Here is a 57,671-nt window from a genome sequence, read left to right on the forward strand (position 1 = left end):
AGTACTCCGGTTGCTCCCATTCCTTGGGAAAGCCTTTCAGGCGGGCGTATACTTCAACCATAAGTTGACCTACTTTGAAAAACTCTTCATCGGAAGCATTTCTTACGCTTACTTCCGGGTGTTGCATGCCCAAAACCCGATCGCTTAGGGATATCAGTTCCAATTCACGGTCTATCCTCCCGAGAATATCCATCATTTCCGGATGGCCGGTCTCAAAAACCACTTTTAAGGCTCGTGCGAAAGAACTCCAAAGCTGCTCTAGTTTGTACGACAGTTTTTTGCCCTCAGCAGACAAGGACACTATTTTGGACCTTTTATCTGCCGGATTGGGAACTATGGTGACTAGCTGCTGACCCTCCAATTCCCGTAGAATATTCTTTACGGTAATATTGGAGAAGGCAATTTGAGAAGTTATTTCAGTTACGGTTAGGGCGGATTTTGCGTTCGCCAGAGTATAAAATACGGGAAACCAGCTCGACTTAAAGTCGAACCCGGCCTGCTTGTAAACCTGGTCCCCGGAGGCTTGTAGTTGCTCGTATATCCTGCGAAGACGGGAACCTACGGCCAGGTAACCCAGTTGGTCTATGGTGTCCATAACACATTTATAAAAGAAATTGCATAAAAATATAAAAGTACTTCAATAAATGCAATTATATGGAGCCTATTTAAGCTAGTCAAATGGCGTAAAAGTGGTCTACGGTGCAGCTTTCGATATACTTTTCCATCCCATTAGGGATATGCGCCTGATTCCAGCTGGTGCCGGCAAACTCAATAAGGTCTTGCTCGCTTTCCCATCGTGATACCATCACAAATTCCTTAGGGTTCCAGGCTGTTGGCTTACCGATATCCAGGCTTATCAGGCCCTTGGAATTTTCTACAACAGGTACTGAGATTGCCTTGAATTTTTTTTCAAACTCCTTGTGAAGTTCCAATGGAACGACGGCTTTAAAGATCCTGATGATCATTTTTTAGATTTTTGCTCTTAATACATGGTGTTTGGATTCGCAGATTGTTTTGGGATCTGCTGAATGGCATCCCAGTGTTCGCGGATCTTTCCATTTTCATCAAAGCGGAAGAAATCCATAGTCACGTATTGGTCATTTCCAGGCCAGGTTTGGTGGGTATGCAGGGCCACCAGTTCACCTTCAGCAATGCAGCGTACGAACTCAATGGACTTATCCGGATACTCTTTTTGCATACGTTCAAAGTAATCTATAAAACCCTGGGTTCCATCCGCTACATCCGGGTTATGCTGAATGTATTCCGCCCCAATAAATTTTTCCACCGCAGATTTGGGGTCGCCCTCATAGGCCATTTTATAGAAGGCAATGGCGTTCTCTTTGTTCTGTTCCAGATTCATATTGTTCGTTTAAAAAGGGTTTACAATGCAATCAGATAGCCTGAATTCCTTCCCTGATTCCGTTAAAATTATGTCAAAATTTAGGGATTTCAACTTCCTGTGCAACCCTTTCAGATCCCAACTGTCAGTAGTAGCTGAAACCTGTAAAGATTAATAAACACCTTAAAATTAATTCCTTCAAATGTACAATCAAAGAACGAAAAGACTAACTGCAATCCTAATACTGCTGCTTGCAGTAGTTAGCTCTGCTCAGGAGAATTACACCCTGAGTGGCACCATTCGCGACTCCAGCAATGGGGAAAGCCTTTTTGGGGCATCCGTCTTATTGCAAGGCACCAGCATCGGGGTGATCACCAACGAGTACGGATTCTATTCCATTACCGCTCCTAAAGGCAATTATACCCTACTGATCTCTTATATGGGATATGAGGATATCAGCATGGAGATCACCCTGGACAAAAACCAGAAAATGGATATAGAGGTCAGTGAAACTGCCCTTCAGTTGGATGAGATCACGGTTACCGCCGAAGAACCTGAACGGGTAAGCCTTAAGAAACCGGAAATGAGTGTCTCTAAACTGAACATCAGAACGGTAAAACAAATGCCGGTGGTGCTGGGGGAAACCGATATTATAAAATCCATACAGTTGTTGCCGGGGGTTACTAACAATGGGGAAGGCTCCGCCGGTTTTAATATCCGGGGTGGGGCAGCAGATCAGAACCTGGTCTTATTGGACGAGGCCATTATCTATAACACTTCGCATTTATTGGGATTCTTCTCGGTATTCAACGCAGACGCGATAAAAGACATCAAATTATATAAAGGAGGGATCCCCGCCAGATTCGGAGGTAGGGTTTCTTCTGTGCTGGACATCAGGCAAAAGGACGGGAATAGCAAGGAGTTTGGACTTACAGGTGGAGTTGGAGTTATCTCGAGCAGACTGGCTGCTGAAGGCCCGTTATTTAACAGTAACGGGTCTTTTCTGATTGCCGGTAGAAGTTCTTACGCCCATCTTTTCCTAAAAGCGGCCGGCGAACAGAACAGCGCTAACTTTTACGACCTGAACCTAAAGGCTAATTATAAACTGAACGACAACAACAGACTGTTTTTGTCCGGTTATTTCGGCCGGGATGTATTTGAATTTGGAAGTAGTTTTAACAGTAGCTACGGCAACCTTTCAGGAAACCTTAGATGGAATCACATCTTCAACGACCGGTTGTTCTCTAATGCCTCTTTCATTTACAGCAAATACGATTATGATCTGGGCATTACCTCTGAACAGTTCGACTGGATCTCCTCCATCAACAATTTCAACATTAAATACGACCTGAAGTATTATGTAAACGATCGCTTTACCCTGGATTTTGGAGGCAGCTCCATTTATTACGACTTTGATCCCGGGCAAATTCGCCCTACTTCAGAAACTTCTGCGGTAAACCCCCTCTCCCTGGATAGAAGAAAGGGGCTGGAAAACGGCTTGTATATTGATGCAGAACATAAAATAAGCGAGAAGCTTACACTACAGTACGGATTAAGGTACAGCACTTTTAACAGGCTAGGGGGGCAACCCATAAAGCTCTATGAGAACGGTCAGCCTGTGGTGTACAATCCCACTTTGGAGATCTACGAAAGGGGAACAGAAATCGGGGAGACGGATTACAAGCGCAGTGAGACCATAAAAAGTTTTGGGAATTTTGAACCCCGGGCTGCCTTGGCCTATCAACTGAACGAGTCGTCTTCCATCAAGGCCGGTTATTCCAGAGTGGCCCAGTATATCCACTTATTATCGAATACCACTTCGGTAACCCCTCTGGATGTATGGACGCCAAGTGGCCCATTCATCGAACCACAACTCTCCGATCAGTACGCCATAGGATATTTCAGGGATTTGAATAATCAGATGTTCTCCATTGAAGTGGAGGCTTACTATAAAACCGTTAAGAACCGGATTGACTATATAGATGGGTCGGACCTTATTGGGAACAACACCATTGAAACTGAAATCCTGAATGGAGAATCCAGGGCTTACGGTTTGGAATTCCTTTTCAGGAAAAACGAAGGGAAATTGACCGGATGGTTGGCTTATACGCTGTCTAAATCCGAACAGCGCACCCCCGGCGGAACGGCCGGAGGGCCAGGAATCAATGATGGCAACTGGTATTATACGCCTTTTGACAGAACGCACGATTTTTCGCTCACTTCAGCCTATCAGTTAAGCAAAAAATGGACGCTTGGAGCCAATATGATCTTTCAAACGGGGCGACCGGTTACCTATCCCAACGGTCAGTATGAGTACCAGGGATTGTCTATTGCCAGTTACTCGGACCGGAATTCGGATCGATTACCAGCGTACCACCGGTTAGACCTGTCAGCCACTTACAGGCCTAATCGTAAACCAGATGCGCGTTGGAAAGGTGAATGGGTGTTTGGCATTTACAATGTCTACAACCGCAAGAACGCGGCTTCTATTTCCTTTGGGCAAAATGTAGAGACCGGCGCCAATGAGGCAACGCGTACAGCCATCTTCGGGATAGTACCTTCAGTCACCTATAACTTCAAATTCTAAAAACTAATGAAAACCATATTAAAAATATACGGCATACTGATAGTCCTTGTGATCACCTCCTGTGAGGATGTAATAGATGTAGAAGTACAAGAGGCCCCGGAACGTCTTACCATAGAAGCATCCCTGGATTGGGAAAAAGGCACGGCAGGAAATGAACAAACCATAAAACTGAGCACTTCCACACCCTATTTTCAGGAAGACCGGAACAGTGCGGTAACAGGAGCAACGGTAAGGGTTACCAATGATAGCAACGGAGCCGTGTTCATCTTCGCAGATCAGAACAATGGGGAATACTTTAATGGGAGTTTTGTGCCAGTACTCAATCAGCAATACACTCTGGAAGTGGTATACCAGGGAGAGACCTATCGTGCAACTGAAACTATGATGCCGGTTACTGACATCACAGATCTTACACAATCCACGGAAGATGGCTTTGATGACGAGGCCCTGGAGGTTAATGTGATCTTTACCGATCCGGCAGACGAGGATAACTATTATTTGTTCTCCTTCCAGGAAAGGGGAGACTTGCTACCGGTACTGGAAGACCTGGATGACGAGTTTGTGAATGGGAATGAGATCAGCTGGTGGTTTGAGAAGGAAGAAGATGATGATGAGGAAGAGTTTGTGACGGGGGATATTGTGGATATTGAGATGTACGGCATTTCGGAGGATTATCACAACTTTATCCGCATCCTGATCGAACAGAGTGAAGGTGCCGGCCTTTTTAGCACCACACCAGTTGCCATAAGGGGTAACTGCGTGAATGTTGATAATCCGGACAACTATGCCAATGGTTATTTTAGGCTAACACAGGTGGTGCGCCAGAGCTATACTTTTGAGTAGTTATGTAACAGGAATTAGGACAACAGTACCTATTGGTGCAACCCTTTGATTTTTGAACTGTCTATTATTGAAAAGGAAGTACTTTTAACCAACTATTAGTTAGCCGAATTTAATTGGAATCCAACATTACTTACAGGCACAGAGACCTGGTAGAGAAGAGTAAATCTGGTGATAGGGCTTCGCAATACAAGCTTTATGAACTCTATGTGGATGCCATGTACAATATCAGCATGAGGATGTTGGGGATAAAGGAAGATGCAGAGGATGTGGTACAGGACAGTTTCGTAGACGCCTTCAAAAGATTGGATTCTTTTCGGTATGAAAGCACCTTCGGATCCTGGTTAAAGCGCATTGTGATCAATAAGAGTATCAATTACGCCAAACTCAAACAGATCCCCGTAACCTCCCTGGATCAACATTCCTATCACCTTAAAGAGATTAAAGAAGAAACGGTAGAAAAGCCCAGGCATATGGATATTAACAGGATTAAAAAGGCGATTACGCTATTGCCCAACGGCTACCGGCAAATTATAAGCCTGTACCTGATAGAAGGTTACGATCATGTGGAGATCTCAGAGGTATTGGATATTTCCGTATCCACCTCCAAATCTCAATACCACAGGGCCAAAAGAAAACTTATTGAATTGGTAAATGAATTATGATGGATGAATTTGAGAAGTACATAAATGAAAACAGAGCAGAGTTTGATCAACACAAAGCAGACAGATCAAAAATGTGGGCAGCCATTGAAAGTGAGCTGGATGCCAGTAAACCAAAGGTTATACCGTTGTGGAGATCGAGAAAATGGAGGATTGCAGCAGCGGTGATCGCTGTGTTCGGCCTGTTTGCGGCCCTGACCCTGATAAACAGGCCGGATAGCTTTTCCGGGGAAGATCAGATCGTGAGTAAGGAGTTGCTGGAAATAGATATGTACTACCAGAACCTGGTCTCTGCCCAGGTGCAACTGGTGCAGAATCATCCGCAACTTTCGGTTGAGGATAAGGAAGAGTTCCTGGCCTTTATGGATGAGCTGGACGAAGAATACGAAATACTAAAGCTGGAAATGTCTAAAAACCTGGATAATGAAAGGGTTTTGGAAGCCATTGTAAGCAATTATAAAAAGCGAATAGAACTCATAGAGAATCTGTTAAGGCAAATTAACGAGTCTAAAAAATCTAACGATGAGGATGTGTATATTTTGTAGAAAACTGCGGCTATTGGGTGTGGCGCTGTTGTTGAGCGGGACCCTCTTTGCACAGGAAAAAGTATCTAAGCAGCTAGAGGAGAACTTTGATATGACCGACAGCGGCAAGTTCCACCTGGACAATAAATACGGCGATATCATTATCAACGGCTGGGACAGGGATGCCATGCTGGTGACCATAGATATCTCGGTTAGCCACCGGAAAAGGGAAAACGCGGTGAGTTTGCTGGACAGGATACAACCGGAGATCAAAACCGCGGGCGACTTTGTGAGTATTACCTCGGAGATCAGGGAAAAGAACCAGGGGGTGATCGCCAGGTACTTTAATAAAGCCAATCCTTTTTCTTTTGATAAGAGCAACATACAAATAGACTATACCATCTACCTGCCTGAAAATGCCGAACTGGAGATCAGCAATAAGTTCGGGGACCTCATTATTGAGGATTGGAGTGGAAAACTGAATTCTGATGTACAACACGGGGACGTATGGTTGAACAGGGACCTCAATAATGCCGATGTCTCAGTTAGCTTTGGAAAGCTTAGAGCAAAATCCATCAACTATGGGAATTTAAGGCTCAAAAATGGCAGCCTGGATATGGAACGATCGGCAGACCTTCGCCTGAATACCAGCGGGAGTACGGTTAAAATCGAAGCGGTCACTAAAATGCGGCTCTACTCCAGTAAGGACGAAATTACTATTGAGGAGATAGGCAGTATAGATGGGGACATCCGCTTTACTACCATCTATCTCAATCAGTTGCAGAATGCTGTGGACCTTACCCTTAAGGTAACTGATATGCGGGTTTCTGAGATCCAGGGCCCTGTGGTGGCCATAGACATCACACAGGAATCTTCGGATATCAATCTGAATATCTCCGGGGTTTCCTTTGACTTTGACGCCACCCTGGAGCAAGGCCTGTTGCGAATGCCTAAAACTTTTAGGAATGTAGACTCCCGGGTGTTGGATTCCGGTAAGAGGATCCGCGAAATAAATGCGGTTTACGGTAACAATCCGGACGGAAGGATCTCTATTGAAGGTAAGAAGGGCATCATACAACTCAATGAACGCTAAAAATGGAAGCATCCTAAAAGAATCCTAAAAATATTCTCTGTAGATGCAACCTTTGAGAACACAACTTGTCTATTAAGATATCAATCAAAAAAATGCCAATTAAAATGAAACAACAAACAATCCTTTTTCTGCTCTTTCTATTGGGGACGAGCTCCTTTCTGAAAGCACAGGATTCTGACAATTATCTGGTTTTTAACGACCGAAAAAATATGGTCCACGGGGTCTATCTGGGGATTACCACCCATATAGGTGAAGTGGATGGAAAAGAGACCTATCTGGGGGGATTAAAAATTGCCTACGTGGCCAACCAGCAGTTTGAAGTAGGCTGGTCCGGGGTATTTTTCTACTCTCAACTGGACGTACTGGATTCTTTCTTTAACAACAATGGCGACCTTATTGGGGGATATGGCGGCCTGCACCTGGAGCCTATCTTTTTTAGCAAATCCAGGGTAAACCTTTCCATTCCCTTGCTGATAGGAGCAGGGGGTGTGACCTACGTAGACGGCGACCGGGTTTTTGATGAAGATTTTGATCGTGATTTTGACACCGCCGATGCCTTCTTTATTATCGAACCTGGGATTAATGCTTTGTTCAATATCTCTCGCTATCTGCAGATAGAAGCGGGGGTGCGCTACAGGCATTCCAGCAAGTTTGATCTGAACCCGGATTCCGTAACCCGACTCAATGGATTTTCAGGAGGCATCGGCATTAAGGTGGGCGTATTTAATATGGGTAGGAACCGTTACAAAAAGAAACTGGACGATGATCAATAAATCAGAACAGGAACACGCCTTAGCTGCCCAGCACGTGTTCACGGAGAATAACGAGGTTTTTATAAAGAAAACTACGGCAAAAGGGCAGTCTGCCGGCAGGATGGAAGAAACGGAATGGTTCCCGGTGAATTTTCAGTGGATCCCCGTAATGGAGCTAAGGAGAAAAATGCGATACGAATCTAATCTGTAACACAATGAAAACGAAACTTATACCATTATATGCAATAATCTGCACACTCTTTTTGGCTTCCTGTGACCGGGAGACCGTAAGAGTCTCGGATGCGGTAAGTACCCGGGAAGTAAGGATATCCGGTTTTTCCGGCCTGGAAGTGGCACAGTCTTTCAGGGCCTTTGTAACCTTCTCGGACACCGAGGAGAAAATAGAGATAGAAGCCAATGACAATGTACACGACAAAATATTGGTATCCCTGGATGGGGACAATTTATATGTACGAATTAAACCGAATACGAACCTCAGGGGAGACGTTACCCTTAACCTTTATATAACTACCTCCAGCCTGGAGCGTTTCCGGGCTACAGGAGCTTCCAGAATTCAGTTGGAAAACGAACTGTCTGAAAGGGAAGTATTTATAAGGCTTTCCGGTTCTTCGGACTTTTTTGGGGAACTCAATGTAGACGTTACTAAAGTCTACGCCAGTGGTGCCTCTAAGACGGATATTTTCGGCTCAACATCCTTTTTGGAGGCTGAACTGGCAGGTAGCAGCACCCTGCAGGATCTGGATTTTCAGGTAGCGGATCTTGATATTGAACTTTCTGGGGCAAGTGATGCGTATTTGTCCGTTAGTGACCGCATAGATGTGGAAGCTTCCGGTTCCAGTACGCTGACTTATAGGGGAGATGCGGTTATTAGAAAGCAGGATCTTTCCGGCGCATCGGAGATCATTAAAAGGGATTAAGGATAGCTTTCAGATCCCCAGGGTAGGCAGTTGTTTCACCTTGTGATACCTAAGGGCGGCAATGATACAGTTTTTAAGTTCGGCCGGGTAGGGGGCGGTGTCGTCCATTTGGAATACAATAGCCCGGTTTCCTTCAAAACTAAAAGTCTGATTATATAACATTTTAAAAGTGGATACCAATCTGCTGGAGCAGCTAAAGTACATAGCGTATTGCTCCGGCTGTTTGGCTTTCCAGTCGATCCGCAAGGTGCTCCCAATTTTGGTGATATAACTGGGCTCATTCCACTTAAGGGTTTCCTTTAGCTGAGATACTTCTTCCATTTCTTCCGCAGTTTCTAGTATAAGAGCTCGCAGGGCGGACATTTTTTTCCTCGCGTCATCCGGGTAATTGTCGAACACTGTTTTTACTTCGGGGTCGCTGTTAAGTTGAAGGGTTGCCATGTGGAGTTTTAAGTGTTAGGTTCTCAGTGCTAAGTTAAAGGGTTTAAAATTTAATAGCAATGGGGGGCGGATTTGCAATCCGCGCTGGCCTTTCATTTTCTTTGCTTGTCCAAAGAAAACGAAACAAAAGAAAAGACACTTTTTGAGATAGGCATTTTTAAAGCCTTGCTTTAAAACCGTATCCAATCTTCTAAATCGCCTCCAAGGCTTCGGCGATTTTTAACGCAGATTGTCTCCTATGCTGCCCAAAAAGGTTGACCTTCTATTTAAGTTTTTGATTGAAAGCGAACCCAAGGTTTTTAAGAAATAGCGCTGCTGCAAGCGAAAGTGCGTTCCGCCGTTCAGTTTAAAGGTGAAGTTATAGTAGAAGCCCACCAGGCGGAAAAGAGCATGGAGCGTAAGCAGCATGCGCGGTATTGCCAAAGACAATAATTTCCTATAAAACCTTCTTGAACTTTTGATTCTTTTGTTTCAAGACAAAAGAATATCAAGAAATAGTTCTTGTAAGGATAAAATTAGTTCGGATAATACCTGTGCGCCTTCGGTAGAAATTCGCGTTATCAGTTTTACTAAAGTCAACCTTAGGCATAAATTTAGGGATTACTAATTGCTTTTTACTTGTCCAAAAAGCAATGGAAAAAGGACACCTTCTTTGTATGTATTTTTGCTGTCCACTGCCTTACGGACGGGCCAGCAAAACAGAGAGCGCGGATTTGTAATCCGTGCTATTATTTTGCACATATAAACTCTATTGCTGTCTTTTCATTTTCTTTGCTTGTCCAAAGAAAACGAAACAAAAGAAAAGACACTTTTTGGATAGGCATTTTTAAAGCGTCGCTTTAAAACCGAAGCCATTCTTCTAAATCGCCTCCAAGGCTTCGGCGATTCTTTACGAAGATTGTCTTCTATGCTGCCCAAAAAGGCTAGTCTTCGATTGAAGCTTTTGAATGAAAGTGAACCGTAGGTTTTTAAGAAATAGTGCGGGTGCTAGCAGATTAGATCCACTGCAATTCTTTACAACTTATAGGAATAACAAAGCGCATAGCGAACAGCGAAAGACCCACATAATTAAACTTAAACTTTCCAAAAACCTAAGCTGAACTCTCCAAGACTATGGTATAGCCTACTCGACGATCACCTGATGGGTCTCATCAATTCCCTTACCGGTAATCTTTAGGATATAGTTGCCTTTCTTTAAATCGGCCACGTTCATTGAGAAGGTTTCCCGACCACCATCCTTTCTGACGGATTTAAGCAGCTGCCCGGACATATTATATACACTAAGCGTTAATGCATTGCTCAAGGACAAGATTGGCGTACTTGAACTGTTTTTCTGTTGGTGTACCTGGGCGATGTTTATTTCGTCGTTTGATGGATTTGGGTATACCGAGAAATAAAAGCCTCCACCGCTACATCCGGAAGGAATACCTGTTCCACCACTACCCGGTCCACAGTTCCCCGCCGCTTGAACGGTTAGATAGCCTCCATAACAGCCTACATAACGGCTGGTAGTAGTTGATGTGGATGTCCATGTGGTGCTGCCGTTCAAAGTCCAGGTATGTGTTCCGGAACCTCCTGATGCCTGCGCAATGATCCATCCGTGATAATCAGGCCCTGATATGGATATGGTTATTGTAGTACCACCGGCTGCAGTTGTGTTGGAATTTATGACGTAACTGTTGCCACATCCGTTAGGTGGGGTAACCGTAGCACGTACCCATGCACTCCCGGTTCCGTTGGCCTTGAAACTTGCGGGATTTGAACCTTGTGAAGAGACCCTGGTTAAATTGCTGCTATTGCTCCAGCTAATTGTTGAACCCGCAGGTAGATTATATACCGTGTAACTCTTTGCCGTACATCCGATAGAACTATAGCTATTTAAATAAGGGGCCAAAATGGTGTTTGTGGTCTGTGCCCCGGTTCCACATGGATCTAACCAGTTGCTCAAACGGGTGTCGTTTGTGCCCCCTCCTGTCCACGACAGATTAAACCTTCCATATTCACCTCTAGGCTGATTACAGTAGGTATTAAAAGGATTATAATTTTGGTTGCCGTGTAGTTGGCCGACCACCCTTTGATTCTGATTGAATATCGGACTACCGGAAGAGCCGTGTTGTACCACCCCGTCATCGAAATTAACAAGCCAATGGTTATTGACCCCGCCCCAGTTTGAAGTTTGGAAAGCATTATTTTCGATTGAAATTTTTGTCATGTCCCCCGCAGGATGATGTATGGAAGCGCCACTGGTCGGGGTGTTTGCCCGCCTGTCCCAGCCGGCAAAGGTCACATTTCCACTGTAGCTAACTACACTGGTACTCTGAAGCTCCATAAGCAGGAAATCCGTGTTGCCCCAACCGGCCCTGAAGGTAGCTCCATTGGTAGTGGTCCAATTGTAGTGGAAATTGGTAGAAGTACAGCTTACCTGTCTAAAACCGAATTTATACATCCAATCCTCTGCATTATTCCTTTCCCCTGCACTCAAAACATCGTTTTGGTTTGAGTCTGCACAGTGAAAGGCCGTTAGGAAAAAAGGACGAAAAGCGTTGTCTGTAGTAGTCAATAAACAGCCACTACAATGTTCATTTCCGTTTGATAAAAGTATCAGGGCTTCCGAACGGCCTGGCTGCATCCATGCCGCAAAACAGGCGAGGTCATTGTTACACGCTTCCGAAGCTCCCGGGGTTCCGCCTGTCATTTCTCCTGCACTTAGTCCCCGATAAGCATGGACCACCCTTTTAATGGTAAATGAAGAACTTTCTTTCACATCCAGGGGTTCGGTAACATACATGGTTACCCGTTCCCCGAAGATAAGATCTGTGAGAAAGACGCCATCAATCTTGTTGTTCATACTGGTTAAAGGCCCATAGGTCATAGTTTCGCTTTCGTTGATCAGGTAAAGCTCGGCACCTTTGGCAAGGTTCAATCTTTCCAAAACAAAATTGATAGAAATGGCACCTCTCGAATAAAACTCCATGGACCAGCTGCGGCCTTCCTGCGTTTCTTCTCCATCCTTTGCAAGGCTTACGTTTATATTGGTGTCAAAGCCTTTTCCGAAGCGGTAGGGTCTTGGAGTTTCAGACTTTGCTCTTTGCTCATCCTCACGAAGCATCGCCTGTACGTCAAAGCTCGGCATGTCCCTTTTGTTCTGGGCTTTAAAATCTGCTGTCATGGAAGCAATGGTGGCCCTTGCGTTCCCCTCGGGATAAAAGTTGGACTCCACTTGTGAAGATAGTATTTGTGAAAAGAGAAGAGAAAACAGGCATAGTAAGGCTGAAGATTTCATAGCGATTGGATTTAGGTTAAAAAATGTTATTTACATAATGTTGAATTCTATACTTAATGCATTGCCTCCTTCCACATTAATGGATTCACCACCCATTTCCATGACGAAGTCGAGGGTTACCACGACCCTATAAGACCCGGTTGCCAGGTATTCATTGCTGTTGGACTTGCAAATGGGCCCAATTATACTCACACCCTCTTGTAGTACCCAGGGGCTGCTGACCACATAGGATTCGCCCGGAGGAATTTCCATATAAGGATTCCCATCAAACTGACAGGAGGCCGAGGTAAAAGGCTTTCCAAAACTTTCATCACTTTCGTTACTCATAACCGTCAACACACCTTCATTAGCCAAATATTCTTCCTTTATTTTTACCAGCTCTGCGGAATCATTTTGGAAGGTTAAGGAGATGATAAAGTTTTCGTTCTGATCAAATAAATCCTGGGGATTACCCGCTACATCCGTGATGCACAACGTTGCACTCAGGCCGGACATAGTTGCGACCGTGCAATCTCCCTGGGCGACGATATTGACATCTTGTAAGGTAGTTGTTGGGTCATCGTCACAGGCGGTCGCCAGAAAAAGAAGGTTCAATACTAAGAAAAGGACTTTATTCATTATAGTATCATTATTCTGATATATAAAGTAATTAAAATCCTACAATCTAGGAAATAACTTGTATTAAGTTTACATTAATAAATTCCTGGATAATCTCTCAAGCATTAGTAAGATTCAGAAAAGCAAAGGCCATAGTTTAAACCTGAACTTAAACTTCCCAGGACTTTAAGTAAACTTTTCAGGATTTGAATACCAGGTGTTGAATTCTAGGTGTTGAGTTTAGCTTTCTATGAATAATTTGTCTTAGCTATTTGAATACAAAAAACACCCAAGACATCAAGCCCCAGGCGTTTTTAACGATAATCCAAAAATTATTATTTGCTCATTTTCTTCCAATTCGCATCTGCCGTTTTTACCAGTTCTTTATGTTTGCCTGCTAACCAAAGTTGTTGGGCGTCTACTTCCAGATCGTAGAGGAATAAATAGTATTTCCCATCCTTAACCACAAATTTATTAGGGTCTACCCGGAATTTTGCACCAACAGACACCCCAAAGGCGCAATAAGCACCGTACTGAGGTAGATACTTGGTAGGATTTGCCTCAAAGGTCTTTTGCTGTTCCTTGCTGGTAAAATAATAAGCAAGACCCTGGTAGGTTGTTTTGTGTTCTTTGAGTCCTTTTTGCGCTATTCCTAAATCCAGATAGGATACAGGGCTGTACCCCTGAAGCGCTATTTTACTGTCGTCTACATTGTGATTGGATTTGTAATCCTGTGCAAGCCCTAAAGTTGATATAAATAGAGCTGCGATTAATAATGATAATGATTTCATGATATGTTGTTTTACTTTATTGTTATACTAAATTTCTTCTTCGGGTTTATGCAAGCTTACTACGGTTAATACTGCTGCACTGTTTATCCAATAGTACCAGGCATCCCAGCCTTGAAAGGAGAATACAAAGGGCGTGATTACAAACACGATTCCCACAAGGGCGTCAACCAACAAGTGTCCGGAATAAGGGATTATTCTATAAACACCCAGCTGGTGGTCTGTTAAAAGTGTAAGTACAAAGGCAGCAATACCCGTACCTACGGATAGGTACAATGCAAGTGGATTAGAGCTTCCCAATCCTAAAACAAATGGTAATACCATAAGCGATACGGCTACCGGATAATCCAGATAGGCATGTATCTTTTTAGTTACGAGTTTCATTTTTACTGTTTTAAGACTTAAAGTATTGTTCTTCTACGATCTGCCCGTTTTCCCATACGGTGCGAAGTATTTCGTGCCATAGGATCTTGCTGCCGTCTTTCATGTCAAAGTCAAAAGTGAATTCTGCAAAAGACACATCTCCGTTCAGGGAAGTATTGTGCAGGGTGATGCCGTTTACGTTGGCAATAGCTGCAGCGAATCCCTGCATCTTGTTTACCATTTCTGCTTTGCCATGTGTCACCGTACCATCAAAATCAATGGTTTTGACATTCGGAGCAAAAAACTTTTCTGTAGCGTCTACGATGAGACCTTTTTTAACCATCTCGTTTTTGGCCGAGAGGATTTCATTTAATGATTGTTCCATTTTTATGCTTATTAAGTTGTGTGTCAAAATCGACAAGACAAATGTCCGCCGATGCGGAAGCAATAAAAATGCGGTAGTTCAAGAAAAAAGGTTGATCTAGTTCAACTTTTCTTACGGATCCTTTTGTTTCTGATCCGCGAAAGGAATTCTGTAGACATGCCCAGGTAGGAAGCCAGGGCGTACTGAGGGACACGCTGTATGAAGTTTGCGTAGTTCAATAAGAAATTCTCATAGCGCGCCTCTGCATCATGGGTAAGGTCAAAAAGGATTCTTCTATGTTCAAAAGCAAGACCTTTTTCGGCCATGATCCTGAAGAAGGTTTCAAACTTATGGTTACTTTCTTTGAGTTCTTGCTCTTTTGAGTATTCAATTCGTAAAATGGTACTGTCTTCCAGCGCCACAATAAACAGGGTAGCAGGATGCTGATAGAGGTAGCTGTTAAAGTCGGACACCCACCAATTCTCTATGGCAAACTGAAGGGTGTGTTCTTGTCCATCATCTAGCACGGCATAAGTCCTGAAAGCTCCTTTTACCACAAAGGATCTGTGCTTGTTGGTAAAACCGGGCTGAACAATGAATTGTCGTTTTTTTACCTTAACCTCTTCAAAACAGGACACAAATTGCTCTGCTTCCTCTTCAGTTAAGGAAACGAAGTTTTGAATATAGTCTTGCAAGGGGTTTTTATTCATGTTCTGATCTTCACAACCTCTTAGTTTGTTAGCATTCCAGTGCACGGGAAAATACAAGTGTAATACTTTTTATGTCATGTAATTGGTTTAAAACTTACACTTTTTGGCATTGGCCTAGATATTTTCACCAGGGACATACAATTATAATTCTTGCTATTATTGGCTCCCTGGATAAATTTGTCTTTTTGTTCATTTTGTCTTGATACAAATGCGAAGCATTCACGAATACCTTATTATGAAATAGATAAGCCATAAGTAATACGAACCACTGCTTGTATCAATGAATGTTCTTTTTTGCATCGCCCAAAAAAGAACGAAAAAACGCTAGGCTGATTTTAGCTTTCTTGAAATGCTACCAAAAGTTTGCAGCCTCGCAATCCAGGCCGCTTTTGCTCTGCAAAATGCTCTATGGATTGCTTCATTCTCCTGCGGCAAACTTTTCTTGATTTACTACGAAACCTAAAATATGCCATGGCCTGCAACTAGCACAAGATAAATTAAAACCAAAGCCCTTGGGGCGAAAGCACTTCCGCTTGGAGCACCGCTATTTCTTAAAAACCTTCGGTTTAAATCCTACGAAATACTTCAAATCAGGGCTCTCTTTTTGGGCAGCATAAGAAACAGGCTTCGTTAAGAATCGGCGAAACCTTGGAGCCGATTTAGAAGAATGGTTTTGGTTTTAAAGCAAAGCTTTAAAAATGCCTCTCCAAAAAGTGTCTTTTCTTCCTGCCCGTACCAACGGTACGTTCGGGCGGGTTGTTTCGTTTTCTTTGGACAAGCAAAGAAAATGAAAGGCTAACTATAAGGTTTATGAATGGGATAAATGGGAGAACCGATAGCAAATCTCAGCCAATCGGACGAAACGCACTTCCGCTTGCAGCATCGCTATTTCTTAAAAACCTTCGGTTTAAATCCAGGGCCATTCTTTACAATTTATAGGAAGAACAAAGCGTATAGCGTACAGCGAACAGCGAGAGACCCACACAATTAAACTCAATCTTAAACTTTAACTTAATCTTACCTGGGCTTTAAGCTAAACTTATCATGAAACGAATTTGAAGGGTTAAATTCTAGGCTTTCAGCTATCATAAACAAATAAACACATAAACAAATAGCCCTTTAACTTAAAACCTAACACTTAAAACTTAACACTCTAAAAGGCTCAAGTGAGTACAAATACCCCCGATTTTACTTTGGCTCTAGCCCCATAACATAATCATAACCCTCATTCAGGAGATTGATGATTTTTTCCGGCTCATCAAACATACTTTCTGGAATCAGCACGTATCCGTGCATGATGGAGCCATAAGATTTGAAGAGGGTAGAATCCCAGGCTTCCATATACTTCTTCTGAACTTCCTTGGAAAAGCGTATTCCTAACTCCCCATTTTTATTGAGTAAGGAGAACATATAGCCATTGGCCGAGGTATAGGGCATGGATTTACCTTTTCGCTCAAATCTGGGGCATTGATCTACCAAGTCGTCGTAGCGCTTAAGATTTTCTTCCCACATAACTATAGCTTTTCAATTTGTTCTTTGAATTGTTTTATCCACTTTTCGCCTTGCTTTCGGTACATAGAAGGAAAAAGAATGCCCATGAGTTTTGGTACAAAGGACATACGGGTATATTCAACTTCATAAATGTAACGTGTTGCAAGTTCTCCAAGAGGCTTGAATTCAGATCTCATGGTATTGTCCATATGCTTGTGGTGGTAGCTGGCTTCAAAAGAGTGGGGTAGTAGGTTGGAGATGATGGTTTCGGTTAGTTCCATACCCCTTTTACCGTATTGGTAGTACATTTTAGAAACCGCGCCATTCTCCCATGCGTTTCCCTCTAACAGCTCCTTCTTTACAAAACCGTCCTGCCACTTTGCCAGGTTCTTTGAATCCGTGAAGAAATTTACAACCTCCTCTACCGGCTTGTTGATGTCTATATGCCCTGAAAATTTCATCTTTGAATATTAAATATTTTTGCAGCACATATTTATCAATTCTGTTTGACATTCAGGTTTCAGAACCCTTTTGTAACCTTAAAAACCATAACTTTTTATTTTCTAAGCTTTAGGAGGTATTCTGAGGGGCTTGTTTTTTCAAGCTCTTTAAAAGCGCGATAAAAAGAAACCTTGTTGCTAAAGCCGGATCGATAGGCAATGTCTATCAGCTTTAGCTTTTGCCCATCAGTGTTTTCCATGATCTTCTTGGCCTCAGTTAAGCGGTACTTTTTAATGAGTTTCTTAAAGGAGTAACCGGTTTTTTGATTGATCAATTCGGAAACATAGTCCTGCGGCAATTCAACTTCTTTGGCGAAGGCTTCCAGGGTCAGATCTTCGTTCAAATGAATTTTATCGGTTTCCAGTTTTTTGAGGATAGTTTCAAAATCGGCTTTCCGCCGTTCCGGATTGCCGGAGATAGGAGCCTTCATTTTGAATAAGGTCGACTGATCCATCACCCTGAATGCAATGGCCTGAATTATAAAGGTCATGGCCAGCATACTCAACTGATTCATATGGGCAAGACTCAGCTGACCTATGGGTTGGAGCAGGAAATACAGCAGGTGGAGGCTCAAAAAAGCGGTATAGGCCATCAGAATAATTCTGTACCAGTTTGCCAGGGTGTTATTGGTAACCTGTTGGCGATAGCGGTTGAGGTTACGGATCCCCAAATACACATAGATCCCGATATAGGCGAAAAAACTCAGGGTAAAGTAAAAACTGAAATTGCTGTAGGAGGGGACTTCCTCCATAAAACTTTTAACCATTGCCAGCTTTTCCGCCCCGCTTAAAAAGAAAAACGGCAGGTTCATCAACAAAATCAAAAAGAATGGAATGCTATGCCACCACATCTTTTTGGATATGCCAAAATCCCTTCGGGTAATGGAAAAGGCCATAAATAAGAGTAGGGGAGGTTTTAAGAAGCTGATGGGATAGGCGATGCCCAGCAGATGCGGTGCGGAATTGATGAGTTCTGTTTCAACCAGAAGCCTTTCAAAAAGAATAATACCTTCAACGATCAAGAGCGCCGCAAACAACTTCTTAAAAAGCGTTTTGTTTTTAGACCTAAGGACAATAATGGCAATAAAAAAGGCCTGGCAGATGCCGTAAACAATAAGCGCATTGATGATGGACGAAGTTATTTCCATTGGTTTATGCCATACTGAATTAAAGATGGACGAATTATTTGTAAGATAGGACTTCTTTTATTGATGATTCTCGGCCATTGTTGTGGCCAATTTAAATGATTTTGGTTTTAGGTAGCCGTTGTTTAAACGCCCATCAAAACAAGGAAATCGGTATGTCTCTTGTTATTCCTTCATGGATAATTTCATAAGAGGGATCGCTGCAACCCCATAGTGTTAAAAGGACGAGTAAAAACAAAATTCTGATACTCATTTGGCAAATTGTATATATGCCGTTCGTCATAGGTCCTCCATAGTGTTATTGATGTTGTTAGCTACTATTTTGAATCCTCTTATAAGTTCATAAATCGAAGAACAATGAATATTCAGCCTTGCGTTTTCATCCTTTGAGAACCAAATCCATTGATCAATTCCCGGGGCATAGTAGAAATTTGAGCTTAGTTTAAAAAGCCTTACAGATCTGTCGTTTATATCAATTTTCAGCCCATCATCCTCTATAATCCTGGCATTTTGGTTCCCCTTTAAAAGATAACTACCTACTATTTCTTCGTTAGAAAGCTTTGTGGGTTCTGGGGCTTCCCAATCAGAGATGCCAGTATCATCCAGGTAAAGATTTATATTCCTGACAATCGCTGGCCTGAGCCAATGTGGTGTGTTGGTATTCGTCAAATGGGTGATTGTTCTTTTTTTGTCTGCGTCAAAATACACCATGGTGTAAAATCCTTTCCAATCACCTGTGAAATGATACCTTTTTTGGCTATCAAGATTATACCAATGAAGCAGATTGAAATCACTTGCTGAACCTTTAGATTTCAAGGCCGTGGTTAGTTTATCTCCCGGATATAGGGAGTTTGATAAGAAAGACCTGCTCCATTTTGATAAGTCTTCCGTTGAGAAAAACAGATTGCAATCCCCGTAAAACCCCTCGAAATCATCGGAATCAAAGGGGTGGTACTCTCCTTCTTTGACAGTATAACCAATGGCTCGGTCTTTTGGAAGGCTGTCCAATCTGGCCGATCTGAGAAACCAATTTTCCAGGCCCAGCGGTTGGGCAATCTTTGCATTGATGAACGCTTCATAAGAAGCTTTACTGATTTCTTCGATGATCATAGCGAGCAGACGATGATTAGTGCCATTATACATAAATTGACTGCCTGGTTCGAATTCCAATTTTGGTTTTTCGTTTAGCAGAAAATCCAAAAAAGTTTCATTGGTTAGAGGAATTCCTTTTTCTGCTTGCTCAAAAACAACATCTTCCGAAGCAATTCCGGAAGTCTGTTCCAATAAATGTCGAATTGTAATTGATTCATAGGGAAAATCCCGAATAAATTCATTTACAGGGGTATTTAGATCAATTTGGGTTGAATCCGCTAACATCAACATAGCCAGCGCAGTAAAGGTTTTGGTGATGGAACCCGTGTCCATAGAAGTGTTGGTCTCGAAGGGAATTTTCGACTCAAAATTTGCAAAACCAAAGCCCTTTGACAGTATGATGCTGTCATTTTCGGTAACAATGATGGCCCCATTGAAAAAGCCTCTTTCATTGAGTTGTAGAAGTTGTTGTTCTAAGCTGGGTTCGCCCTCTTTTCTTTGGCAGGAGAATGTCAGTAGAATGACTAGGATGTAGATGCAGTTCTTCATTCAAAATAAAAATAAGACTATTCCCCGTAATTCGATGGATAGGCGATATGGAGTCCTTGACTATTGTACGAATATTTAAAGATATTGGGCCTGCAGTGTTGGGTTTTAAGTGTTAAGTGATCATTCACCTAAAACTTAACACTCAACATTCAAACCTCCAATAAAACATCTAGTTGCTCTCAGTAGAATAAATACCAATAAAAAAACCTCCATTTTAAGGAGGTTCTTTTGTCGAATATTTAGGTTTAATGGTTTGCCAGCCAATCCCTTAAGGGTCTCCATACCAATTCAGGAGCATCATTGGCCATAAACAGGTCGGCATGACCGTAATCCAGAATACGGGGCCCATTGGGAAATTTGGTAACGATCTCAGCACTTACATCAGAACTTGAAGTGAGTGTTGTGGAGAAAACTCCGTCCTGACCGTAACCTCCTGCGGCTCCCAGGTATAATATCGGAATTTTAACCTGGTTCAGATCCGCGATGATACCTTCCCTATTTTCGGGACAAAAAATGGAGAATCCTTCTGCGGTGATATAGGTCGGCATATAGGGCGCCAAAGCGATCAATAGGTTAAACCATCGCTCCTCGTCTGTATATGCTAACCCACTTGGAAGTTGTCCATCAAACTGCCCACCCAAAAAGTGCCAATCCGGACCATTGGTTTGTGGCCCCGCTGCCGCTGCCACTGCAAATTGATAATTCGTCAAACCCGGGGCAAAGGGCGAGTCGCTATCAGGATCGTCAAGAGCCGCTTGCCCTATGGCAGCAAATCCAGCTCCATTGGTGTTTGCGTATCCTCCGGTCGCATGTGCCATTTCCGAAGCTTCTGACAATGAGCAGGAACCTGCAGCAAATGGGTCATCATTTTGCTCATAAACCATTGTAAAGTCTGTTGGGATCATACCCTTTATATCCCTCAAGATCCTATGCTGCTTGGTTTCCCTTATGGCAGCATTGTACGTAACTGCCGCACCATAGCTGAAACCTAATAAATTCATTCGGCCAAAACCTTGTCGTGTCAATCCCCGGACCAATCGCGCAATGGCCATTGACTTTAAAACATGCCCGGTATCTTTGTTAGATCCCCAATTTTCGAAGAATGAAAAATCTGTGGTTTCCAAGGGAACCATTGTCCAGCCCAGGTCAATGCCCCAAACATCTATGTTGTTGGAAGCCAGGTAAAACGGAGAGGAATTTTGAGTATCTGGATTTTCTATTCCAGGACGAAGAAAAATATCATCAAAATCTTGTGACGATCCATGGATCATAAATACATTTCCTGCGGTCCTGATGGGTCTAAACCTTCGGGATTCTCTTACTACTCTATGGATACGTACTACATCAAAGGGTCCACTGCCCATTCTAACCATAATCTTATAATGCGCTATGTCTGAAGAAAGAGAGGATCTGGTAATTTCCAAAATGCGACAACTTCTGTTGTTTTTATCCGATTTTTCACCTTTTCCTGAGTCTGAAGTAAGGTTGGATGTTGTTCTATTGCTTATTGCGATTTCTTCACCATCAAACCCGGTCAAGGAAAAGAAGGCTCCTTTGGAATTTCTCAGATGCTGTGAACTTTGGAGATCGCTGTCTTCAAAAAATATCAAATCACCTTCAGCTGCCTGCTGCAAGGCATTTTTTAGATCATCTTGATTTTCCGTTAAGATGATGGATTCAAACGAAAGGTTTTCAATAAAGTTTACCCATTCGCCATCTTGTGCTTCAGAATCGATGGTAATATAATCCTGATCGTCGTCGTCATTACAACCAATTATTGTGATAATGGATATTCCTGCTAAAAATATGGACATAAATTTCCAGGAAAACAATGTTTTCGTTTTCATAATTATTTGATTTTAGGGTCTTTACAACCCGATTAAACATTTAAGAAATTATTGGCCAATCATTAAGCGAACGCTTGTTCCAAAGTTCTGGAAAAGCTTATCAAACCAATTTTGAATATGTAGTGATCCATTCAAATATCGGTTTCAATTATGTTGAAAGTTTAAATTATGTTTCAGTTTTGGGAATAGGGGGCAAACTCAGGTCCTTAAGAAATTGTTGAAATCTTGGGTCTTGCCTAAATGCCTCCGGACCAGGCCAAACCCTGAGCCAGGGGGCGAAAACGTCCATAGGTTTTCTAGATAGCCATTTGAATGCCTCGTCGAAATCCCCGAGATGAGCATAAATGACCGTCAGCCCAAAGGCCTCCCTGGTACTTATTTCACCTTGCTTTAATTCCACGGCAATTTCCAGGGCCTTTTCTTTTTCACCTACCTTGGCGTAGGCGACTCCCAGGTTATGCTTTCCGGCGGGGTTGATTTCTACAGACCTTTGAATAGCCTTTATGCCTTCTTCGTGCTTCCCTTGAGTGATGTAGATGTCACCTAGAGTTGACCACGCAGAGGCGAAATCCTTGTCGATTTCAAGAGCTTCCTTAGTTAGCTCTATTGCTTGTTCATGATTACCCATCCAATGATGCAATAAGCCCATATCCGAAATTATCAATGGAGCGAGGGGGTCGAGTTGTTTCGCCAATTGATGTTCGCGCAGGGCTTCCTCCCATTTTCCTAAAAGAATGAGATACCAGGAGTAGTGGTAGTGGTTGTAAGGAAGGTTTGGATTCAGTTCTTCTGCTAAGGTAAATGTACGTTCCGCCGCTCTCCAATCGCGTTCATAGTAGAGTTGGATCATCGCAAGCGCAGAATGAGCCTTAGCGGATTTCGGGTCCAATTCCAGTGCTTTGAGCGCCGCAGCTTTTCCGCGCCTCCAAGGAGCATTCATAGGATCCGGGCCATGACCCAAAAGCGCATATCCTTCTGCCAAACCAGCATAAGCAAGAGGGTCTGCAGGATCTATCTCTACTGCCTCATGTAAATAATTCAACCCTTTTTGAAAGTCCTCGGCATTGGATTTGGTGAGGTAATACATTCCCCTTAAATACGCCTTATAGGTTTCAGGATTTGTTTTGTGCTGCAGTTGAAAATCTTCTTTCTGTTTCGGGCCAATTGTCATCTCTATTGAGTTGGCAATATCCTGTATTGCTGCGTTTTGTATAGATAGAATTTCATTGACATTGTTATGGTAATCCTTGGCCCAAATGTGCTTTTCTTCTGGAAAGACATCAATTAACTGCAATTGCATTCTTACACTATCTCCTCTATATACAAGTGAGCCTTCAACCAGATGTTGAGCACCCAGTTGTTTGGCAATGTCACCAATGGGTAGCTCCTTATCTTTGAATTGAAGTGTAGATATTCTGGAGATTACTCTCAAGCCCTTAATGGTTCCAAGTTCACCAATCAAAGCATCGTGTATTCCTGCGGTTAAATATTCCTGACTGGCGTCTTCAGATAAATGGTCCAGCGGAAGAACGGCTATGGATACATCAGTTTTGTTTTCTCCTGCTGTGTATCCTTTGATTATCAAAAATCCTGCTAAAAGAAAGGTTATTAGTGCCACTGCGGTGATCCATGGGTTTTTGAGGACAAGCTTTCGTTTCTTAGCGTGAATTGATTTTTCAGTTAGGTTAGTGAAAGAAGGATTCTCTACATCTTCAAATGTTGTCTGATATTTTACTTTTCCGGGGGGATAGCCATAGCGTTCATGAAAACAGGTGTTGAAATAAGAAGTACTGCTAAAACCAACGCTATAGGCAATTTCGGAAACCGTAGCAACATCCTTCTGTAGCATTTTCATGGCTTCCCTAAGCCGTATCTCTCTGATAAATTGACTTACGGATTGTCCTTTAATACGCTTTAGTTTTCTGTGGAGTAGTGAACGGCTGGCACCAAAGGTCTGGGCAAGTTCTTCAACATTGAAATCTTCATTCCCCAAATTGGTAAGCACAATTTGCTCGAGCTTTTCGACAAAAACCTCATCTTGACCTTTGTAATCTGAAGAAGTCATTCTGAATAATCTTGATGAATAGGGGGGAATACTTAAAGATAGTGAATTTCAATACTAAAAGACGGATAGTAGCGTAGGGAATTAATTCTTAAACTATCTAAAAGTAAAACTTTCCGGCGGTCATTATAAAATGGGCTGAGTCCTTTGAATGGCTCGTTTCCTTAAATGTAAATCACTTTTAACTATTCAGGTAGTTGCCAAATCATCTCATGGTTTGTGATCTCCTTAAATTCTACACCGATTTCCCTAAAATCTTTTGCCATTTCGGCCATCTCCTTCATACTTTTCATCTGCAGCGCGTCTTCCCTGTTTTCCCAGATGCTCACATTGGTAATCGATTTTGTTTGCTTGTCCATGCCTACATAGTAGCTGATATTACCGTTCAAGCGCTTAACAGCAGGCATTATTTTGTCTTTGAAAACAGTCTGCAGTTTTTCTTCAACCAAACCCTCTTTTTCGGAGGGGTAGTATCCCAGGGATATTCTTACTACAGCATCTTTAGGCAGTGGTTTCATTCCATCGGTCTTTGGACCACAGTTAAGTGTGAGCATAAAGATAGCAAAGAGTACTATTGATTTTTTCATGACTTTATTTTTTTGGATTGAATAAATTGTTTGGTACAAAGGTGTATTACAAAGAAGGGCATTGGTTAACCAGATTATGGGATAAAATAACCAAAATCAATGATTTTATGGGAGGTTTCTGTCAGAATTATAGCCAGAAGGTACTACAATTGGGGCGTGCTTGAAATGTAAGGACAAGCATAATGCCTTGCTAAATTATCCTATCTACTATTTTTTAAACTAACTGACAGTCAGGAATCTTTTTGCCTTGATCAACAACCAGAGACCTAATACTACTTCGGACAGCATGGGCAGGATAAAGATCCATTGTAAGATCTGAATAAGCTCTTGATTTTCCGGAATAATTAAGGTGAACAGGTTGATCAGCAGATATCCTACGGAACCTATGATCAGGAATACGGAAAGCAACTTGGGTATGAGATCTGATTTCAATCCGAGATAACCAAGCAGGAATATATGCATCCCGAATATGACCAGGCCAAATGACCAGGAAGTGTCAAAATTATTTACCAAAAACCATATCTGCCCCTTTACATATTCCTGCCCAAAGGTCGCGCTGTAAAATTCTGAATCCAGTAGTGTGAGTACAGAAGTATAGTTCAGTATGGATGTGCCTAAAATCGCCGCATAGATCAGTCTCAGCCACGCGGATACCAGGGAAATATACTTATTAACCGGCCTTAGGAATATATAGAGGCCCCATGCGATAACCAGGTCACAAATCAATACCACCAACCAGCTAAAGATACCGATGCGAAAAAGTATTTGGTCTGTATTGATATTATCAACAGTAACAGATGGATTATCCGGTATAACAAGGGGTCCGATGGTCAGGTCGGTAGCGACCACTGCTGCCAAAGTCATGATCAATATGGCGATACCTGAAACTATGGCGGCTCGGCGTATGGATATTTTCGGAAGACCGTTGTTCATTGAATTTTGAGACTTTTTGTTGTTTCGACTTATGGTGGGGGAGTGTGGGGTTTAGCCCTTTTGGTTTATGTTGCCGAAATTATTCAGATTAAGGCCTAAATACAATGATTTGAATCAGTATCGTAAAGCAGTCCATTGCGCATTTATCACTAAGGACTTCTTTTTCCGCAATATTCAAATTTGGGTATATCTATTTCTGCTTTCAATTACCGTTTGTCTAGTATGAACCGCTTTTCGTATACTATGACCTTCAACCCGGCTATTAATTTTTAACCTTTTGTGCACATTCCCTTATTTTACTTTGAATCAATCAGCAGTAAATGAGGAAATTTTCATGGTGTATATTCTTGCTATTTGGTTGTTCTTCAACTCTACCCTTAGTAAAGAATGCCAAATACGCAAAGGAAAATGGCAACAGTTTGACCATCGAGCTCGTAAACGGGAACTGGTATAACGGCAAAACATTTGAAAAGAAAACCGTATGGATAAAAAATGGGTTAATAAATCTTACCGAGGTAAGCGAGGTTGATACCCTTGTAGATTTATCCACCAAATACGTAATTCCCCCATTTGCTGAAGCTCATAATCACAATCTTGAAAGTGAATACAAGCTGGAGGAGCGAATCGATTCTTATTTAGACAATGGAGTTTATTATGTTAAGCTTCTTTCATCCATAAAGAAAAGAATTGCCCCTTTGATGCATAACTACAACAAGCCAGATGGTATTGATGTTAAGATGGCCCATGCTCCGCTTACCGGAAGCGGGGGGCACCCCATAGCACTTAGAAAGCGGTATTTTCAATACGGATATTTTAATGGTCTTTTCAATTCACTGGAGGAAATTGAGTCCCATGGTTATTTTATTATTGATAACCGCAATGATTTGGAAAACAACTGGGCGCAAATCGTATCGTTTGAACCGGATTTTATAAAAATCATGCTGCTCTATTCAGAGGAATACGAAGAACGTAAGAACGACACTACCTATTTTGGAAAGAAGGGACTAAAACCGGAAATGGTTCCCGCCATTGTAAAAAAAGCGCACAAATCCGGACTTAGGGTCAGTGCGCATGTGGCTACCGCTTATGATTTTAGAGTTGCTGTTAGGGCGGGAGTGGATGAAATAGCGCACCTGCCCGAAATACATAACGGCAAGCCCATTTCCATGGAGGATATCCAAATAGCGAAAAAAAAGAATATTACCTTGGTTACAACCGCTTCTCTTGTAAAAAAGAACGATGAGAAGAAGAATTACCCCGAATTGCTTGAAAATGTACGTTACAACCTGGAATTACTAAAAAAAGCGGACTTAAAGTTGGCAATAGGTTCTGATATGTATAATGATAATTCCGTTCAGGAGTTTAATTTCTTAAATGAAATGAATATCTTTTCCAATCAGGAACTACTGAGAATGTGGACAGAGAATGCCACCGCAACCATATTCCCGAATCGAAAGGTTGGCAAATTGTACGAAGGGTATGAAGCGAGCTTTTTGGTTCTCAATAAAAATCCTATTCGTGATATCTCAAATATCAATCAAAGCATCGTTTTAAAGGTGAAACAGGGCGTAATTTTGAAGTAGGTTGATTACTTTGTTCCTGGGTTTTTTGAAAAGACAGCAAATTACTTTTAAAATGGGCCAGGCCTTTAAACATATTTTGTTTTGGTTGCTTTTCCTCCTTTTGTGGAACGTCCATGACCTGAATTACAACCTAAGCTTCCTTGAGAACCTGAGGACAAATGCCATTCCTTTTCTGCTTTATGCCATTCTTGTCTACGCTAATTTATATTTTTTGATTCCCAGGTTTCTTCTGAAAAGAAGGCTTGCGGCTTATATGCTTTTTCTAGGCTGCAGTATTATTTTGGTAACCCTTGCGTCCTCGCAATATCTTTCTTTCCATTTTAGAGACATACACCTGTCAACATCTGAATTTTTCCTATCCCTTAAAGGAAGAATCGCCGTGATCACAGAAGTCATTATTACCTTATGCTTATCCATGACCTTGTTTTTAGTAGACGAATGGTTCAAAAAAGAGCGACTGATAGCAGAAATAAGGCAGGAGCACTCGGACTTAGCTTTGGGATTATTAGGAAATAACCAAATCAACCCACACCTTCTTTTCAATTCTTTAAACAGTATTTACACCGTAATGGATAAGAAGATCACGACGGAAGAGAACAGTGATCATATTTTTATCAAATCCGATGGAATGGTCATTAAGGTCTTCGTGGATGACATCACGCATATAGAAACGGCAAACGACTATGTTTATATCAATACCACTTCCAGGGATAGGTACCTTACGCTCGTTTCTTTGAGCAATATGGAGGCAAAGTTACCAGAGGATAAGTTCATACGGGTACATAGGTTTTATTTGGTTGGTGTAAGACACGTAAAAAAAATCGAAGGAAACCTAATACATATTGGAAAAACAAAAATTAGAATAAGTAGGGCCCTTCGTAAACATGTCTATGAATCAATTATTGGGGATAAATTAATTGAGCGCTAGTCTGGCATTGTTCTATGTGGGATGTGATTTGAGCCCTAAGGAAAAGGTGGTCGGTGTTAAATTTAGGGTTATCATCTTCTCCCATACTTAGCACTTACAACCTAACACCCAAAACTTAACTCCTACAACCTAAGATTTACAACCTAAAACTTCATCCGTAGTACTTATATTTGAACTGCTAATTCTTTTACGTCTATGAATCGTATTTTTGAAGATACGGAGACCGCTTTTAAACTCAAATCAGATTCAGAATTAGAGCGGGCTTACTTCCTTTTTAAACTCATTGCCAATGAACCCCTGGTGCGCATTGGTACAGCAGTAACGAATTTTGCGATCAAGGCGCATCTGCCTGTCGACGGGCTGATAAGGGCCACGGTCTTTGATCATTTTTGCGCCGGTGTAAGCGAGCATGATTGTATGCCAGTGGTAGACCGGCTGTGGGAAAGCGGGGTATATTCGGTTTTGGATTATTCCGTGGAAGGTAAAGAGACCGAGGATCCTCTGGACCATGCCCTGGAAAAAACACTTTACCTCTTAGACTTTGTAAAAGAAAAAAAGGCCATGCCCTTTGCCGTCTTCAAACCAACTGGCTACGGACGCTTCGCCCTTTTTCAAAAGATCAGCGAGGGCAAAAAGCTCACTACTTCGGAAGAAGCCGAGTGGGGTAGAGTAGTAAACCGTTTTGACACCACCTGTAAAAAGGCGCACGACCTTGATGTCTCCCTGCTCATAGATGCTGAAGAAAGCTGGATGCAGGATGCTGCAGACCGACTGGTTGAAGATATGATGCGAAAATACAATTCCAAAAAGGCCATTGTTTTCAACACCCTGCAAATGTACCGTTGGGACCGGATGGACTACCTAAAGAAACTGCATGTGAAAGCAGTTAAGGAAAACTTTAAGATAGGCATGAAAGTGGTACGCGGAGCCTATATGGAAAAGGAAAGGGAGCGGGCAGAGCTCAAAGGTTATCCCTCCCCGATTTGCGCTTCTAAAAAAGCTTCGGACGATAATTTTGATGCGGCTATCTCCTATATTCTGGACCATCTGGATGTTATTTCGCTCTTCGCAGGTACCCATAATGAATCCAGCTGTTATAAGCTTATGGCACATATGGAGGGAAAAGGGATACCCCATGACGATGAACGTATCGGTTTTGGGCAGTTGTATGGAATGAGCGATCATATTTCCTTCAATCTGGCCGCAAAAGGCTATAATGTGGCCAAGTATATGCCCTTTGGCCCTGTAAAGGATGTAATGCCCTACCTGATCCGCCGTGCTGAGGAAAACACTTCTGTGGCCGGGCAAACCAATAGGGAACTGGAATTGATCAAAAAGGAGCGGAAGAGAAGGAGGATTTAGTGGGCAGTTGGCAGTCCTCCTTCGCTAAAGCTACGGAGGATAAATCCAGTAAACATTGAACATTTCTCCGTCTAACAATCTAACCATCCAATCGTCTACCAATCTAACCATCCAACCGTCCAACAATCCAACCGTCCAACAATCCAACCAGTCTATCCATCTAACAATCTAACCATCCAACCGTCTAACCATCTAACTGTCCAACCGTCTAACCATCTAACCATCCAACCGTCTAACCAGTCTACCCGTCTAATTATCGAATCCTCAATTCCCCAATTTTACAAATTACTCAATTACTCCATTATCCCTTCCTGAACCGATTTGCACCTTATTGAACAGCTTTGAAACCAGGAGTTTTAGCCATGTGAGCTAATTTGACCCTAAAAAACAAATCCCGAAAAAAATTTATTGATGACTACACAAAAATTAATTTGCATTATTAGCGCATTCCTATTACTTACCCCTGGAATTAACGCGCAATCCAAAAGGAAAAAAACTAAGGAAATCAGTTTCCCAATGAACGACAAACACTGGGAATACGAACCCGGAACTGTTGAGTTTTTTGAAAATAGAGGAATACAAGCCGTTAGAGGAAAGGATGGTGGTTACTTCGTTCTAAAACTCAAGGATTTTATCTTTGAGAATGGTACCATTGAATTTGATGTTGAACTGGCCGGCACCGGTTTTCCCGGAATAAACTTTAGAATGACAGAAGACCTACTGGAAGGTGAAAATTTCTATATCCGTTCCTTCGGACCGGTGAGTCCCCTTTCCAGAACCACCCTGCAATACGCCAGCATTATAGATAGTACTACTACCTGGGATCTTACTGATGAATACCAGGCCGGCGCGAAGATCACACAGGAGGGCTGGAACCACGTAAAACTGGTAGTTCATGGAAAACAGATGAAAGTCTACGTCAATGATATGGATAAGCCTGCCTTACATGTCCCCGTTTTAGAGAGTAAATCGGATAAGGGGCTGGTACTACTTACCGGGAATGTCATCTATGCTAACTTCAGGATAAGACCTGGTGCTATGGAAGATCTTCCGGCTGAACCCGGGTACGACCCAACTACCACGGACACCCGTTATATCCGGAATTGGATGTTTAGTGAACCCATTGATTTTGAATACGGACGCGATCTGGTGCTCCAGGTACCCACTATGTATGACGAAATTAAAAAGTCTGATCTGCCGGACGACAAAACAAGCTGGAAACCTATTAAAGTGGAACACAGGGGACTTGTTAACTTAAGTAGGGAATACGGCTTAAAAAGAGAAGGAGGGAGGAGATTGGTTTGGTTAAAGACCAACATTTCATCGGACAAACAGCAGATAAGGAACCTTAAACTAGGCTTTAATGACGAAGTATGGGTGTTCCTTAACGGGAAACTGCTATATATGGACAAAAACTATTTTGGCACTCCTGGACAGAAGTATCCAAAAGGCAGATGTAGCCTGGAAAACACTTCTTTTGACTTGCCTTTAGCGGAGGGAGACAATGAACTTTTAATCGGGGTAGGCCACTTTTTCTATGGATGGGGCATCATGGCCAGATTGGATGAAACCAATGGTTTGACACTGGATTAACGAAAGATAGCAACAGGAACGGGTTTCCTTGGGCACTTGTGATTTATTCGGCACTCAATACGGAAGCATATTTTTCTTGAAAATCAATCAAAGTGTTGCCAACACAGGAATCATAGGCGGCGTCAGCGATCAGGTGAGCTAGCAAGCACTGATCTTTAGGGATGTTGAATAATTCATTGTTCCTGATGCCGTCTATAAATTCGGCAATCTCTTTGCGATAGGCCTCCTGGTATCTTAGGTTAAAAGAATAATTGATCGGGTTGCGGAATGTACCCTCTTTCTTGTGGACCTCTACCGTATTATTCCTTTCATTCTCCGCAATGGCCATACCGTTTTCGGCAAAGAGCTCTATCCGTTGATCATAACCGTATACTGCAGTTCTACTGGTATCTATGGAGCATAACAGGCCGTCCGGGTATTTGAGGGTTACCAGTACGGAATCAAAATCGTTAAGCTTTTCGATCTCCGGATCGTAAGCGTGGCCGAATGCAAATACTGATTCCGGAACTTTATAACCGAATAAGAATTGTAACATGTCAAAATCATGAATTAGCATGTCGTGAAAAATATTTCCCGAGATCTTTAAGTACTCTAACGAGGGTTTTGGATTGTCCCTGGAACTTATTTTTACAGTTCTTACCTGGCCAATACCACCTATACTGTCTTTGAGTTCTATAAAATTTTTATCGTACCGCCTTTGAAAGCCCAAATGCAAAGCCAACTGTCGCTTTCTTGCCAGTTCATAACAAATGGTAATGTCCTTGACGGACTTGCCGAGAGGTTTTTCCGTAAAGACATGCTTTCCCGCTTTTAAGGCCTTGCAGATATGATCAAAATGAAAATGCGTTGGTGTGGAAATGATCACAGCGTCCAATTCGGGATCTTCGAGCACCGCATCGATATTTGGAAGAAGGGTGTATTCATGCCTGGAAACGATCTGATCAGCGTGGTCAATGTTGGGGTCTACGATATATTTCAATCGACATGTATTCAACTGTTCCAGGGAGGCCAGATGAAATCGACCGGCTCTTCCAAGCCCGATAATGGCAAAGTTTAGATGGTTTAGCATGCTTATTTACAATAGAAATTCAGACCCAAGCACCTTATATCCCCAAGGCCAGGACACTGTAAATCATTATGCAATAAAAATAGGGATTTAGGAACAGACTGCTTCGCGGAACCTCTGATCGCATTGGTGCGTACTTAGTTAACTACGTTCCAGTACCAGTATGACAAAAGCCTCGTCATCGCTGCCATCTCCATCAACGTCAAATTCAACCGGTCCGGTGATCTGAAAAATACCGCCATTTAGTGATGCATTCAGTATCTCAGGAATGTTCGGGGCATCATCATAGCGTACGGTAAAGATACCCTCGCAGAAAGCAAGGTCTCCTGTTGTAGTTTCGCCGGCCTCCCCAACCTCAGTAATAACCAGGGTAAAGCCACCATCAGCCTGTACATTAAGGGTCACTGTTCCTCCCTCGGCTACAACATCCACCTGTTGCGTGGTTCCCGGGATATCGAAATTGGCCTGGGTTGCCACCCAATTTCCGGTTACCTCAGATATGGAAAAATTAGGACCATTAAGAGAACATGCGGAAAAATCAAGACCATCATCTTCCTCATTATCACTACTACAGTTAGAAAAGCTTAAAACTACAGCTAACAGGGCTAAAATAGCCAGGAGTTTTTTGATCATGACATTTTTAATTAAGAACAACGTTTATCAGAGTACTTCTATCAGACAGCCGGGGTTTCACCGTTTTAGCAGTAATGCACCGGACTGTTAGTAACAAAACCAAAGTGCTGGTATTGTGGTCATTAAAAAGATATAAAAAAATAATGAAAACCTTAAGGCCTACCACCGTCCCAAGCCTTATTTCCCAAATTTTTGGTGTTTTGTTAGAACTCTCCAAGGGTTGAAATCGGTTAGGATTAATTTAGTTGATAGTTGTCAGTTGACAGTTTCCTGGCTTCAAAACTTGAAATACTCGATTTCACAGTTTTACAATTTCACGGCTACCCAATTTTCAAATCTTCAAATTCTCAAAATGCTAAATTGTTACATTTCCACATTTCCAAATTTTCAAATCGACATGCCTTCTTTCTGCTTTTAAAATGCAGTGTTAATGATTAATTTGGATTTGGGGTGGGGTCTAGACCCCAAGTTTCAGTAGGCAGCCCTCCTTCGCTAAAGCTTCGGAGGAGGAACTCAGTGAACAGTAATCAGTGAACAGTTTACAGCTAACCATCCCAGTCCAACCGTCTAACCATCCAACAGTCCAACCGTCTAGCCATCCAAACGTCCAATCATCTAACTGTCTAATCGTCCATAGATCCAACCATCCAACCATCCAAACGTCTAACCATCTAATCGTTCAACCGTCTATCCGTCCATAAATCTAACAGTCTAACCATCCAACCATCCAATCATCCAACCGTCCAATCGTCTAACCATCCAAACGTCTAATCGTCCAATTTTCCAGCCGTCTATCTGTCTAACAATCGAACCATCTAACCATCCAACAACCAAAAACTCAACACCTGCAACTTCAATCTTGAACTTAAACTTCAACCTAATCTTCGACTTAATTCCGAAACAAACAGCGTAACTTCGTAAAGCAGTAGTAGTAGTTAATCAACGAATAAATAAGAACCAGTTATGATTAAAGTGATCAGAACCCCGGAAGAAAGATTCAAAAATCTGCCTGATTATAGTTTTGCCAGCCATTATATGGAGGTGGAACCCGGTTTGCGGTTGCACTACCTGGACGAAGGCAATAAAGAAGATCCTGTCGCCTTATTACTCCATGGCGAACCTTCCTGGTCTTTTCTGTATCGCAAAATGATTCCTATTCTTGCTTCTAATGGCTTTAGAGTGATCACCCCGGACCTTATAGGATTTGGAAAGTCTGATAAACCTGTGGACCAGGCAGACTTTACCTATCAAAATCATATGGACTGGCTAAGCAGGTTTATACAGGAACTCAACTTGCAGAATATTTTGTTATTCTGCCAGGATTGGGGAGGACTACTGGGGCTGAGATTAATGATAGAAATGTCAGATCGCTTCTCTATGACGGTTGCAGCGAATACCACACTTCCGGCCGGCTTGCAGCCAATGCCGGAAAGTTGGCTCAAGTGGAGGGATTACACCCAACACTCCCAGAGTTTCAATATTGGGAAAATACTAAATATTGCAACGGTGACAGAACTGTCAGAAGAAGTTATGCAGGCGTATAATGCTCCTTTTCCATCGGAAGAATATAAGGTTGGAGCCAGGGTGTTCCCGTTGATAGTGCCTATAGAAAGCGATGATCCGGAATCGATCAGAAACCGTGAGGTCTGGGAAGAACTCAAAAAATGGGAAAAACCATTTCTAACGCTTTTCGGGGGTGAGGACGATATAATGCGAGGTGCCGAAAAGATCTTCCAAAAGCTGGTGCCAGGTGCAAAAGGACAGGAACATGCTGTATTGCACGCCGGACATTTTCTTCAGGAAGATAAGGGAGAGGAGTTGGCTGAAAGGATTATTGAGTTTTATAGGTCGAATGTAGGTGCACAGTAACCAGTAATCAGTGAACAGTAATCAGTAAACAGTGAACAGCCTTCCTTCGCTAAAGCTTCGGAGGACAAAGGTTGATAGTTGATAGTTGACCGTTGATGGACCAAATATTGCAAATGTTCGATATATCATATGCATCGTAGGTTATACGAAAAAGTATTCTACCAAAAATTAAGAAACCGTCCAGTCGTCGTAACGTCTAATATTCTAACCGTCCAACTATCCAACCGTCTAACTGTCCAACCATACAAAAATCCAGCTGTCTAACCGTCTATCAATTTAGTTGATCGTTGATAGTTATCAGTTGACAGTTTCCCGGCTTCATAACTTGAAATACTCGATTTCACAATTTTATAGTTTTACGATTTCACACCTTCCCGATTTCCCATTTTCAAATTGTCACTTTCTCAAATTTTCAAATCTACATACCCTCTTTCTGCTTTTAAAATGCAGGGAAAGCCACTAACTTGGTTTTGGGGTGGGGTTTGGAACCCCAGTGTCAGTTGGCGGTGAACAATGCATAGTAATCAGTAATCAGTAATCAGTAAACAGTGAACAGTGAACAGTGAACATTTCTCCGTCCAATAATCTAATAATCCAACGATCTAAACGTCTAACCATCCAATTGTCCAACCGTCTAACCATCTATTAATCTAACCATCTATCTGTCTAATCGTCTAACCGTCCATACGTCCATCAATCCAACCATCTAACCGTCTAACCATCCAACAGTCCTAAAAAACTTCCAACTTTAATCTTGAGTTTAAACTTGAACTTAATCTTAATCCTAAACTTTTACCCGCCCTATTGCTTCACATTGATCAACACCGCCTCACAGCTTTTTAGATCGGAATTCAGTACAATATTCTCCGAGCCTTCATTATCTACGATCTCAATAGCTACAGTATTCGGAGGGAAACGGCCCAGGTTGTGGGCATAGAGAAAGAGGTCATTAGGAGTTCCCTTTTTTAATTTGATATCAAAATGACTTTTGCGATACTCCAGAGAATGTTTGTAGACAACCGCCTCCCCATTAACGTAAATGGACACCAGGTCGCCATCCTTCCTGCCGTGGTCCCAAAGGCTAATCCGGATCTCATCCGTGCTTACCTCCAGTTCCTTTCGGTAAGAAATACTACGCCCGTCAAATTCCATCCTCAATGGGACTTCCTCTTTTACCGCAACCGGTTCAGCCGGAACCTCCTCTTTTTCGACGGTTTCAACCGGGGGCGGTACCGGAATGGGTTTTGGTTTGGGAGCGGGAGGGGTAGTAGCCGCTACGGGTTGTTTTTCCTTCCTTGGGGCCTTTTTTATAGTAAAAAACGGAGTTGCAAACTTTGCCACCTGATAGCGATTTACCGGATTTTGCTCAATACCCATTACCCTGTAATTGTTGCCATTGGGCAAACCGCGGTCCAGACGTATACCGTCTTCGGCCTTGCTGTTATCATAAATACCCAGATCCTGGATCACCACATCGTCCTTGATCAGAAAAAAACGGATCTTCTTATGAGGATCTATATTCGTAGATTGCCATTTCAGGGAGACTTCGCTCGGAGCCATCCAGGTAACCCCGGCCTTGGGATAGGTTATTTTAATCGTAGATCGGTAAGCCAGGCGCTCTTTGACCCTTTTTTGGTTGAGCTTATCCATGGCCTTCTTGAAATCGCGATAGGCGGTTATGGAACTGAGACCGGCATTGGAACCCTCCAGTAATCCATACCATTCTTCCAACAGTGGAAGCGCATCTTTCCAGGCGATCTCACTGGGATACTTTTTTTCTATCTCCTTGATCTTGGAATATATCTTTTTAAGTGATTTTTTGTCTGCAGCGGCAGACTGGCCTAAATCATTAGAAACCAGCTTCAATGCATGATCCAGTTTATGGTAACCATAACGGTTTTCCAGAAAGGTAATGGCTTCTTCGTAGTTGAGCGAGTTGGTTTCCTTGAATTTAGCGGCGATCTCATAAGCTTTCTGATATTCCCTTAATCCGATATCTATAGTAGCCTTGGCTACCATAGTACTGGTTGGCGCCGGGTTTTCCACGGCCTGGTTCATCATTTTTATCAATAAAGCCTTGGGAATACTTTCCCTCATATCTTCAAACCCTATTTTGAAACAGTCGAAAGCCATTCCAGGCGATTCCAGGAGCACGTATTTCTCATCATTTGATACAAGGTTGTAACCAGTGCCATAGGTTGATAAGATGGAGTTCATAGCCTTTTCTTGCCAGGGCTCCGGCTTTTCTGCAATAATCTTCTTGCTCAGAGAAATGGGGTCATCTCCGGGACCTGTGATAAGTTTATCACTGTCCGCCAGGACGCCGCCAAAGGATGTTGTCACCGCTAAAAGCAGACTGAGCAATAGGTAGGTCTTTCGCATTGGTAAGGGTTTATAGTATATTGGGTTATGCTGTGTTTAACTTCTTGATCCTCATAGTATTTAACTGTAAACCGCCGTATTTATTATCCCTTTTGTCGAAAAGTGGGCCTAAATTCCTGCTCTTTGAACATGATATGCTTCAATTAATTGTTTTTCAGTGTTCTAACAGAGCAATTATGCGTAGTGGTGCCCCGCTGCCACCCTCAATCTTCATCGGAAGCGCCACGACCTGGAATCCGTATGCCGGAAGTTCTTCCAGATTAGTCAGGTTTTCAAAGGCCGGAATATTCTGCCCCAGCAAGATCACATGGCTCTCAAAATCCTCAGATTGCCCGTAATCTATGCTGGGCGTATCAATTCCTATGGCGTTAATGTTCCTTTCTTCTACCAGCCAGTTGGCCGCTTCGGTGGAAATGCCCGGAAAATGCAGTTTCTTTACAGCCGCTTCGCCGCGTTTTGCGGTACCAAGGTACTTTTCCTTGTCCGGGTAATATCTGCTATGACCGGTCTCCAGAAGCACGATCACACCCTGTGGAAGCTGCATATTGTTCTTAGTCTCCCAATCAATAAAATCTTCTTTGGTAATTAAATAATCTCTATTATTTAAAGCATTACTTGAAACATCTATTTTTACAGCCGGGCCTACCAGTTTCTCCAGCGGAACCTGATCTACGGATTGGCGGTTTTCGGCGAAATGTATAGGAGCGTCCAAATGTGTACCTCCATGTTCTGCGGTGGTAAAGTTGAAGGCAGAGTAGTAATATCCTTTGTCTGTATGCCCCTCAAAAACAGTATCCAATTCAAATTCCCTTGAGGTAACCCAATAAACAGTCTCATCTGAAAAGCTATGGGTCAGGTCCACGATCTTTGGAGGTACGGACAGTTTGGTTTTTTCCTCACCCGGGACTTTGTTCTCACTATTGCCATTTTTACAGGCTGCCAATATCACAAGTAGCGCAGTAGCAATTGCATTGAATCTTCTCATCTGATCTGAATTTTGATAGTTTTAAGTTGATATTTCCTCCTCACAAGTTTTAAACCTGTTATTGCGAAAGTTCCAGATTATCGATCACCAATGAATCCGGGCAATTGGAAACGGTTAGTTTACCGGACCCCGTTCGCAGTTCCGCTTCGATCACGTAGGTCTTACAGGGCTCAGCCTTAGTATCGCTAAGTCCAAAATCTATGTCTCCGTCAGACAAAAATCGCGCGATAACCGCGGAGTCCAGCACCTGGTCTTGCATCATTGCCTCAACGCTTCCGGAATAGCTGATTGGTTTGGACCTTAAGTCTTTAAGTACCCTGCAATTGGGCAAATAGCAGAATTCCGTGCCGGTTTGGTCTGATTTCTTTTTGAGGAATAATGTCAGGAATATAAGGCCAATGGACAGACCTACCAGATATAAGCCAATGCGTTTTAAAAGGGGCATACTTAAAATATAAGAAAATTGATATCGCTGAACTTCAGATCAAACCATTCTCCTACTGACTTGTTCGTGAGTATGCCATGGTACATATAAAGACCGTTGCGAAGGCCTCTGTCAAAACGCAAAGAATTCTCAAGGCCTCCTTCTTCCCCAATCTTTAGCAGATAGGGTGTGAAGATATTGCTTATAGAGACCGAAGAGGTCTTCGGGTATCTGGCTGGGATATTGGGAACTGCATAATGGATTACCCCGAATTTCTCCCTGGTGGGATTGTCATGGGTTGTTACTTCACTGGTCTCAAAACAACCTCCCATATCAATACTAACATCTATTACCAGCGAGCCTTTCTTCATGGATTCCACCATGGTCTGAGAGACCAGAACAGGACTTCGGTCCTTGCCTCGTACCGCACCAATGGCCACATCGCAACGCATCAGGGCTTTTGCCAGATTTTTTGGTTGCAGTGTAGAGGTATAAATGGTTTGGTTCAGGTTGGTCTGTATGTTTCTCAATTTGGTGATCGAATTATCGAATACCCGGATGTTGGCACCCAGCCCTAAGGCAGAGCGGGCGGCGAATTCCCCGACAGTTCCCGCACCAAGTATCACCACCTCTACCGGGGGTACACCACTGATATTCCCAAACATTAGTCCGTTACCGTGATTGGTAGCCGCCAGGAGTTCCGCTGCGATAAGTACAGACGAAATACCTGCTATCTCACTCAGGGAGCGGACCACAGGATATTTTCCATCTTCATCCCGAATGTATTCAAAGGCTACTGCAGTAATGCGTTTTTTGGCTAATTCTTCAAAATACGCCTTGGACTGGGTTTTGATCTGTAAGGCGGAGATCAAAGTAGCCTGAGGGTTCATCATTTTTAGTTCCGTCAGGGTAGGGGGTTCCACCTTCAATAAGAGCGGGCAGGAAAATACTTTTTTAGTGTCGTTGGTTATGGTAGCACCCGCGTTGGTGTAATCCAGGTCTGAAAATTTAGCCCCTGTGCCGGCTCCTGCCTCTATCAATACTTTGTGCCCGTGTGCTGTAATGGCATTCACTGCATCAGGTGTAAGGCAGATACGCTTTTCCTGGTATTGGTTTTCCTTTGGCAGCCCGATGTAAAGCTCACCTTTTTGCTTTAAGACTTCCAGGGTTTCTTCTTGTGGCAGCAGTTGCTGTTTGCTAAACGGGGAAGAAGGTTGGTCCATAGGCTGATATTCAGATCCCTTACCAAAGGGTTAACCTCAAAATTACAATTTTTTGCCGAAATTATATGGGCGATTGCCCTTCCTCAGCTTCATTATCCCCATAACAAAGAATCCCGCCATAAGCGGGATCCTGAATATTGTTATTTTAAATCTGGAATACCTAGAAAAGGCTTTTGAACGAATGCCGTAGTTGTTTTACCAGGTTGTCCATAACCCTGTTAGGCGTTTTTTGAGAAAGATCTTCTTCTGCCGAAGTCAGGGGTTCTTCCGGGATATTGATCCCGGCTTTCTTTAGCTCGTCCCGTTCCTTGTTCTTGTAGTACTGCAATTCAGCATCCATGGCCTCAAGGTCTATACCGTGAACGTGCTTGTCATACAGTTTGATCCTAACGAAATACACAAAAGGAATGATGACCATACATACTGGTAATAACCACAGTACATTTTTTACATCGATGAGTAAGTTGTCCGAGTACACCACCTCAAAGATCTGGAAGGCGTACATACAAATGGGGATAAGGAGAATGTGATACCACCAGTGCCTGCATGTAAAAAACCAGATAGTAAGGAGGTAAAGGGGGATGATCTTTCCAAGCAGCCACCAGAAATACGTATTCAGATCTGCAAATCCGTTTCGGTCTATTTCCAGTCCGAACAGACTGATAGTAGCGTCAGGGTCGGTTGGCAGATATTCATGCGCCTTGAACAGAAAAGGTGACGCAATTACCAAAAAGACAATGATTGTTTCAATAAATAATCGCCTGCGGGCTTTCCTACTTTTATCTTTTGCATTAGCCATAGGTCAATTGCTGATTTGGGGATTCTTAAAATTGCTAACGTGAATTACGAGGTATTATGATTGCCCACATAAGTTTTCTCCTACTTTTTAACTAAAATTCGATAAAGTTTCAAATTTCATCGACAAAATGGCACAAAAAAAATGGGGCGCTTCTAGAAACACCCCATACTATCTATATCTGAAGATAAATTCTTATCTATTTTCCTTTCTTATTGGAAGAGCGAACTTTAGATCTGTCAACCGCGTTTTTTACGGTAATTTTACTTCGATCCACGTTTTTAATTGTAATCTTACTTCGGTCTACGCCTTGTTCGTAAGCTTGATCATCCGCCGTGTCTGTTGTACACGATGCTGCCATTAAGATCAGGCATGTGCAAATGCCCGCGAGGAATTTCTTAGTGTTCATCGTAATAAGTTTTTAGTTAAAGATTTGTTAAACGTTTTCTAAAACAAAAGTAGGAAAAAATCTCCTAAATTCTGTCTTATAATCGGCAAAATAATGCACTTAATCGGAAAAAACAAGCTTTTGGTCGATTATTTGACCATTCGTCGAAATTTCTACAATAAAACAGCCGATTGAACGATGATGGCCGTTTTAACAAAACTTAAGATAGGCGAATTTCACGTGTGTTATCATCGATCACCTGGATGTAGACAGGGATGCAATTTTCGGGAAGAAGCGATGGAATTTTTTCAGGCCATTCAATAAAAATCCAGGCATCCTGACTGAAATAATCCTCTAACCCCAGATCCAGGGCCTCTTCTTCGCTTTCTATGCGATAGAAATCAAAATGGTACCCTAAAAGTCCACCCTCCGAATCCTCATATTCATTGACCAGTCCGAAGGTCGGACTCTGGGCCTCTGATCCTCCTAGTTCTTTAACGATCGCCTTTATAAGCGTAGTTTTTCCCGCCCCCATTTCGCCGTAAAAACAAAGTGCCCTGGCGGGAGCTGAACGGATGATTTCTTTAGCCGTATTTCTTATTTCCTCTAATGAAAATGTCATTTCCTGAACTGCCATATTTTGCCTTAATATTTTATGTCGTCTGATATCGCCTAAACTCGCAAACTTCGGGGTAAATATACTGCATTGACCTATGGCTGGAATAGATTTTTTTACAAATACATCCATTTCCTACAGTTCTATTTTTAAATAGCCTGCAATAGCTTGTCGAAATAAAAAAATTGATCTATTATTAAGTCCCGAAACTTACCAGACTTGTGAACCTGCCTGTGCGGGCTACATGTGGATTCTGCATAGGTGATTTCAAATACTTATGTCAGACCAGCAATGAATTCTATTAAAAACCTTGAGCGCCTTCAATTACTTCACTTTCTCATAAAAATGGAACAAACCGGTTCTCCTATGGAACTTGCCGATAAACTCAGGGTGGGCGAGCGGACGGCCTATCTTTTATTGGAACAACTCAAAGATTACAAGGCTAAAATAGCTTATGACAGAAGCCGTAAGACCTATTTTTATAAAAACGATTTTGAACTTGAAGTGAGCATTTCCGTAGCCGTAAGCAATGGCGGACAGATCACCCATCTCTTCGATGGAAGTTACTTTGTAAAAGGTTGATATGGTATAACTAAAAGCCTGAAAACCGGTAATCTTGTCTAATTTACCTTAATCGACAGGCATTTCATATTGCCAGGAAAACTTCAATATTACCTCGGTTCAAGTACTACAAAAGGAACGATCATTTCCTCCAGGGATACCCCTCCGTGCTGATAGGTGTTCCTGTAATAACTCACATAGTGATTGTAGTTGTTCGGGTAGGCAAAGAACATATCATTTTTAGCGAAAATAAAGGAGCTGCTTACATTAATACTCGGTAAGTGGATTTTTGATGGATCCTTGGCCTCCAGTACTTCCTTCTCTTCATAGGTCAGGCTTCGTCCAGTCTTATACCTTAGGTTTAAGCTGGTCTCCTTATCGCCGATCACCCGCGAAGGCTGCTTTACATTGATAGTTCCATGGTCTGTGGTAAGGATGAGTTTCATTCCCATGTTCTGTGCCTGCTGAATGATCTCCAGTAAAGGTGAATTCTTAAACCAGCTGAGGGTAAGAGATCGATATGCTTTATCGTTAGACGCCAGCTCTTTGATCACTTCCATTTCCGTTTTGGCATGAGAGAGCATGTCCACAAAATTGTAGACGATAACCGTGAGATCATTGTCTTTCTGCGATTTAAAATTCTGAGAGAGGGTTTTACCCTGTTTCAGGCTGCTGATCTTGTGGTATTCCCATCGGATGTCCATCCCCAATCTTTTGAGTTGTGCACCCAAAAACTTGTCCTCAAAGAGGTTTTTACCTCCTTCGTCCGTATCGTTCTTCCACCAATCAGGATGTCTTTTTTCCATGTCCAGAGGCGTAAGCCCGGAAAAGATCGCGTTTCTGGCGTACTGAGTGGCCGTTGGCAGTATACTGTAATAAGAGACTTCTTTCCTTTTCTTGTAAAATGGGCTAAGCGCGTCTTCAAAGGCAAACCACTGATCGTAGCGCAAATTGTCTATAACAACAAGCAGCGTAGGCGCCTCTCCCAGCTCTGTTTGCACCAGTTCACGGAACAGGGTATGGGACATCACCGGTCCTTCACCATTGTCGAACCAGTCGACATAGTTCCGATCGACAAACTTGCTGAACTGGCTATTGGCTTCAACCTTTTGGGATTCAAGGATCTCGAACATGCCGGAGTCTTCGATCTCCTCTAGTTGTAATTCCCAATAGATCAGCTTTTTGTAGAGTTCAGCCCATTCTTGCCAGGAGTTTACCATGGAAAGATCCATGGCGATCTTACGAAATTCCTGTTGGTAATTCGCGGTAGTCTTTTCGGAGACCAGTCTGGAATGGTCCAGGTTCTTTTTAAGGGAAAGTAATATCTGATTTGGATTGACAGGCTTGATAAGATAATCAGCGATCTTGGAGCCAATCGCCTCTTCCATAATATATTCTTCCTCACTTTTGGTGATCATGACAACTGGTAGGGAAGCATCCAATACCTTGATCTCAGTAAGGGTCTCAAGGCCGGTGATCCCTGGCATGTTTTCATCCAGAAAAACGATGTCAAACCGTGTTTTTCGTATCTCTTCCAAAGCGTCCTGCCCGCTTTTGCAGGTTACCACTTCGTAATTTTTGCCTTCCAGGAATAGGATATGGGGCTTTAGCAGGTCTATCTCATCATCTACCCACAGAATTGTGATCTTGTTCATTATCTTTGTCTACGTAAATAAGGTGATTTTGGTTAAGTCAAGTAAGCTCAAAATTTTCAACGATCCAATTTACGGATTTATTAGAATACCAGGCTCCCAAATTTTTCAACTTATAGAGCATTCCTATGTTCAAAGGCTGCGAAGAATTTCTCAGATGGGCCTTTCTTATTTGGTTTATCCGGGAGCCCATCATACCCGATTTCACCACGCCCTGGGCAGTATGCACCTAATGGAACTAGCGATTGGGGTGCTGCGGGACAAATCAATTCCCATATCAGAGGAAGAGGCCAACGGACTATTAAGCGCTATACTTTTGCACGATGTTGGCCATGGACCCTTTTCCCATGCCATGGAACACAGTATTGTTGACGGGATAGACCATGAAGATATCTCACTTCAATTTATGGAGGCTCTTGAAGAGGAGACGGATCTGGACCTGCGCCTCGCCATGCAGATCTTCAATGGTACCTACCCAAGGAAATTTATGAATCAATTGGTTTCCAGTCAGCTGGATATGGATCGTCTGGATTATCTGAAACGCGATAGTTTTTATACCGGCGTGGCTGAGGGTAACATTAATGCCGAGCGCCTGATCACCATGCTCAATGTGGTAAACGATGAACTGGTCGTTGAAGAAAAAGGCATTTATTCCGTGGAAAAATTCCTTATGGCCAGGCGTTTCATGTATTGGCAGGTGTACCTTCACAAAACCGGCATTGTCGCGGAGCAATTGCTGATCAAGATCCTGCAACGTGCCAAAGAGCTTTCAGCAGACGGCGAACAATTACCGGCAAGCAGTACCCTTTCATATTTTCTGAACAACCGTATTGACAGGGACAGGTTTGACAAGAACATACTGCATCGTTTCGCTCAGTTGGACGATATAGATGTGCTTGGGGCCATCAAGGCATGGCAACAACATTCGGATTTCGTGCTTTCAAATCTTTGCACACGCATACTGAACCGCCAATTGCTCAATATTAAGCTGCGGAACGAACCTATTTCAGAGAAGAAGATATCCAAACAATTTGATCGTTTCAAAAGTGAGAACAAGCTCAGCGACGAGGAAACGGCCTACTTTGTATTCTCAGGACAAATAGAAAATAAGGCCTATAACCAACAGGTACAGAATATCAATATTCTAAGAAGCAACGGTAAACTTACCGACGCCGCCCGCGCATCTGATCAGTTAAGTTTAAAAGCGCTTTCCAAAACGGTTACCAAGTACTATCTATGTTATCCAAAAAAACAAACTGAACAATAGGAATCGGACAGGGGTTTTGAAGCAGGAATTCTTATACGATCATTTGATGTCAGGGCTTTTTGTACTGAATTCTTCTCTAAATTTTACATGAATTCTATTACACAATTTTTCTTACTTTTGTGTCCATCAATCGAGGAACGCACTAATTTTTAAGTATTGGAATTTACAGCTAGTCAGATTGCCGGCATATTAGAGGGCGAAGTAGAAGGGAACCCAGAGATAGCTGTTCACAAATTGGCGAAGATCGAGGAAGGGGAAAAAGGCTCACTTACTTTTTTGGCCAATCCAAAGTACACTCCTTATATATATAGCACCGAGGCTTCAATAACAATAGTCAATAAGGATTTTGTTCCTGAACAGACCTTGTCTACGACCCTCATTAAGGTTGATGACGCTTATAAATCATTCTCCAAACTCCTGGAATACTACAACCAGGTTAAAAACAATAAAACTGGTATAGAAGAACCGGTTTTTATGTCGGATTCGGCGATTCACGGAAGTGATTTCTATATGGGAGCCTTTTCCTATTTGGGCAACGATGTGACCATAGGTGATAATGTAAAGATCTATCCGAATGTATACGTTGGAGACAATGTAATTATAGGGAATGATGTGGTGGTTTTTGCAGGCGCAAAGATCTATTCCGAATCGGTAATAGGGAATGGTTGTGTGATCCATAGCGGGGCAATAATCGGTGCAGACGGTTTTGGCTTCACCCCTAACAGTAATGGGGAATATACCAAAGTGCCTCAGACCGGAAACGTGATCCTTGAAGATCATGTGGATGTCGGGGCCGGGACTACCATAGACCGTGCGACCTTGGGGTCTACCATATTGAGAAGAGGGGTAAAACTGGATAACCAGATACAGATAGCCCATAATGTGGAGATCGGGGAGCATACGGCCATCGCCGCCCAAACTGGCATTGCCGGATCTACAAAGATCGGCAGGCACTGTATGATAGGCGGTCAGGTGGGAATTGTGGGACATATTACCATAGGAGACAGGGTAAAGATCCAGGCCCAGTCCGGTATTGGCAGAAATGTAAAGGACGATGAAGTACTACAAGGTTCTCCGGCCTTAAACTACGGAGACTACAACAAATCCTATGTTCACTTCAAAAACTTACCAAAACTGGTGAACAGGGTAGAAGAGATCGAAAAACAGAGCAAAAGGGAGCAAAAAGCAACATGAAACAGCGGACCATAGCCAAAGAAGTTACACTTACAGGCGTAGGATTACATACGGGCGAAAAGGTAACTATGAAATTTGTGCCAGCGCCAGAAAATCACGGTTATGCCTTCAAAAGGGTAGACCTTGAAGGGGAACCCATCATTGAGGCCAACGCCAATTTCGTAATAAACACTCAGAGGGGAACGAATCTGGAAAAGCGCGGCGTGAAGATCCAGACATCGGAACACGTTCTGGCCGCCTTGGTCGGAATGGAGATCGATAATGTCATGATCGAACTGGATTCCCCGGAACCTCCAATCATGGACGGTTCTTCCAAATACTTCGTTGAAGCACTGGAAAAAGCGGGGATCGTAGAACAGGGAGCGGAGCGTGAAGAGTATGTGGTAAAAGACGTGATCACCTATAAGGATGAAGCCAGTGGAAGCGATATTACGGTGATCCCTTCGGACGAATACCAGGTAACCACTATGGTGGATTTCGGGACTAAAGTACTGGGGACTCAAAACGCCACCCTGGAACATATCTCGGATTTCAAGACGGAAATTGCCGAAGCCCGGACTTTTAGCTTTCTTCATGAGTTAGAAATGCTTTTGGAAAATGGCTTGATCAAAGGAGGAGACCTGAACAACGCCATTGTTTATGTGGACAAAGAGATCTCTGAATCCACAATGAAAAAACTGGAAAAGGCATTTAAGAAAGAAAAGCTTTCTGTGAAGCCCAATGGAATACTGGACAACCTTACCCTGCACCAGCCAAATGAGGCGGCAAGGCATAAACTGCTTGACGTAATCGGCGACCTGGCCTTGGCTGGAACCCGAATTCGTGGCAAAGTAATCGCGAATAAACCCGGGCACTATGTAAACACCCAGTTTGCCAAAAAGCTGTCGAAGATCATCAAACTTGAAAAGCGGAACAAGGTTCCCAAGTACGATCTTGACAAGGAACCGCTTATGGATGTGACCAAGATCATGCAGATGCTGCCGCACAGGCCACCTTTCCTCCTGGTGGATAAGATCCTGGAGCTTTCAGATTCGCATGTGGTTGGTTTAAAGAACATTACCATGAACGAGCCTTTCTTTGTAGGGCATTTTCCCGGAGCGCCTGTTATGCCTGGTGTCTTACAGGTAGAGGCAATGGCCCAGACCGGAGGTATCCTGGTTCTAAGCACGGTTCCTGATCCGGAGAACTATCTGACCTTTTTTATGAAGATAGACAATGTAAAGTTCAAACAGCAGGTTGGGCCCGGTGATACCCTGATATTCAAATGCGACCTTATCTCACCTATACGCAGGGGGATCTGTCATATGCAGGCATATGCCTACGCAAACGGCAAACTGGCCTCAGAGGCGGAATTGATGGCGCAGATCGTAAAAACAAAAGGAAATTAGTATGAATCAGCCTCTGGCTTACGTCCATCCCGGAGCAAAGATCGCCAAGAACGTTGTAATCGAGCCTTTCTCAACCATTCACAATAATGTACGTATAGGGGAAGGCACCTGGATAGGATCCAACGTGACCATCATGGAGGGCGCGCGTATTGGAAAAAACTGCAATATATTTCCCGGAGCCGTAATCTCTGCTCCGCCGCAGGACCTGAAATACAAAGGTGAGGAGACCGTCGTAGAGATCGGGAATAACACTACCATTCGCGAGTGTGCAACCATCCACAAGGGTACTTCCGACCGCATGAAAACGGTAATTGGTAAGAACTGCCTCATCATGGCTTACTGTCATGTGGCTCACGATTGCATAGTAGGCAATAATTGTATCTTTTCAAACAATTCAACCCTGGCCGGCCATGTGACCATAGGGGATTTTGTGATTCTGGCCGGAATGGTCGCCGTACACCAATTTGTGGCCATCGGAAATCACGCTTTCGTCACTGGGGGTTCCCTGGTACGTAAAGATGTGCCTCCCTACGTGAAAGGAGCCAGAGAACCGCTGTCTTACGTCGGGATAAACTCCGTAGGTCTCCGCAGACGTGGTTTTGATTCAGATAAGATCAGAGAGATACAGAATATATATCGTATCCTTTACCAAAAAAGTTATAACAATACCCAGGCGGCCCAGATCATCGAAGCAGAGATGGAAGCCACTCCGGAGCGTGATGAGATCCTTCAGTTTATCAAGGATTCACAAAGGGGGATCATGAAAGGGTATTTCAGCACCAATTGATTTATGGCAAATACTTCAGACATCAGAAAAGGCTTGTGTATCAAACACAACAATGACATTTATAAGATAGTAGAGTTCCTGCATGTGAAACCGGGAAAAGGTCCTGCATTTGTGCGAACTAAATTAAAAAGTCTTACTAGCGGTAAGGTACTGGATAATACCTTTTCTGCCGGGCATAAAATTGACGATGTCCGCGTAGAAACCCGTTCCTACCAGTTTTTGTATTCGGAAGGACAAACCTACCACTTTATGAATACGGACGATTACAACCAGATCTCCCTTCAGGAAAGTGCCCTGGACGCCCCGGGACTTTTGAAAGAGGGAGAGGTAGTTACCATCATATTCAACACGGAAGATAGTTTGCCACTTTCTGTGGATATGCCAGCCAGTGTGGTCCTGGAGGTAACGCATACAGAACCCGGAGTTAAAGGAAACACGGCAACCAACGCTACCAAACCGGCGACGGTAGAAACAGGGGCCAAGGTCAATGTACCGCTTTTTATCAATGAAGGGGATAAGATCAAAATAGATACGGAAAAAGGCTCGTATATGGAACGGGCGAAAGAATAATAACCTTTATAACAGCACGAAAAGCCAATGAAATTCCCCAGACCGCAAACACTTCAGGAAATTGCCGGTATTATTAATTGTACGTATGTAGGCGAAGCGGATTTTGAAGTATTGGGGATGAACGAGATACATGTTGTAACTCCGGGAGACATTGTCTTTGTGGATCATCCCAAATATTACGACAAGGCCCTAAATTCTGCAGCTACCATTATTCTGATCAATAAAGAGGTGAGCTGTCCGGATGGAAAGGCGCTTTTGGTTTCCGATGACCCGTTTAGGGATTTTAACCTGCTCACAAATCACTTCAGGCCATTTCAGCCTTCGTCTGCTTCGATTTCGGAATCTGCTGAGATCGGAGAAGGAACTATCATTCAGCCCAATGCGTTTATTGGTAATAATGTGGTGATTGGCAAGAACTGCCAGATCCATCCCAATGTTGTCATTTACGATAATGCCGTAATAGGTAACAATGTGATTATTCACGCCGGAGCTGTACTTGGAGCTGATGCTTTTTACTTCCAGAAACGGGCCCACGGTTTTGATAAGCTGTTGTCCGGAGGCAGGGTTGTTGTTGAGGATGATGTGGAAATTGGTGCCCTTTGCAGTATAGATAAGGGAGTTACCGGAGATACCAGTATAGGACGAGGGAGTAAATTGGATGATCAGGTACAGGTAGGTCATGATACCGCAATAGGGGAGCGATGCCTTATCGCGGCTCAGACCGGGATCGCCGGTTGTGTGGTGATCGAAGACGATGTGACCATTTGGGGGCAGGTAGGCATCATCAGCGCGATTACGATCGGCAAAAATGCGGTTATTCTGGCGCAAAGCGGAATTTCCAAATCCCTTGAAGGCGGGAAAACTTATTTAGGCAGTCCTGCGGAGGAAGCCCGTGAAAAATTTAAACAAATGGCTAACGTAAAACGGATACCAGATATCCTGAACCAAATACAGAAACAATAGCGACAAGAATGCTTTTCTAATCCTAGTTAAACGCATATTTTTGTCACGCTTAATTCATAAACCAATCAAGAATGAGTGTTTTAGTCAATAAGAACTCTAAGATAATTGTCCAGGGTTTTACCGGTAGCGAAGGAACTTTCCACGCCGAGCAGATGATCGAATACGGGACCAATATTGTCGGGGGGGTTACCCCGGGTAAAGGCGGTCAGGAACATCTGGGAAAACCTGTATTTAACACCGTGGAAGAAGCTGTACAGGAAGTGGGAGCGGATACCACCATTATTTTCGTTCCGCCGGCATTCGCGGCTGATGCCATTATGGAGGCTGCAAGTGCAGGGATCAAAGTGATCATTACGATTACAGAAGGAATTCCTGTGGCTGATATGGTAAAAGCCTACAACTATATTCAAAACAAGGATTGTCGTTTGGTCGGGCCGAATTGTCCGGGTGTCATCACCCCGGATGAAGCCAAAGTTGGCATCATGCCTGGTTTTGTATTCAAAAAAGGCAATGTTGGCGTGGTATCAAAATCCGGAACATTGACCTACGAGGCCGCGGATCAGGTGGTACGCCAGGGACTTGGGATCACAACCGCCATTGGAATTGGGGGAGACCCAATTATTGGCACTACAACCAAAGAGGCTGTGGAATTGCTTATAAATGATCCGGAAACTTCCTGTGTAGTAATGATTGGAGAGATCGGTGGTCAGTTGGAAGCCGATGCTGCAAAATGGTACAAGGAAAGCGGCAGCAAAAAGCCCATTGTCGGCTTTATTGCCGGTGAGACTGCTCCTGCAGGAAGGACCATGGGGCACGCGGGTGCCATAGTAGGGGGAAGCGACGATACTGCTCAGGCTAAAAAACGTATTATGCGCGAATGTGGTATCCATGTAGTGGACTCGCCCGCGGAGATCGGTAAAAAAGTAAAAGAAGTGGTCGGCTAAACAATAGTTAATTCTATGATAAAATCCCGCTCAACCCGGGATTTTTTTTCGCCTTTATCTGAAACAACACTTATATTTGGATTACCGCCAAATAATAAAAACCAATAAAAACATAGGAATGAAGCTTTTAGAAGGAAAAAATGTAATCATAACCGGAGCTAGCCGGGGTATTGGAAAGGGCATCGCGGAGATCTTTGCTGATCAAGGAGCTAATGTTGCCTTTACCTACAGTTCAAGCGAAGGTCCGGCCCTGGAACTTGAAAAAGAGCTAACGTCAAAAGGGGTCAAGGCAAAAGCCTATAAAAGCAATGCGGCCAGCTTCGAAGAAGCAGAGGCACTGATCGCTCAGGTACTGGAAGAATTCGAAGGGATTGATGTTCTCATAAACAATGCGGGAATCACTAAAGATAATCTATTGATGAGAATGTCTGAATCTGATTTTGACGCGGTTATAGAAATTAATCTAAAGTCTATATTCAATATGACCAAAGCGGTTCAGCGAACGATGCTGAAGCAGCGAAAAGGGTCCATAATCAATATGAGCAGTGTGGTTGGGGTTAAGGGCAATGCCGGACAGGCCAATTATGCCGCGTCCAAAGCCGGAATGATAGGCTTTACAAAATCTGTGGCCCTGGAACTCGGTTCAAGAAATATACGTTGTAACGCCATAGCTCCTGGTTTTATTGAAACTGAAATGACCGCGCAACTGGACGAAAAGGTCGTTCAGGGATGGAGAGATGCAATTCCTCTAAAGCGTGGAGGGACTCCTGAAGACGTGGCCAACGCATGTCTTTTCCTTGCATCTGACCTGTCCGCATACGTTACTGGTCAGGTTCTGAATGTTGATGGAGGAATGCTAACCTAATACTGTCACTATGTTATTTGTAACCACCGAAGATATCCCTGGTAAAGAGATCACAGCGACTCTTGGAACCGTAAGAGGAAGTACGGTAAGAGCCAGAAATATAGGGCGGGATATGTTTGCGGGCCTGAAAAACCTGGTTGGAGGTGAAATATCAGAGTATACCCAATTATTGGCGGATGCCAGGGAACAGGCGATCAATCGCATGTTGGCAGATGCCCAACGCCTCGGCGCGGATGCAGTGGTAAACGTGCGGTTCAACACTTCTCAGGTAATGCAGGGCGCAGCGGAAATGTTGGCCTATGGCACTGCGGTTAAGTTGAAATAGCATTTGAAAACGGTATTCTTTTGCTGCCTTCTGATCCTGGCTGCGGTGATATTGCGGCTAATGTATGCTGTGGTCAGACGGATAATAGAAAAAATGAATGAAGATTTTGAGAAGCGAGATTATTAATTGATGCAGACCGGAACCTTGTTACTGATTATTCTTGCCGGCCTCATCGCCCTTGCCATTGCATGGTTTCAATATTTCTATAGACCGCGAACTGGCGGAAAATTCTACCTGATATTGGCTTTTTTGAGGTTCCTGGCCGTCTTTGGTGTGCTGTTGTTGCTTATTAACCCCAGTATTGTCAAAACCGTCTATAATCTTGAGAAAACAGATCTGGTTGTCTTACTGGACAACAGCTCTTCTGTGAACAGTACCAATGCGAACTCGGAGATTGCTGAGATCTCCAGGAGATTTGGTCAAAGCAGAGAGCTATCCGACCGATTTAATCTCAATGTTCACAGTTTTGGAACCAGCCTGAATTCCCGTGACAGCCTTTCTTTCGATGAGAAAATAACCAACATAAGCAAGACCCTTGGAGGGGTAGAAGATGTGTATGGCCGAAACAATACCACGGTAGTGCTGGCAACCGACGGCAATCAGACCTATGGACCGGATTATGAGTTTTACGGTAGAAACGGTACGCTCCCGATCTATCCCGTGGTGGTGGGAGACACAACCCGTTTTGAGGATCTACGGATCGATAAGGTCAATACGAATCGCTACGCTTTTCTTAAGAACAAGTTTCCGATCGAGGTTTTCACATCCTACCAGGGAGAACGAAAGGCTTCCGCTCTGTTAACCATAAGTATGGAAGGTCAACAATTGTATCGTGAAAGGCTTGACTTTTCCCCTGATCAAAAAAGCCATTTGAGCAATGCGTTGATCGAGGCCAGTGCAGTGGGCACCAAAAACATTAGCGTTGCCTTACAGCCATTGGAAAATGAAAGGAATAAGTTGAACAATCGCAGGGTGGCGGTAGTTGAAATCGTGGATGAAAAGACAGAAGTGGTAATAGTTTCATCCATTCCACATCCGGATATCGGTGCCCTGAGTAAAGCCATAACAAGTAATGAGCAACGTTCCGTAACGGTTAGAAAACCAGATGTATCCTTAAGTGAACTGGAGGAGGCCGATCTTTTTATACTTTTTCAACCCAATGCCTCTTTCAGACGGATCTACGATTTTATCTCGAAGAAAGCCGTCAATACCTGGACCATAACCGGGCCGAAGACAGATTGGGGCTTCCTGAACGGTATGGGGGGCGGCTATGAAAAGAATAGCTATCAGCAGGACGAAGAGGTTACTGCCGTAGTGAACTCCGGGTTTAGTTTTTTTGATATAAGCGATTTTTCAGTGGAAGACTTTCCTCCATTGGAAACTTCCCTTGGAGAAGTACTCATCACCAGACCCTATGAAACCCTTTTGGGTCAGGTGATCAAAGGGGTGGAGATCAACGAACCGCTTTTGGCTATTCTCAGTTCGGGACAGCAAAAGCAGGCGGTGCTGTTTGGGGAGCATATATGGAAATGGCGTATGCAAAGCTATCGCAATGAAGGCAGTTTTGAGAATTTCGATCAACTGATCGGAAAACTACTTCGCTACCTCACTGCCACTAAACCCAATAGCAGATTGTCCCTGGAATACAGCAACAGTTATGCCTCCGGTTCCGGGGGAGCCCTGTTCACAGCCACCTACTTTGATGAGGCCTTTATCTTTGACCCTAATGCGACCATAAGTCTGAGGGTAAAACAAAAAGAGGACACCAGCCTCAACGAGATTCCCATGCTTTTAAAAAAAGGGTATTACGAGGCAGATCTAAGTGCGCTCCCTGCAGGGGAATACCAGTTTACTGTTATGGTCAGCGATTCAGAGGTCACCAGATCCGGTCAATTTCGCATTTTGGATTTCGACGTGGAACAGCAACTGCTCTCAAGTGATTACAGAAAACTGGAGAGGCTTTCCAAAGCTTCTGGTGGAGCACTGTATTTTGCGGATCAACTGGGAGCCCTGATGGACGATCTACAGCAAAACGATAGGTTCGCCCCGATCCGTAAAAGCGACCAAAATGTCGTATCTTTGATCGATTTTCGTATACTCCTCGGGATCATAGTTCTGGCACTTGCAGCGGAATGGTTACTGAGGAAATACAACGGACTAATTTAAAACTATGTAAAATGGACAGATTACCTAAAATAGCACTTCCGGTGGTATTTGTAATTATTCTAGCGGTCATATTTCTTTTCAGATCGTTTATCAATATCGGCGCGGGAGAGGCCGGAGTGCTTTGGAAGCGTTTCGGTGGAGGAGTAGTTGTGGATGAACCTCCATTGAGCGAAGGGTTTCATATTGTGGCGCCCTGGAACAAAGTTTATATCTACGAAGTAAGGCAGCAGGAAGTATTTGAAAAAATGAAAGTACTTTCCAGCAACGGTTTGGATATTCAACTGGATGCCTCCGCCTGGTTTCAGCCTAAAAACGAGTTTCTGGGTAAATTACACAAGGAAAAGAGTGAACAATACAAAGAGCGGATACTGCTACCGGCCATTCGTTCGGCCGCCAGAAGTGTCGTGGGAAGATATACTCCGGAACAACTGTATTCCAGTAAGCGGGATGCCATACAGGCAGAGATCTATGAGGAAACCAAAAAGATCGTGGACGATCAATACATTCAATTGAATGAGGTGCTGGTTCGGGACGTTACCCTGCCACCCACTATCAAGGATGCTATCGAGAGAAAGCTCAAACAGGAACAGGAATCCCTGGAATATGAGTTCCGTCTGGTAACCGCTGAAAAAGAGGCTCAGAGACAACGGATTGAAGCCCAGGGTAAGGCAGACGCGAACAAGATACTGAGCGCGTCCCTAACGGATAAGATCCTTCAGGATAAGGGAATTGAAGCCACTCTTAAACTATCGGAATCTCCCAACTCCAAAGTGGTTGTAGTAGGTTCCAGCGGAGATGGTCTTCCCCTGATACTCGGAAACAATTAAGGCGAAAAATTTTTTTGGATTCAAAATAAGTCCTACTTTTACGGCCTAATGAGAAATAACAATACACATCATCATTTTTGCACTGGCGCTCGGGCGAGGTAGAAATGTATTGCTGTATTCCAAGAATATATTTAACCCGTTTGAGCAATCAAGCGGGTTTTTTTATTTGAAATTTAAAGCTTAGCAAAAGCGGAAAATGCAATTTTAAAGGATATGGATAATATCAAAATAGCCATACAAAAAAGCGGCAGGCTCAACGAAGATTCTCTGAAGATATTGAAAGACTGCGGGATCGGCATTGACAATGGCAGGGATCAATTAAAGGCATCCTCCCGTAACTTCCCACTGGAGGTCTTTTACCTGCGCAATGGGGACATCCCCCAATACCTCAGGGATGGGGTAGTGGATATCGCCATAATCGGGGAGAATGTGCTGATTGAAAAAGGGGAGGATATCCAGGTAGCCGAAAAACTGGGGTTTTCAAAATGCCGGGTATCCCTGGCGGTTCCCAAAGCTTATGAATACAATTCCATAGAAGATCTCCGTGGCAAACGCATAGCCACTTCCTATCCCAATACGGTAAAGAATTATCTGAGCAAAAGTGGAATTACAGCGGATTTGCATATTATCAACGGATCCGTAGAAATCGCCCCGAATATTGGCCTTGCTGATGCCATCTGTGATATCGTATCCAGCGGTAGCACACTTTTTAAGAATAATCTGAAGGAGGTGGAGGTGATGTTAAGCAGCGAGGCGGTATTGGCCGTTTCTCCTAAGATCCAACAACAACAGCAGGAAATTCTCACCAAATTATTGTTTAGGATACGTTCTGTACTTACAGCCCGTCAGTCTAAATACGTATTGATGAATGCACCAAATGACAGCCTGGATCAGATTATCAAAATACTCCCGGGAATGCGTAGTCCTACCGTTTTACCGCTGGCTGAGGCAGGTTGGAGCAGTGTACACACGGTAATAAACAAGGACAAGTTCTGGGAGGTTTTGGATGAATTGCGAAACGCGGGCGCAGAAGGTATTTTGGTATGCCCTATTGAAAAAATGGTACTATGAAAAAGTTCATCAAACCACAGCGATCCGAATGGGAAGATATCCTGAAACGTCCGTTGAAGGAGATGAGGGATATTGAAACAGTAGTTGACAGCGTTTTTTCCCGTGTTCAAAAGGAGGGCGACGCCGCAGTGGCTGAATATACCTTAAAATTTGACGGGGTTAGCCTCACCGATTTTAGGGTAAGTCCTGAGGAATTTGAACAGGCGGAAAGTTCGATTTCAGAGGAGTTAAAAGAGGCTATCAATAAGGCAAAAGAAAACATTGAAAAATTCCATAAAGCACAAAGGACAGCCAGGGTAGAGGTGGAGACTACAAGGGGTGTTTTATGCTGGCAGGAAAAACGAGCTATTCAAAAGGTAGGCTTGTATATTCCGGGGGGTACGGCACCGCTCTTCTCTACTATATTGATGTTAGCCGTTCCGGCAGCTATCGCCGGTTGTGAAGAGGTGGTTTTGTGTTCACCTCCCGATAGTTCAGGAGCGATACACCCGGCAATTCTCTACACGGCCCAGCTCTGTGGTTTAGAAAAAGTCTTTAAGATTGGAGGGATTCAGTCAGTCGCGGCTATGACCTTTGGTACGGAACAGATCCCGGCGGTTTATAAGATCTTTGGGCCCGGAAACCAGTATGTGACTGCGGCCAAACAATTGGCAACCAGATATGGAGTGGCCATAGATATGCCTGCTGGCCCCAGCGAACTCCTGGTCGTGGCCGATGGATCAGCCAACGCGACCTTTGTGGCTTCAGATCTGCTTAGCCAGGCAGAACACGGAGAAGACAGCCAGGTCATTTTGCTCACTACCTCCACAGCCCTGCTCGAGGCTGTTGAGACTGAGATCGTTGAACAACTCCAACTGCTACCGAGGAAGGAAATTGCGGAAAAGGCCATAGGCAATAGCAGAATGATCTATGTAGAAGATGATAAGACCGCTCTGGATCTTATCAATGAATACGGGCCGGAACACTTTATTGTCTGTACAAAGAATGAAGGCTATTATGCGGATAATGTACGCAACGCGGGATCCGTCTTCCTGGGGAATTATACCCCGGAAAGCGCTGGGGATTACGCCTCGGGGACCAACCATACCTTGCCGACGAATGGCTATGCCAAACAGTATAGCGGTGTCAATCTGGACAGTTTTACCAAGAGCATTACTTTTCAGAAGATCAGTGAAGAGGGAATTCAGGGCATTGGCCCTTCAATTGAGGTAATGGCAGAGGCAGAAGGTCTGAGGGCCCACAGGAATGCGGTTACCCTAAGGCTCAATAGCCTTTAATAAAAGATTCGCATTAATCGCGATACAGCAAATGAAAAAAGACTTTAACATAAACGATCTGGTCAGGGAGAATGTAAGACGCTTAAAACCTTATTCCTCAGCCAGGGACGATTTTAAGGCCGAGAGCGATAAAGAAATGGTTTTCCTCGATGCCAATGAAAATCCCTTTGAAACAGGTATCAATCGTTATCCCGATCCCAGATCATCTGATATCAGAAAAGCACTGGCCTCTTTCCGTGGAGTGGAAGAATCCCAGGTCATGGTAGGCAATGGAAGTGATGAAGTGCTCGACCTTCTTTTCAGAGCATTTTGTGAACCCAATGTAGACAATTGCCTCACCATGCCTCCAACTTATGGTATGTATGGCGTTCTTGCAGGCATTAATGCCATAGAGAACCGAAAGGTTGAACTGAATGAGGATTTTCAGCCCAGGGTAAATGCGGTTTTAGAGGCTCAGGACAGTTATTCCAAACTGCTTT

General features: G+C 43.3%; 56 protein-coding genes (2 of these 56 running past the window's edge). 28 read left to right on the forward strand and 28 right to left on the reverse strand.

Going from position 1 to position 57,671, the window contains the following annotated elements; genetic code table 11:
* From GTQ38_RS21030 to GTQ38_RS16210, 3 genes are all read right to left on the reverse strand, one after another.
* A protein-coding gene (locus GTQ38_RS21030) for a bifunctional helix-turn-helix transcriptional regulator/GNAT family N-acetyltransferase (RefSeq protein WP_238857982.1) crosses the window boundary here: on the reverse strand, nt 1–595 show its 5' portion. The gene continues 404 nt to the left of window position 1, outside the view; only the first 595 of its 999 coding nucleotides appear in the window; its start codon is at nt 593–595; its stop codon lies off the left edge, out of view.
* A gap of 79 nt (nt 596–674) precedes the next feature.
* Nucleotides 675–965, reverse strand: a complete 291-nt coding sequence (locus GTQ38_RS16205; RefSeq protein WP_161436596.1) for an antibiotic biosynthesis monooxygenase family protein — start codon at nt 963–965, stop codon at nt 675–677.
* Nucleotides 966–982: 17 nt separating this feature from the next.
* The gene (locus GTQ38_RS16210; protein WP_161436597.1) at nt 983–1,360 is read right to left on the reverse strand and encodes a nuclear transport factor 2 family protein; all 378 of its coding nucleotides are present in this window, start codon (nt 1,358–1,360) and stop codon (nt 983–985) included.
* Nucleotides 1,361–1,541: 181 nt separating this feature from the next.
* Here GTQ38_RS16210 and GTQ38_RS16215 point away from each other — a divergent pair, with 181 nt between their 5' ends.
* The 8 genes from GTQ38_RS16215 (at nt 1,542) to GTQ38_RS16250 (ending at nt 8,735) form a co-directional block, all read left to right on the forward strand.
* A complete protein-coding gene (locus tag GTQ38_RS16215; RefSeq protein WP_161436598.1) occupies nt 1,542–3,926 on the forward strand; it encodes a TonB-dependent receptor in 2,385 nt (794 codons plus the stop codon).
* A 6-nt stretch (nt 3,927–3,932) separates the two neighbouring features.
* Entirely contained in the window at nt 3,933–4,769 is an 837-nt protein-coding gene (locus GTQ38_RS16220; protein WP_161436599.1) for a DUF4249 domain-containing protein, read from the forward strand.
* A gap of 113 nt (nt 4,770–4,882) precedes the next feature.
* A complete protein-coding gene (locus GTQ38_RS16225) occupies nt 4,883–5,431 on the forward strand; it encodes an RNA polymerase sigma factor (protein WP_238857983.1) in 549 nt (182 codons plus the stop codon).
* Nucleotides 5,428–5,973: a hypothetical protein gene (locus GTQ38_RS16230; RefSeq protein WP_161436600.1), complete on the forward strand. Its 546-nt coding sequence runs from the start codon at nt 5,428–5,430 to the stop codon at nt 5,971–5,973. Before GTQ38_RS16225 ends, GTQ38_RS16230 begins: the two co-directional genes overlap by 4 nt.
* Nucleotides 5,951–7,045 (forward strand): hypothetical protein, encoded by a 1,095-nt coding sequence (locus GTQ38_RS16235; RefSeq protein WP_161436601.1) that lies wholly within the window; start codon nt 5,951–5,953, stop codon nt 7,043–7,045. The genes GTQ38_RS16230 and GTQ38_RS16235 overlap by 23 nt, the downstream gene beginning before the upstream one ends.
* A gap of 104 nt (nt 7,046–7,149) precedes the next feature.
* On the forward strand, nt 7,150–7,818 hold the full coding sequence (locus GTQ38_RS16240; RefSeq protein ID WP_161436602.1) for a hypothetical protein: 669 nt from the start codon (nt 7,150–7,152) through the stop codon (nt 7,816–7,818).
* Complete coding sequence (locus GTQ38_RS16245; RefSeq protein WP_161436603.1) at nt 7,808–8,008, forward strand: hypothetical protein; 201 nt, start codon at nt 7,808–7,810, stop codon at nt 8,006–8,008. The genes GTQ38_RS16240 and GTQ38_RS16245 overlap by 11 nt, the downstream gene beginning before the upstream one ends.
* A 4-nt stretch (nt 8,009–8,012) precedes the next feature.
* A complete protein-coding gene (locus GTQ38_RS16250) occupies nt 8,013–8,735 on the forward strand; it encodes a head GIN domain-containing protein (RefSeq protein ID WP_161436604.1) in 723 nt (240 codons plus the stop codon).
* 9 nt (nt 8,736–8,744) lie between these two features.
* On the opposite strand, the gene GTQ38_RS16255 is transcribed toward GTQ38_RS16250, so the two are convergent.
* The 15 genes from GTQ38_RS16255 to GTQ38_RS16325 form a co-directional block, all read right to left on the reverse strand.
* A complete protein-coding gene (locus GTQ38_RS16255) occupies nt 8,745–9,176 on the reverse strand; it encodes a DUF1801 domain-containing protein (RefSeq protein ID WP_161436605.1) in 432 nt (143 codons plus the stop codon).
* 1,123 nt (nt 9,177–10,299) lie between these two features.
* Nucleotides 10,300–12,459 carry a T9SS type A sorting domain-containing protein gene (locus GTQ38_RS16260; protein ID WP_161436606.1) on the reverse strand — a complete coding sequence of 720 codons (2,160 nt, stop codon included), beginning with the start codon at nt 12,457–12,459 and terminating at the stop codon, nt 10,300–10,302.
* Between the two features lie 30 nt (nt 12,460–12,489).
* Nucleotides 12,490–13,077: a hypothetical protein gene (locus GTQ38_RS16265; protein WP_161436607.1), complete on the reverse strand. Its 588-nt coding sequence runs from the start codon at nt 13,075–13,077 to the stop codon at nt 12,490–12,492.
* A 314-nt stretch (nt 13,078–13,391) separates the two neighbouring features.
* The gene (locus GTQ38_RS16270) at nt 13,392–13,847 is read right to left on the reverse strand and encodes a YHS domain-containing (seleno)protein (protein WP_161436608.1); all 456 of its coding nucleotides are present in this window, start codon (nt 13,845–13,847) and stop codon (nt 13,392–13,394) included.
* 27 nt (nt 13,848–13,874) lie between these two features.
* The gene (locus GTQ38_RS16275) at nt 13,875–14,228 is read right to left on the reverse strand and encodes an SPW repeat domain-containing protein (RefSeq protein ID WP_161436609.1); all 354 of its coding nucleotides are present in this window, start codon (nt 14,226–14,228) and stop codon (nt 13,875–13,877) included.
* Nucleotides 14,229–14,238: 10 nt separating this feature from the next.
* A complete protein-coding gene (locus GTQ38_RS16280) occupies nt 14,239–14,592 on the reverse strand; it encodes a SnoaL-like domain-containing protein (RefSeq protein ID WP_161436610.1) in 354 nt (117 codons plus the stop codon).
* Nucleotides 14,593–14,693: 101 nt separating this feature from the next.
* Nucleotides 14,694–15,338, reverse strand: coding sequence for a Crp/Fnr family transcriptional regulator (locus GTQ38_RS16285; RefSeq protein ID WP_238857984.1), 645 nt, complete (start codon nt 15,336–15,338; stop codon nt 14,694–14,696).
* 1,131 nt (nt 15,339–16,469) lie between these two features.
* Nucleotides 16,470–16,793: a hypothetical protein gene (locus GTQ38_RS16290; RefSeq protein ID WP_161436611.1), complete on the reverse strand. Its 324-nt coding sequence runs from the start codon at nt 16,791–16,793 to the stop codon at nt 16,470–16,472.
* Nucleotides 16,794–16,795: 2 nt separating this feature from the next.
* Nucleotides 16,796–17,233, reverse strand: coding sequence for an SRPBCC family protein (locus tag GTQ38_RS16295; protein ID WP_161436612.1), 438 nt, complete (start codon nt 17,231–17,233; stop codon nt 16,796–16,798).
* 95 nt (nt 17,234–17,328) lie between these two features.
* The gene (locus GTQ38_RS16300) at nt 17,329–18,420 is read right to left on the reverse strand and encodes a helix-turn-helix domain-containing protein (RefSeq protein ID WP_161436613.1); all 1,092 of its coding nucleotides are present in this window, start codon (nt 18,418–18,420) and stop codon (nt 17,329–17,331) included.
* A gap of 276 nt (nt 18,421–18,696) precedes the next feature.
* A complete protein-coding gene (locus tag GTQ38_RS16305) occupies nt 18,697–20,058 on the reverse strand; it encodes a serine hydrolase domain-containing protein (RefSeq protein ID WP_161436614.1) in 1,362 nt (453 codons plus the stop codon).
* Nucleotides 20,059–20,303: 245 nt separating this feature from the next.
* Complete coding sequence (locus tag GTQ38_RS16310) at nt 20,304–21,905, reverse strand: hypothetical protein (protein WP_161436615.1); 1,602 nt, start codon at nt 21,903–21,905, stop codon at nt 20,304–20,306.
* Between the two features lie 166 nt (nt 21,906–22,071).
* Nucleotides 22,072–23,970, reverse strand: coding sequence for a helix-turn-helix domain-containing protein (locus tag GTQ38_RS16315; RefSeq protein ID WP_161436616.1), 1,899 nt, complete (start codon nt 23,968–23,970; stop codon nt 22,072–22,074).
* A gap of 182 nt (nt 23,971–24,152) precedes the next feature.
* Complete coding sequence (locus tag GTQ38_RS16320) at nt 24,153–24,554, reverse strand: hypothetical protein (protein ID WP_161436617.1); 402 nt, start codon at nt 24,552–24,554, stop codon at nt 24,153–24,155.
* Between the two features lie 219 nt (nt 24,555–24,773).
* Nucleotides 24,774–25,487, reverse strand: a complete 714-nt coding sequence (locus GTQ38_RS16325; protein ID WP_161436618.1) for a DUF4386 domain-containing protein — start codon at nt 25,485–25,487, stop codon at nt 24,774–24,776.
* 320 nt (nt 25,488–25,807) lie between these two features.
* Here GTQ38_RS16325 and GTQ38_RS16330 point away from each other — a divergent pair, with 320 nt between their 5' ends.
* The 4 genes from GTQ38_RS16330 to GTQ38_RS16345 all read left to right on the forward strand — a co-directional run bounded on the left by GTQ38_RS16330 (nt 25,808) and on the right by GTQ38_RS16345 (nt 30,953).
* Complete coding sequence (locus GTQ38_RS16330) at nt 25,808–27,070, forward strand: amidohydrolase family protein (protein ID WP_161436619.1); 1,263 nt, start codon at nt 25,808–25,810, stop codon at nt 27,068–27,070.
* Between the two features lie 52 nt (nt 27,071–27,122).
* Nucleotides 27,123–27,998, forward strand: a complete 876-nt coding sequence (locus GTQ38_RS16335) for a LytTR family transcriptional regulator DNA-binding domain-containing protein (protein WP_161436620.1) — start codon at nt 27,123–27,125, stop codon at nt 27,996–27,998.
* A 195-nt stretch (nt 27,999–28,193) separates the two neighbouring features.
* Nucleotides 28,194–29,360 carry a proline dehydrogenase family protein gene (locus tag GTQ38_RS16340; RefSeq protein WP_161436621.1) on the forward strand — a complete coding sequence of 389 codons (1,167 nt, stop codon included), beginning with the start codon at nt 28,194–28,196 and terminating at the stop codon, nt 29,358–29,360.
* Nucleotides 29,361–29,876: 516 nt separating this feature from the next.
* Nucleotides 29,877–30,953, forward strand: coding sequence for a hypothetical protein (locus GTQ38_RS16345; RefSeq protein ID WP_238857985.1), 1,077 nt, complete (start codon nt 29,877–29,879; stop codon nt 30,951–30,953).
* A gap of 43 nt (nt 30,954–30,996) precedes the next feature.
* Here the strand turns inward: GTQ38_RS16345 and GTQ38_RS16350 are convergent, their stop codons facing one another.
* Entirely contained in the window at nt 30,997–32,022 is a 1,026-nt protein-coding gene (locus GTQ38_RS16350) for a Gfo/Idh/MocA family oxidoreductase (protein ID WP_161436622.1), read from the reverse strand.
* Nucleotides 32,023–32,160: 138 nt separating this feature from the next.
* The gene (locus GTQ38_RS16355) at nt 32,161–32,652 is read right to left on the reverse strand and encodes a hypothetical protein (RefSeq protein WP_161436623.1); all 492 of its coding nucleotides are present in this window, start codon (nt 32,650–32,652) and stop codon (nt 32,161–32,163) included.
* A 963-nt stretch (nt 32,653–33,615) separates the two neighbouring features.
* Between GTQ38_RS16355 and GTQ38_RS16360 the strand changes: the two genes are divergently transcribed.
* Entirely contained in the window at nt 33,616–34,521 is a 906-nt protein-coding gene (locus GTQ38_RS16360; protein WP_238857986.1) for a haloalkane dehalogenase, read from the forward strand.
* A gap of 801 nt (nt 34,522–35,322) precedes the next feature.
* Here GTQ38_RS16360 and GTQ38_RS16365 read toward each other — a convergent pair.
* From GTQ38_RS16365 to tsaE, 7 genes are all read right to left on the reverse strand, one after another.
* Entirely contained in the window at nt 35,323–36,903 is a 1,581-nt protein-coding gene (locus GTQ38_RS16365) for a hypothetical protein (protein WP_161436624.1), read from the reverse strand.
* Between the two features lie 154 nt (nt 36,904–37,057).
* Nucleotides 37,058–37,888: a cyclase family protein gene (locus GTQ38_RS16370; protein ID WP_161436625.1), complete on the reverse strand. Its 831-nt coding sequence runs from the start codon at nt 37,886–37,888 to the stop codon at nt 37,058–37,060.
* A 58-nt stretch (nt 37,889–37,946) separates the two neighbouring features.
* Nucleotides 37,947–38,333, reverse strand: a complete 387-nt coding sequence (locus tag GTQ38_RS16375; protein ID WP_161436626.1) for a DUF4258 domain-containing protein — start codon at nt 38,331–38,333, stop codon at nt 37,947–37,949.
* A gap of 2 nt (nt 38,334–38,335) precedes the next feature.
* The gene (locus GTQ38_RS16380; RefSeq protein ID WP_161436627.1) at nt 38,336–39,535 is read right to left on the reverse strand and encodes an alanine dehydrogenase; all 1,200 of its coding nucleotides are present in this window, start codon (nt 39,533–39,535) and stop codon (nt 38,336–38,338) included.
* A 160-nt stretch (nt 39,536–39,695) separates the two neighbouring features.
* The gene (locus GTQ38_RS16385) at nt 39,696–40,334 is read right to left on the reverse strand and encodes a hypothetical protein (protein ID WP_161436628.1); all 639 of its coding nucleotides are present in this window, start codon (nt 40,332–40,334) and stop codon (nt 39,696–39,698) included.
* Between the two features lie 196 nt (nt 40,335–40,530).
* Entirely contained in the window at nt 40,531–40,740 is a 210-nt protein-coding gene (locus GTQ38_RS16390; protein WP_161436629.1) for a hypothetical protein, read from the reverse strand.
* Nucleotides 40,741–40,939: 199 nt separating this feature from the next.
* On the reverse strand, nt 40,940–41,356 hold the full coding sequence (gene tsaE / locus GTQ38_RS16395; protein WP_161436630.1) for a tRNA (adenosine(37)-N6)-threonylcarbamoyltransferase complex ATPase subunit type 1 TsaE: 417 nt from the start codon (nt 41,354–41,356) through the stop codon (nt 40,940–40,942).
* A gap of 270 nt (nt 41,357–41,626) precedes the next feature.
* On the opposite strand from tsaE, the gene GTQ38_RS16400 reads away from it, so the two are divergent.
* The gene (locus tag GTQ38_RS16400) at nt 41,627–41,917 is read left to right on the forward strand and encodes a DNA-binding protein (RefSeq protein ID WP_161436631.1); all 291 of its coding nucleotides are present in this window, start codon (nt 41,627–41,629) and stop codon (nt 41,915–41,917) included.
* 89 nt (nt 41,918–42,006) lie between these two features.
* Here the strand turns inward: GTQ38_RS16400 and porX are convergent, their stop codons facing one another.
* Complete coding sequence (porX, locus tag GTQ38_RS16405) at nt 42,007–43,551, reverse strand: T9SS response regulator signal transducer PorX (RefSeq protein WP_161436632.1); 1,545 nt, start codon at nt 43,549–43,551, stop codon at nt 42,007–42,009.
* A 28-nt stretch (nt 43,552–43,579) separates the two neighbouring features.
* Between porX and GTQ38_RS16410 the strand changes: the two genes are divergently transcribed.
* From GTQ38_RS16410 to hisC, 14 genes are all read left to right on the forward strand, one after another.
* Nucleotides 43,580–44,815: an HD domain-containing protein gene (locus GTQ38_RS16410; protein ID WP_161436633.1), complete on the forward strand. Its 1,236-nt coding sequence runs from the start codon at nt 43,580–43,582 to the stop codon at nt 44,813–44,815.
* 156 nt (nt 44,816–44,971) lie between these two features.
* Nucleotides 44,972–46,009, forward strand: a complete 1,038-nt coding sequence (gene lpxD / locus GTQ38_RS16415) for a UDP-3-O-(3-hydroxymyristoyl)glucosamine N-acyltransferase (RefSeq protein ID WP_161436634.1) — start codon at nt 44,972–44,974, stop codon at nt 46,007–46,009.
* A complete protein-coding gene (locus GTQ38_RS16420) occupies nt 46,006–47,397 on the forward strand; it encodes a bifunctional UDP-3-O-[3-hydroxymyristoyl] N-acetylglucosamine deacetylase/3-hydroxyacyl-ACP dehydratase (protein WP_161436635.1) in 1,392 nt (463 codons plus the stop codon). Before lpxD ends, GTQ38_RS16420 begins: the two co-directional genes overlap by 4 nt.
* A 1-nt stretch (nt 47,398) precedes the next feature.
* On the forward strand, nt 47,399–48,184 hold the full coding sequence (gene lpxA / locus GTQ38_RS16425; RefSeq protein WP_161436636.1) for an acyl-ACP--UDP-N-acetylglucosamine O-acyltransferase: 786 nt from the start codon (nt 47,399–47,401) through the stop codon (nt 48,182–48,184).
* 3 nt (nt 48,185–48,187) lie between these two features.
* Nucleotides 48,188–48,754, forward strand: coding sequence for an elongation factor P (gene efp / locus GTQ38_RS16430; RefSeq protein ID WP_161436637.1), 567 nt, complete (start codon nt 48,188–48,190; stop codon nt 48,752–48,754).
* A gap of 27 nt (nt 48,755–48,781) precedes the next feature.
* Nucleotides 48,782–49,717 (forward strand): UDP-3-O-(3-hydroxymyristoyl)glucosamine N-acyltransferase, encoded by a 936-nt coding sequence (locus GTQ38_RS16435; protein WP_161436638.1) that lies wholly within the window; start codon nt 48,782–48,784, stop codon nt 49,715–49,717.
* A gap of 71 nt (nt 49,718–49,788) precedes the next feature.
* Entirely contained in the window at nt 49,789–50,661 is an 873-nt protein-coding gene (gene sucD / locus GTQ38_RS16440; protein ID WP_161436639.1) for a succinate--CoA ligase subunit alpha, read from the forward strand.
* Between the two features lie 118 nt (nt 50,662–50,779).
* Nucleotides 50,780–51,526: a 3-oxoacyl-[acyl-carrier-protein] reductase gene (gene fabG, locus GTQ38_RS16445; protein ID WP_161436640.1), complete on the forward strand. Its 747-nt coding sequence runs from the start codon at nt 50,780–50,782 to the stop codon at nt 51,524–51,526.
* Nucleotides 51,527–51,536: 10 nt separating this feature from the next.
* Nucleotides 51,537–51,851, forward strand: coding sequence for a YbjQ family protein (locus tag GTQ38_RS16450; protein WP_161436641.1), 315 nt, complete (start codon nt 51,537–51,539; stop codon nt 51,849–51,851).
* A gap of 129 nt (nt 51,852–51,980) precedes the next feature.
* Entirely contained in the window at nt 51,981–54,017 is a 2,037-nt protein-coding gene (locus GTQ38_RS16455) for a vWA domain-containing protein (protein ID WP_161436642.1), read from the forward strand.
* 11 nt (nt 54,018–54,028) lie between these two features.
* Nucleotides 54,029–54,844 carry a prohibitin family protein gene (locus GTQ38_RS16460; protein WP_161436643.1) on the forward strand — a complete coding sequence of 272 codons (816 nt, stop codon included), beginning with the start codon at nt 54,029–54,031 and terminating at the stop codon, nt 54,842–54,844.
* A gap of 213 nt (nt 54,845–55,057) precedes the next feature.
* Nucleotides 55,058–55,915 (forward strand): ATP phosphoribosyltransferase, encoded by an 858-nt coding sequence (gene hisG / locus GTQ38_RS16465; RefSeq protein WP_161436644.1) that lies wholly within the window; start codon nt 55,058–55,060, stop codon nt 55,913–55,915.
* Complete coding sequence (hisD, locus tag GTQ38_RS16470) at nt 55,912–57,192, forward strand: histidinol dehydrogenase (RefSeq protein WP_161436645.1); 1,281 nt, start codon at nt 55,912–55,914, stop codon at nt 57,190–57,192. Before hisG ends, hisD begins: the two co-directional genes overlap by 4 nt.
* Before the next feature lie 31 nt (nt 57,193–57,223).
* Nucleotides 57,224–57,671, forward strand: partial view of a histidinol-phosphate transaminase gene (gene hisC, locus GTQ38_RS16475; RefSeq protein ID WP_161436646.1) — the start only. It continues 629 nt past the right edge of the window; only the first 448 of its 1,077 coding nucleotides appear in the window; it begins with the start codon at nt 57,224–57,226; its stop codon lies off the right edge, out of view.

The organism is Poritiphilus flavus (assembly GCF_009901585.1).
Lineage (GTDB): Bacteria > Bacteroidota > Bacteroidia > Flavobacteriales > Flavobacteriaceae > Poritiphilus > Poritiphilus flavus.

Excerpts from the sequence above, each read along its gene's own strand:
- GTQ38_RS16205 (WP_161436596.1), bottom strand. The coding sequence starts at position 965 with ATGATCATCAGGATCTTTAAAGCCGTCGTTCCATTGGAACTTCACAAG.
- GTQ38_RS16210 (WP_161436597.1), bottom strand. The coding sequence starts at position 1,360 with ATGAATCTGGAACAGAACAAAGAGAACGCCATTGCCTTCTATAAAATG.
- GTQ38_RS16215 (WP_161436598.1), top strand. The coding sequence starts at position 1,542 with ATGTACAATCAAAGAACGAAAAGACTAACTGCAATCCTAATACTGCTG.
- GTQ38_RS16220 (WP_161436599.1), top strand. The coding sequence starts at position 3,933 with ATGAAAACCATATTAAAAATATACGGCATACTGATAGTCCTTGTGATC.
- GTQ38_RS16230 (WP_161436600.1), top strand. The coding sequence starts at position 5,428 with ATGATGGATGAATTTGAGAAGTACATAAATGAAAACAGAGCAGAGTTT.
- GTQ38_RS16235 (WP_161436601.1), top strand. The coding sequence starts at position 5,951 with ATGAGGATGTGTATATTTTGTAGAAAACTGCGGCTATTGGGTGTGGCG.
- GTQ38_RS16240 (WP_161436602.1), top strand. The coding sequence starts at position 7,150 with ATGAAACAACAAACAATCCTTTTTCTGCTCTTTCTATTGGGGACGAGC.
- GTQ38_RS16245 (WP_161436603.1), top strand. The coding sequence starts at position 7,808 with ATGATCAATAAATCAGAACAGGAACACGCCTTAGCTGCCCAGCACGTG.
- GTQ38_RS16250 (WP_161436604.1), top strand. The coding sequence starts at position 8,013 with ATGAAAACGAAACTTATACCATTATATGCAATAATCTGCACACTCTTT.
- GTQ38_RS16255 (WP_161436605.1), bottom strand. The coding sequence starts at position 9,176 with ATGGCAACCCTTCAACTTAACAGCGACCCCGAAGTAAAAACAGTGTTC.
- GTQ38_RS16260 (WP_161436606.1), bottom strand. The coding sequence starts at position 12,459 with ATGAAATCTTCAGCCTTACTATGCCTGTTTTCTCTTCTCTTTTCACAA.
- GTQ38_RS16265 (WP_161436607.1), bottom strand. The coding sequence starts at position 13,077 with ATGAATAAAGTCCTTTTCTTAGTATTGAACCTTCTTTTTCTGGCGACC.
- GTQ38_RS16270 (WP_161436608.1), bottom strand. The coding sequence starts at position 13,847 with ATGAAATCATTATCATTATTAATCGCAGCTCTATTTATATCAACTTTA.
- GTQ38_RS16275 (WP_161436609.1), bottom strand. The coding sequence starts at position 14,228 with ATGAAACTCGTAACTAAAAAGATACATGCCTATCTGGATTATCCGGTA.
- GTQ38_RS16280 (WP_161436610.1), bottom strand. The coding sequence starts at position 14,592 with ATGGAACAATCATTAAATGAAATCCTCTCGGCCAAAAACGAGATGGTT.
- GTQ38_RS16290 (WP_161436611.1), bottom strand. The coding sequence starts at position 16,793 with ATGTGGGAAGAAAATCTTAAGCGCTACGACGACTTGGTAGATCAATGC.
- GTQ38_RS16295 (WP_161436612.1), bottom strand. The coding sequence starts at position 17,233 with ATGAAATTTTCAGGGCATATAGACATCAACAAGCCGGTAGAGGAGGTT.
- GTQ38_RS16300 (WP_161436613.1), bottom strand. The coding sequence starts at position 18,420 with ATGGAAATAACTTCGTCCATCATCAATGCGCTTATTGTTTACGGCATC.
- GTQ38_RS16305 (WP_161436614.1), bottom strand. The coding sequence starts at position 20,058 with ATGAAGAACTGCATCTACATCCTAGTCATTCTACTGACATTCTCCTGC.
- GTQ38_RS16310 (WP_161436615.1), bottom strand. The coding sequence starts at position 21,905 with ATGAAAACGAAAACATTGTTTTCCTGGAAATTTATGTCCATATTTTTA.
- GTQ38_RS16315 (WP_161436616.1), bottom strand. The coding sequence starts at position 23,970 with ATGACTTCTTCAGATTACAAAGGTCAAGATGAGGTTTTTGTCGAAAAG.
- GTQ38_RS16320 (WP_161436617.1), bottom strand. The coding sequence starts at position 24,554 with ATGAAAAAATCAATAGTACTCTTTGCTATCTTTATGCTCACACTTAAC.
- GTQ38_RS16325 (WP_161436618.1), bottom strand. The coding sequence starts at position 25,487 with ATGAACAACGGTCTTCCGAAAATATCCATACGCCGAGCCGCCATAGTT.
- GTQ38_RS16330 (WP_161436619.1), top strand. The coding sequence starts at position 25,808 with ATGAGGAAATTTTCATGGTGTATATTCTTGCTATTTGGTTGTTCTTCA.
- GTQ38_RS16335 (WP_161436620.1), top strand. The coding sequence starts at position 27,123 with ATGGGCCAGGCCTTTAAACATATTTTGTTTTGGTTGCTTTTCCTCCTT.
- GTQ38_RS16340 (WP_161436621.1), top strand. The coding sequence starts at position 28,194 with ATGAATCGTATTTTTGAAGATACGGAGACCGCTTTTAAACTCAAATCA.
- GTQ38_RS16345 (WP_238857985.1), top strand. The coding sequence starts at position 29,877 with ATGAACGACAAACACTGGGAATACGAACCCGGAACTGTTGAGTTTTTT.
- GTQ38_RS16350 (WP_161436622.1), bottom strand. The coding sequence starts at position 32,022 with ATGCTAAACCATCTAAACTTTGCCATTATCGGGCTTGGAAGAGCCGGT.
- GTQ38_RS16355 (WP_161436623.1), bottom strand. The coding sequence starts at position 32,652 with ATGATCAAAAAACTCCTGGCTATTTTAGCCCTGTTAGCTGTAGTTTTA.
- GTQ38_RS16360 (WP_238857986.1), top strand. The coding sequence starts at position 33,616 with ATGATTAAAGTGATCAGAACCCCGGAAGAAAGATTCAAAAATCTGCCT.
- GTQ38_RS16365 (WP_161436624.1), bottom strand. The coding sequence starts at position 36,903 with ATGCGAAAGACCTACCTATTGCTCAGTCTGCTTTTAGCGGTGACAACA.
- GTQ38_RS16370 (WP_161436625.1), bottom strand. The coding sequence starts at position 37,888 with ATGAGAAGATTCAATGCAATTGCTACTGCGCTACTTGTGATATTGGCA.
- GTQ38_RS16375 (WP_161436626.1), bottom strand. The coding sequence starts at position 38,333 with ATGCCCCTTTTAAAACGCATTGGCTTATATCTGGTAGGTCTGTCCATT.
- GTQ38_RS16380 (WP_161436627.1), bottom strand. The coding sequence starts at position 39,535 with ATGGACCAACCTTCTTCCCCGTTTAGCAAACAGCAACTGCTGCCACAA.
- GTQ38_RS16385 (WP_161436628.1), bottom strand. The coding sequence starts at position 40,334 with ATGGCTAATGCAAAAGATAAAAGTAGGAAAGCCCGCAGGCGATTATTT.
- GTQ38_RS16390 (WP_161436629.1), bottom strand. The coding sequence starts at position 40,740 with ATGAACACTAAGAAATTCCTCGCGGGCATTTGCACATGCCTGATCTTA.
- tsaE (WP_161436630.1), bottom strand. The coding sequence starts at position 41,356 with ATGGCAGTTCAGGAAATGACATTTTCATTAGAGGAAATAAGAAATACG.
- GTQ38_RS16400 (WP_161436631.1), top strand. The coding sequence starts at position 41,627 with ATGAATTCTATTAAAAACCTTGAGCGCCTTCAATTACTTCACTTTCTC.
- porX (WP_161436632.1), bottom strand. The coding sequence starts at position 43,551 with ATGAACAAGATCACAATTCTGTGGGTAGATGATGAGATAGACCTGCTA.
- GTQ38_RS16420 (WP_161436635.1), top strand. The coding sequence starts at position 46,006 with ATGAAACAGCGGACCATAGCCAAAGAAGTTACACTTACAGGCGTAGGA.
- lpxA (WP_161436636.1), top strand. The coding sequence starts at position 47,399 with ATGAATCAGCCTCTGGCTTACGTCCATCCCGGAGCAAAGATCGCCAAG.
- efp (WP_161436637.1), top strand. The coding sequence starts at position 48,188 with ATGGCAAATACTTCAGACATCAGAAAAGGCTTGTGTATCAAACACAAC.
- GTQ38_RS16435 (WP_161436638.1), top strand. The coding sequence starts at position 48,782 with ATGAAATTCCCCAGACCGCAAACACTTCAGGAAATTGCCGGTATTATT.
- sucD (WP_161436639.1), top strand. The coding sequence starts at position 49,789 with ATGAGTGTTTTAGTCAATAAGAACTCTAAGATAATTGTCCAGGGTTTT.
- fabG (WP_161436640.1), top strand. The coding sequence starts at position 50,780 with ATGAAGCTTTTAGAAGGAAAAAATGTAATCATAACCGGAGCTAGCCGG.
- GTQ38_RS16450 (WP_161436641.1), top strand. The coding sequence starts at position 51,537 with ATGTTATTTGTAACCACCGAAGATATCCCTGGTAAAGAGATCACAGCG.
- GTQ38_RS16455 (WP_161436642.1), top strand. The coding sequence starts at position 51,981 with ATGCAGACCGGAACCTTGTTACTGATTATTCTTGCCGGCCTCATCGCC.
- GTQ38_RS16460 (WP_161436643.1), top strand. The coding sequence starts at position 54,029 with ATGGACAGATTACCTAAAATAGCACTTCCGGTGGTATTTGTAATTATT.
- hisG (WP_161436644.1), top strand. The coding sequence starts at position 55,058 with ATGGATAATATCAAAATAGCCATACAAAAAAGCGGCAGGCTCAACGAA.
- hisD (WP_161436645.1), top strand. The coding sequence starts at position 55,912 with ATGAAAAAGTTCATCAAACCACAGCGATCCGAATGGGAAGATATCCTG.